Annotated in this window: 50 protein-coding genes and 8 pseudogenes; 16 read left to right on the forward strand and 42 right to left on the reverse strand. The window is 70.3% G+C overall.

Features of this window, described 5'->3' with window-relative positions; all coding sequences use genetic code 11:
• On the reverse strand, positions 1-1,149 hold a 1,149-nt coding region (locus ACEXOX_RS47170), incomplete at its 3' end, for a trypsin-like serine protease (RefSeq protein WP_406527124.1).
• A 342-nt stretch (positions 1,150-1,491) separates the two neighbouring features.
• On the opposite strand from ACEXOX_RS47170, the gene ACEXOX_RS47175 reads away from it, so the two are divergent.
• A complete protein-coding gene (locus ACEXOX_RS47175; RefSeq protein ID WP_406527125.1) occupies positions 1,492-4,578 on the forward strand; it encodes a hypothetical protein in 3,087 nt (1,028 codons plus the stop codon).
• A 368-nt stretch (positions 4,579-4,946) separates the two neighbouring features.
• Positions 4,947-5,333 (forward strand): hypothetical protein, encoded by a 387-nt coding sequence (locus ACEXOX_RS47180; protein WP_406527126.1) that lies wholly within the window; start codon positions 4,947-4,949, stop codon positions 5,331-5,333.
• 195 nt (positions 5,334-5,528) lie between these two features.
• On the opposite strand, the pseudogene ACEXOX_RS47185 reads toward ACEXOX_RS47180, so the two are convergent.
• From ACEXOX_RS47185 to ACEXOX_RS47225, 9 genes and pseudogenes are all read right to left on the reverse strand, one after another.
• Positions 5,529-5,810: pseudogene (locus ACEXOX_RS47185) on the reverse strand (hypothetical protein).
• A 277-nt stretch (positions 5,811-6,087) separates the two neighbouring features.
• A complete protein-coding gene (locus ACEXOX_RS47190) occupies positions 6,088-6,315 on the reverse strand; it encodes a hypothetical protein (protein ID WP_406527127.1) in 228 nt (75 codons plus the stop codon).
• Positions 6,316-6,493: 178 nt separating this feature from the next.
• Positions 6,494-7,111, reverse strand: a complete 618-nt coding sequence (locus ACEXOX_RS47195; protein ID WP_406527128.1) for a hypothetical protein — start codon at positions 7,109-7,111, stop codon at positions 6,494-6,496.
• Positions 7,112-7,334: 223 nt separating this feature from the next.
• Positions 7,335-7,529 carry a hypothetical protein gene (locus ACEXOX_RS47200; RefSeq protein WP_406527129.1) on the reverse strand — a complete coding sequence of 65 codons (195 nt, stop codon included), beginning with the start codon at positions 7,527-7,529 and terminating at the stop codon, positions 7,335-7,337.
• Between the two features lie 31 nt (positions 7,530-7,560).
• The gene (locus ACEXOX_RS47205; RefSeq protein WP_406527130.1) at positions 7,561-7,893 is read right to left on the reverse strand and encodes a hypothetical protein; all 333 of its coding nucleotides are present in this window, start codon (positions 7,891-7,893) and stop codon (positions 7,561-7,563) included.
• Between the two features lie 61 nt (positions 7,894-7,954).
• Positions 7,955-8,941 (reverse strand): ribosome-inactivating family protein, encoded by a 987-nt coding sequence (locus ACEXOX_RS47210; RefSeq protein ID WP_406527131.1) that lies wholly within the window; start codon positions 8,939-8,941, stop codon positions 7,955-7,957.
• Positions 8,942-9,258: 317 nt separating this feature from the next.
• A pseudogene (locus ACEXOX_RS47215) lies at positions 9,259-9,402 on the reverse strand (LuxR C-terminal-related transcriptional regulator); the annotation flags it as partial.
• Between the two features lie 573 nt (positions 9,403-9,975).
• Positions 9,976-10,515 carry an N-acetyltransferase gene (locus ACEXOX_RS47220; protein ID WP_406527132.1) on the reverse strand — a complete coding sequence of 180 codons (540 nt, stop codon included), beginning with the start codon at positions 10,513-10,515 and terminating at the stop codon, positions 9,976-9,978.
• A 3-nt stretch (positions 10,516-10,518) separates the two neighbouring features.
• A complete protein-coding gene (locus ACEXOX_RS47225; protein ID WP_406527133.1) occupies positions 10,519-11,754 on the reverse strand; it encodes a hypothetical protein in 1,236 nt (411 codons plus the stop codon).
• A gap of 198 nt (positions 11,755-11,952) precedes the next feature.
• Between ACEXOX_RS47225 and ACEXOX_RS47230 the strand changes: the two genes are divergently transcribed.
• Positions 11,953-12,357: a DUF6415 family natural product biosynthesis protein gene (locus ACEXOX_RS47230; RefSeq protein WP_406527134.1), complete on the forward strand. Its 405-nt coding sequence runs from the start codon at positions 11,953-11,955 to the stop codon at positions 12,355-12,357.
• Positions 12,358-12,568: 211 nt separating this feature from the next.
• Here the strand turns inward: ACEXOX_RS47230 and ACEXOX_RS47235 are convergent, their stop codons facing one another.
• On the reverse strand, positions 12,569-12,751 hold the full coding sequence (locus tag ACEXOX_RS47235) for a pentapeptide repeat-containing protein (protein WP_406527135.1): 183 nt from the start codon (positions 12,749-12,751) through the stop codon (positions 12,569-12,571).
• A 3-nt stretch (positions 12,752-12,754) separates the two neighbouring features.
• Between ACEXOX_RS47235 and ACEXOX_RS47240 the strand changes: the two are divergent.
• A pseudogene (locus ACEXOX_RS47240) lies at positions 12,755-13,354 on the forward strand (DUF5753 domain-containing protein); the annotation flags it as partial.
• Between the two features lie 204 nt (positions 13,355-13,558).
• Here the strand turns inward: ACEXOX_RS47240 and ACEXOX_RS47245 are convergent.
• Entirely contained in the window at positions 13,559-14,083 is a 525-nt protein-coding gene (locus ACEXOX_RS47245) for a relaxase domain-containing protein (protein WP_406527136.1), read from the reverse strand.
• A 380-nt stretch (positions 14,084-14,463) separates the two neighbouring features.
• Between ACEXOX_RS47245 and ACEXOX_RS47250 the strand changes: the two genes are divergently transcribed.
• Entirely contained in the window at positions 14,464-14,766 is a 303-nt protein-coding gene (locus tag ACEXOX_RS47250; protein ID WP_406527137.1) for a hypothetical protein, read from the forward strand.
• A 226-nt stretch (positions 14,767-14,992) separates the two neighbouring features.
• On the opposite strand, the gene ACEXOX_RS47255 is transcribed toward ACEXOX_RS47250, so the two are convergent.
• From ACEXOX_RS47255 to ACEXOX_RS47270, 4 genes and pseudogenes are all read right to left on the reverse strand, one after another.
• The gene (locus ACEXOX_RS47255; protein WP_406527138.1) at positions 14,993-15,364 is read right to left on the reverse strand and encodes a hypothetical protein; all 372 of its coding nucleotides are present in this window, start codon (positions 15,362-15,364) and stop codon (positions 14,993-14,995) included.
• 236 nt (positions 15,365-15,600) lie between these two features.
• Positions 15,601-16,004, reverse strand: a pseudogene (locus ACEXOX_RS47260) (DUF6009 family protein).
• Positions 16,001-17,347, reverse strand: a complete 1,347-nt coding sequence (locus ACEXOX_RS47265; protein WP_406527139.1) for a phage/plasmid primase, P4 family — start codon at positions 17,345-17,347, stop codon at positions 16,001-16,003. Before ACEXOX_RS47265 ends, ACEXOX_RS47260 begins: the two are co-directional and overlap by 4 nt.
• Positions 17,348-17,540: 193 nt before the next feature.
• Positions 17,541-18,579: pseudogene (locus tag ACEXOX_RS47270) on the reverse strand (bifunctional DNA primase/polymerase).
• A 1,274-nt stretch (positions 18,580-19,853) separates the two neighbouring features.
• Between ACEXOX_RS47270 and ACEXOX_RS47275 the strand changes: the two are divergent.
• Positions 19,854-19,985: pseudogene (locus ACEXOX_RS47275) on the forward strand (virginiamycin B lyase); the annotation flags it as partial.
• Between the two features lie 375 nt (positions 19,986-20,360).
• Here ACEXOX_RS47275 and ACEXOX_RS47280 read toward each other — a convergent pair.
• The 6 genes from ACEXOX_RS47280 to ACEXOX_RS47305 all read right to left on the reverse strand — a co-directional run bounded on the left by ACEXOX_RS47280 (position 20,361) and on the right by ACEXOX_RS47305 (position 30,859).
• Positions 20,361-20,753, reverse strand: a complete 393-nt coding sequence (locus tag ACEXOX_RS47280; protein ID WP_406527140.1) for a hypothetical protein — start codon at positions 20,751-20,753, stop codon at positions 20,361-20,363.
• A 459-nt stretch (positions 20,754-21,212) separates the two neighbouring features.
• On the reverse strand, positions 21,213-21,764 hold the full coding sequence (locus tag ACEXOX_RS47285) for a DUF4262 domain-containing protein (RefSeq protein ID WP_331788996.1): 552 nt from the start codon (positions 21,762-21,764) through the stop codon (positions 21,213-21,215).
• A 1,007-nt stretch (positions 21,765-22,771) separates the two neighbouring features.
• Positions 22,772-23,854: a ParB/RepB/Spo0J family partition protein gene (locus tag ACEXOX_RS47290; protein ID WP_406527141.1), complete on the reverse strand. Its 1,083-nt coding sequence runs from the start codon at positions 23,852-23,854 to the stop codon at positions 22,772-22,774.
• Positions 23,851-25,107, reverse strand: a complete 1,257-nt coding sequence (locus ACEXOX_RS47295) for a ParA family protein (RefSeq protein WP_406527142.1) — start codon at positions 25,105-25,107, stop codon at positions 23,851-23,853. Before ACEXOX_RS47295 ends, ACEXOX_RS47290 begins: the two co-directional genes overlap by 4 nt.
• 1,520 nt (positions 25,108-26,627) lie before the next feature.
• Positions 26,628-26,816, reverse strand: coding sequence for a hypothetical protein (locus ACEXOX_RS47300; RefSeq protein WP_406527143.1), 189 nt, complete (start codon positions 26,814-26,816; stop codon positions 26,628-26,630).
• A 701-nt stretch (positions 26,817-27,517) separates the two neighbouring features.
• Positions 27,518-30,859, reverse strand: coding sequence for an RHS repeat-associated core domain-containing protein (locus ACEXOX_RS47305; RefSeq protein WP_406527144.1), 3,342 nt, complete (start codon positions 30,857-30,859; stop codon positions 27,518-27,520).
• Positions 30,860-32,221: 1,362 nt separating this feature from the next.
• Here ACEXOX_RS47305 and ACEXOX_RS47310 point away from each other — a divergent pair.
• Positions 32,222-32,920, forward strand: a complete 699-nt coding sequence (locus ACEXOX_RS47310; RefSeq protein WP_406527145.1) for a hypothetical protein — start codon at positions 32,222-32,224, stop codon at positions 32,918-32,920.
• Entirely contained in the window at positions 32,917-33,339 is a 423-nt protein-coding gene (locus ACEXOX_RS47315) for a MarR family transcriptional regulator (protein WP_406527146.1), read from the forward strand. Before ACEXOX_RS47310 ends, ACEXOX_RS47315 begins: the two co-directional genes overlap by 4 nt.
• 156 nt (positions 33,340-33,495) lie before the next feature.
• Here ACEXOX_RS47315 and ACEXOX_RS47320 read toward each other — a convergent pair whose 3' ends face one another.
• Positions 33,496-33,954 (reverse strand): DUF6225 family protein, encoded by a 459-nt coding sequence (locus ACEXOX_RS47320; RefSeq protein WP_406527147.1) that lies wholly within the window; start codon positions 33,952-33,954, stop codon positions 33,496-33,498.
• Between the two features lie 648 nt (positions 33,955-34,602).
• Complete coding sequence (locus tag ACEXOX_RS47325) at positions 34,603-35,574, reverse strand: LuxR C-terminal-related transcriptional regulator (RefSeq protein WP_406527148.1); 972 nt, start codon at positions 35,572-35,574, stop codon at positions 34,603-34,605.
• A 188-nt stretch (positions 35,575-35,762) separates the two neighbouring features.
• Between ACEXOX_RS47325 and ACEXOX_RS47330 the strand changes: the two genes are divergently transcribed.
• From ACEXOX_RS47330 to ACEXOX_RS47365, 8 genes and pseudogenes are all read left to right on the forward strand, one after another.
• Complete coding sequence (locus tag ACEXOX_RS47330; RefSeq protein WP_406527149.1) at positions 35,763-36,860, forward strand: alpha/beta hydrolase; 1,098 nt, start codon at positions 35,763-35,765, stop codon at positions 36,858-36,860.
• A 31-nt stretch (positions 36,861-36,891) separates the two neighbouring features.
• Entirely contained in the window at positions 36,892-37,734 is an 843-nt protein-coding gene (locus tag ACEXOX_RS47335) for a hypothetical protein (RefSeq protein ID WP_406527150.1), read from the forward strand.
• Between the two features lie 286 nt (positions 37,735-38,020).
• Positions 38,021-38,941 carry a trypsin-like serine peptidase gene (locus ACEXOX_RS47340; RefSeq protein WP_406527151.1) on the forward strand — a complete coding sequence of 307 codons (921 nt, stop codon included), beginning with the start codon at positions 38,021-38,023 and terminating at the stop codon, positions 38,939-38,941.
• A 402-nt stretch (positions 38,942-39,343) separates the two neighbouring features.
• Positions 39,344-42,276: pseudogene (locus ACEXOX_RS47345) on the forward strand (BTAD domain-containing putative transcriptional regulator).
• Positions 42,277-42,436: 160 nt separating this feature from the next.
• The gene (locus ACEXOX_RS47350) at positions 42,437-43,441 is read left to right on the forward strand and encodes a GlxA family transcriptional regulator (protein WP_406527152.1); all 1,005 of its coding nucleotides are present in this window, start codon (positions 42,437-42,439) and stop codon (positions 43,439-43,441) included.
• Positions 43,438-44,196, forward strand: coding sequence for a DJ-1/PfpI family protein (locus ACEXOX_RS47355; RefSeq protein WP_406527153.1), 759 nt, complete (start codon positions 43,438-43,440; stop codon positions 44,194-44,196). The genes ACEXOX_RS47350 and ACEXOX_RS47355 overlap by 4 nt, the downstream gene beginning before the upstream one ends.
• 190 nt (positions 44,197-44,386) lie before the next feature.
• Positions 44,387-44,878 (forward strand): hypothetical protein, encoded by a 492-nt coding sequence (locus ACEXOX_RS47360; protein WP_406527154.1) that lies wholly within the window; start codon positions 44,387-44,389, stop codon positions 44,876-44,878.
• A 16-nt stretch (positions 44,879-44,894) separates the two neighbouring features.
• Positions 44,895-45,527 (forward strand): annotated as a pseudogene (locus tag ACEXOX_RS47365) (DUF6193 family natural product biosynthesis protein); the annotation flags it as partial.
• On the opposite strand, the gene ACEXOX_RS47370 reads toward ACEXOX_RS47365, so the two are convergent.
• The 18 genes from ACEXOX_RS47370 to ACEXOX_RS47455 all read right to left on the reverse strand — a co-directional run bounded on the left by ACEXOX_RS47370 (position 45,449) and on the right by ACEXOX_RS47455 (position 55,067).
• Complete coding sequence (locus tag ACEXOX_RS47370) at positions 45,449-45,919, reverse strand: hypothetical protein (protein WP_406527155.1); 471 nt, start codon at positions 45,917-45,919, stop codon at positions 45,449-45,451. The pseudogene ACEXOX_RS47365 and the gene ACEXOX_RS47370 overlap by 79 nt on opposite strands.
• A gap of 211 nt (positions 45,920-46,130) precedes the next feature.
• Complete coding sequence (locus ACEXOX_RS47375; RefSeq protein ID WP_406527156.1) at positions 46,131-46,349, reverse strand: HIT family protein; 219 nt, start codon at positions 46,347-46,349, stop codon at positions 46,131-46,133.
• Entirely contained in the window at positions 46,301-46,930 is a 630-nt protein-coding gene (locus tag ACEXOX_RS47380) for an HIT domain-containing protein (protein ID WP_406527157.1), read from the reverse strand. Before ACEXOX_RS47380 ends, ACEXOX_RS47375 begins: the two co-directional genes overlap by 49 nt.
• A 118-nt stretch (positions 46,931-47,048) precedes the next feature.
• Complete coding sequence (locus ACEXOX_RS47385) at positions 47,049-47,285, reverse strand: hypothetical protein (RefSeq protein ID WP_406527158.1); 237 nt, start codon at positions 47,283-47,285, stop codon at positions 47,049-47,051.
• Positions 47,286-47,356: 71 nt separating this feature from the next.
• On the reverse strand, positions 47,357-47,542 hold the full coding sequence (locus ACEXOX_RS47390; RefSeq protein WP_406527159.1) for a hypothetical protein: 186 nt from the start codon (positions 47,540-47,542) through the stop codon (positions 47,357-47,359).
• Positions 47,539-48,021: a hypothetical protein gene (locus tag ACEXOX_RS47395; protein WP_406527160.1), complete on the reverse strand. Its 483-nt coding sequence runs from the start codon at positions 48,019-48,021 to the stop codon at positions 47,539-47,541. Before ACEXOX_RS47395 ends, ACEXOX_RS47390 begins: the two co-directional genes overlap by 4 nt.
• Positions 48,021-48,305 carry a hypothetical protein gene (locus ACEXOX_RS47400; RefSeq protein ID WP_406527161.1) on the reverse strand — a complete coding sequence of 95 codons (285 nt, stop codon included), beginning with the start codon at positions 48,303-48,305 and terminating at the stop codon, positions 48,021-48,023. Before ACEXOX_RS47400 ends, ACEXOX_RS47395 begins: the two co-directional genes overlap by 1 nt.
• A gap of 54 nt (positions 48,306-48,359) precedes the next feature.
• Positions 48,360-48,800, reverse strand: coding sequence for a hypothetical protein (locus tag ACEXOX_RS47405; RefSeq protein ID WP_406527162.1), 441 nt, complete (start codon positions 48,798-48,800; stop codon positions 48,360-48,362).
• Entirely contained in the window at positions 48,797-49,474 is a 678-nt protein-coding gene (locus tag ACEXOX_RS47410) for a GGDEF domain-containing protein (protein WP_406527163.1), read from the reverse strand. The genes ACEXOX_RS47405 and ACEXOX_RS47410 overlap by 4 nt, the downstream gene beginning before the upstream one ends.
• A gap of 90 nt (positions 49,475-49,564) precedes the next feature.
• Positions 49,565-49,870 (reverse strand): hypothetical protein, encoded by a 306-nt coding sequence (locus tag ACEXOX_RS47415; RefSeq protein ID WP_406527164.1) that lies wholly within the window; start codon positions 49,868-49,870, stop codon positions 49,565-49,567.
• 192 nt (positions 49,871-50,062) lie between these two features.
• Positions 50,063-50,632, reverse strand: a complete 570-nt coding sequence (locus tag ACEXOX_RS47420) for a hypothetical protein (protein WP_406527165.1) — start codon at positions 50,630-50,632, stop codon at positions 50,063-50,065.
• A gap of 74 nt (positions 50,633-50,706) precedes the next feature.
• Positions 50,707-51,396, reverse strand: coding sequence for a hypothetical protein (locus ACEXOX_RS47425; protein WP_406527166.1), 690 nt, complete (start codon positions 51,394-51,396; stop codon positions 50,707-50,709).
• 197 nt (positions 51,397-51,593) lie between these two features.
• Positions 51,594-51,944, reverse strand: coding sequence for a hypothetical protein (locus ACEXOX_RS47430; RefSeq protein ID WP_406527167.1), 351 nt, complete (start codon positions 51,942-51,944; stop codon positions 51,594-51,596).
• Between the two features lie 129 nt (positions 51,945-52,073).
• Complete coding sequence (locus ACEXOX_RS47435; protein ID WP_406527168.1) at positions 52,074-52,553, reverse strand: Pycsar system effector family protein; 480 nt, start codon at positions 52,551-52,553, stop codon at positions 52,074-52,076.
• A 130-nt stretch (positions 52,554-52,683) separates the two neighbouring features.
• Complete coding sequence (locus ACEXOX_RS47440) at positions 52,684-53,079, reverse strand: hypothetical protein (protein WP_406527169.1); 396 nt, start codon at positions 53,077-53,079, stop codon at positions 52,684-52,686.
• 86 nt (positions 53,080-53,165) lie between these two features.
• The gene (locus ACEXOX_RS47445) at positions 53,166-53,480 is read right to left on the reverse strand and encodes a hypothetical protein (RefSeq protein ID WP_406527170.1); all 315 of its coding nucleotides are present in this window, start codon (positions 53,478-53,480) and stop codon (positions 53,166-53,168) included.
• Between the two features lie 133 nt (positions 53,481-53,613).
• A complete protein-coding gene (locus ACEXOX_RS47450) occupies positions 53,614-54,552 on the reverse strand; it encodes a DUF4097 family beta strand repeat-containing protein (RefSeq protein WP_406527171.1) in 939 nt (312 codons plus the stop codon).
• Positions 54,553-54,608: 56 nt separating this feature from the next.
• Positions 54,609-55,067, reverse strand: coding sequence for an RRQRL motif-containing zinc-binding protein (locus tag ACEXOX_RS47455; protein WP_406527172.1), 459 nt, complete (start codon positions 55,065-55,067; stop codon positions 54,609-54,611).
• Positions 55,068-55,340: the final 273 nt, after the last annotated feature.

Genomic DNA, 55,340 nt, shown 5'->3' on the forward strand with positions numbered 1-55,340 from the left:
CCGCGCCTTGCCGCTGAAGGTGCTGCCGTCGAGCCACGGCACGATGGTGTCGGTCCGGGCCGCGACCGCGCCGTCGCCCTGTCCGGTCTGGCCCAGGCAGCCGGCGTGGTCTGCCCGGCTCTGCACCGCCGTGATGCGTCCGTCGGCGTCGAGGACCGGACCGCCGGTGTCGCCCTTGCAGATCCGGCCGCCGGTCAGCGCGAGGGTGGTAGCGGTGGCGCCGGCGCGGGTCACGCCGGAGGTGTGGGGGCTCCTGGGCAGCCACGCGGTGTCGGTACGGCCGTACCCGGCGGCGACCAGCGCGGCGCCGTCGGGGGAGGGGCTGCCGGCGAGCGTGGCGGGGGTGATGTCGGTGACGGGGGTGTCCAGGCGGGCGAGCAGGACGTCCCGGTCACCGCGGGGTATCAGGTAGTTGATTTTCACCGGGGCCCGCCCGGCGAAGTTGGCGGTGGCGTCCAGCGCGGGGGCGGCCGGGGCCCGCAGTGCCTTGGCCGGGTCGTCGGTGAAGCAACTTGCCGCGGTGAGCACCCAGGTGCGGTCGACGAGGGCTCCGCTGCAGTTGCGGCCGCCTTCCTGCCCCGGCGTGTTCACGGTGATCCGGGTCAGCCAGGGGCGGGCCGGGTCGCCGGTCAGCGGGGCGGGCTGGTACCGGCCGACGGCGATCTCGACGAGGGTGTGCTCGCGGGTCTGCGGGTCGGTGGGCTCGCCGACCGGCGTCCACTCGTTCTTCGGGACCTTGACCTCTTGCTTCTTGCCGTCCGGCGCGGTGAGGGTGATGTCCGCCGCCTGGTCGGCGCTGCCCTTGACCGAGAAGACGGCCGGGATCTCCAGCGCGAGGTAGCCGGAGGCGCCGGTGACCTGGAAGCAGGTCTTGTCGTTCTTCCGCGACCAGATCTCCATCAGGCCCGGGGAACTGCCGCACTCGGCCAGGAGGATCTGGCCGTCGCCGCGCTTGAGGGTGATCCCCTTCTCCGTCTTGATCTTGTCCGCGTCCGGGTAGGCGAAGTCCTCGATCGCGTAACCGGGTTCGCCGTGGGCGACCGTCGCCATCGACGGCACGAAGAAGGAGGTGTCGGAGGTGGCATTGACGGCAGCCATGCAAACTGCTGCCGCCGCACCCGTGGCGATGAACCGCCGTGTGAGCTTCATACAAGGTCCCTTGCTGAAGGTGGGCCGAGCCGCGCCCGCCCGTTTCGAGAGCAGGCCGTGTCACGCGCAGAGATGGCCGGGTTCGAGCGCGATCTCGCGCTGGGAGGCACTGGGAAAAAATACAGACAAGTCACACTAAGGCGCAGGAAGACTACTTGTGTCCCTTGTCACACCTTTACTTCGCTTATACAGATAGAAAACATCATCTTTATGCGCTTATCGTCGCAAGGGCGCATTGCCACGGCACTGCTCAACTCCTGCACTCATGACAGGACGTGGACGTGCTGATCACTCGTGAGCCTGCCCGTGACCTGCCGCCGGGCGCCGTCAGATAGGACCACCGTGGACACCACCTACTGGAGCAGGCGACGCGTACTCACCGTTTTGGCGGCCACCGGCACCGTCGCCGCCACCTCAAGTCTCGTCCTCAGTCCCCTCGCTGCCGCGGCAGCTCCGGCAGCGGCTCGCTCGGACGGCGGCACCGGTGACGATCCGTTCGCCCTGCCCGACACCGACCGGGCCAAGGCCGTCAAGGCGTGGATGCTCGGCGGCAAGGCCACCCGCGCGGCGGCCGAGCGGGCCCTCGTCGGGACCGACGCCGACATCGGGACCTTCCTGGCCGAGGAACTGCCCAGGGTGACGGTGGAGGACAACCGGGTCGCGATCATGACCGCCCTGGCCGGTGCCGGAAAGGGCATCCGCCGCGAAGCCGTCGCGGCGATCGAGGGCGGTGACGCGGCCATCGCGGCCTTCCTGAAGGGCGGGTTCAAGCCCGCCGTCCTGGAAGACCTGCGGGTGGCCACCTCGACGGTGATGGCGACCGGTGACAAGGCCGTACGCCGGGAAGCCGGCGCCGCCCTCGACGCCGGCACCCAGCCGGTCCTGGAAGCCTTCCTCACCGCGGGCCAGTACACCGCGCGCCAGGAGGACATGCGGGTGGAGGTGTCCAAGATGCTCACCGAGGCGGGGCCCGAGGTGAGGAAGTACGCCTCCCGCGCCCTGTCCGGATCCGCCCAGGACGTCGAGTGGTTCCTCGACACCGGGCAGCACATCGCGCGCGCCCGCGACCAGGAATCCGCAACGATCGAGGAACTCGTCGCCGTCGTCGAGCGCGAGGGCAAGCAGGCCGACGCGCAGGCCAAGCTCGCCGACGAGGCCTCCGCCCGCGCCGTCACGGCGGCCGAGAAGGCGAAGGAAGCCGCCCAGAAGGCGGCGGCCGAGGCCGAGGCCGCCCAGGAGGACGTAGTTACCTCGGGCAAGGCCGCCCGGAAGGCGGCCAGTGCCGCCAAGGGCGCCGCGGACGCAGCCCGTACCGCGATCCGCGCCTCGCACGCCGCCGTCGCCGCCTCCCGCCGGGCCGCCTACGCCGCGACCGCCGCGAGCCACGCGGCCGCCACCGCGGGCAGCGCCGCCGCCCACGCGTACCACGCCGCCATCGCCGCCTCCAAGAACGCCTCACAGGCGTCCGCCGCGAAGAACGCCGCGGTCGCCGCGCGCAACGCCGCGGCCAAGGCCCGTACGGCCGCGAAGGCCGCCGACCACGCCGCCGCCGCGTCCGCGCAGGCCGCCTCCGCCGGTGGCGCCGCCGCCTCCGCCGCCCGCAACGCCGCCTCCGCCGCCTCCAGCGCCGCCACGGCCGCCACCGCGGCCGGCAAGGCGCGCGCCGAGGCCACCGAGGCCAAGCGCCAGGCGGGCATCGCCAACGCGAACGCCGCCATCGCCACCAACGCCGCCGGCACCGCCCAGGCCCTGGCCAACGCCTCCGCCAAGGCGGCCCGTACCGCCCGCGACGCGGCCAACTCCGCCGCCGCCCACGCGGAGAAGTCCGCCGACGCCGCCGAATGGGCCGCCAAGTACGCGGGCCAGGCCGTCGAGTACGCGAAGAAGTCCCAGGATTTCGCCAACGAGGCCACCAGGGCCGCCAACAACGCCACCACGGCCGTCACCGAGGCCATCGAGGTGGAGAAGAAGGCCCGCGAGGCCGAGTGGCAGCGCCTGGACGAAGACGCGAAGCAGGCCAGGGAGGAAACCCGGCTGCTGGCCCAGATCGAGCAGCAGGAGCGGGCCGAACTCGCCGAAAAGCGCTCACAGGAAAAACAGACCGACCAGGCCACCAAGGACCTCATCGACCGGGCCGCAGCGGCACTGAAGGCCGGTGACCTCGCCCAGGCCGCCACGGTGGGCCGCCAGGCCGCCATCGCCCTGAGCAAATCGCACGGCACGTGGAGCAGGGAAGCGGCCCGCTTCGCCCTCGCGGGCACCGACGCCGACGTGCACGCCTGGATCGACACCGACCGGGCCCTGGCGCAGGGGCAGGACGACCGCGAGACCGTTCTCTACCTGGCCCAGATCTCCAGCCCGACCATCGCCGAAGCGGCGCAGAAGGCACTGGAGAGCGACGCCCCGGACGCCCCCACCACGTTCCTGGAATCCGGTGCCATCCAGGCAGCGGCGGACGACAACCGCGTCCAGATCTCCCGGATCCTGGCCACCGGGCCCGGCGCCGCCGTACGGCGCGCGGTCACCGCCGCGCTCGACGACGGCTCACCCAAGGCGCTGCACACCTTCTTCAACTCCGCCTACCAGGAAGCGCTGAAGGAGGACGACGCGGTGGCGACCGCGTCCATCTTGGCCAAGGCGGGCCCGTACACCAAGGCGCACGCAGAGGCCGCGATGGAAGGGCCCGCGTGGATACGCCGCAACTTCGTCGCCTCGGTGCAGTACAAGACCGCCCAGCTCGACCACGACTCCGCCACCCACATCGCCGCCATCCGCGGGGCGATCGCCGCCGCCGCGAAGATCGCCCACAAGGCGCAGGAAGTCGCCGCGCGCGCCCAGGAGGCCGCGGCCAAGGCGCGCGACGCGGCGAAGGACGCGCTGGAGTGGGCGGACAAGGCCCAGAAGTCGTCCGACCGCGCGAATTCCTACGCCAAGGAGGCGAAGGACAACGCGGACGCCGCCGACAAGTCGGCCGCCGCCGCGCAGGCCTCGGCGAACGAGGCGAAGAAGGCCGCCGCCACCGCCCGATCGGCGGCCCGGTCGGCGAACTTCTCCGCCAACCGCGCGCTGGGCGCGGCGCGCCGCGCGACGGCCTCGGCCAACAGCGCGCAGGCCTCGGCCGCCAGCGCCCGCGCCTCCGCCGTCCAGGCGGGCAAGGACGCCAGGACGGCCGCGGCGGCCGCGAGCCAGGCCCGCTCGATCGCCGCGGCCAAGCGTCAGGCCGAGATCGCCGCGGCGGCCAGAGCCGCGGCCGAGACCGCAAAGAAGGCCAGAGAGAGCGGCAAGAACCCGATCGACACGCCTGAGAACGACCAGGTCAAGGGCGACGACACCCCTGGTGGCGAAACGCCGGCTGGTGGGCCGACATCACGAACCGGGCCAGCATCGTTACCGGCTTCGCATCGGCCGGTCTCGGCGTCGCCGGCCTGATCTTCCCGCCCGCCGCTCCCATCCTCGAACCCATCGCGGGCGGTCTCGCCATCGCCTCCGTCGCGCTCGGCGGGCTCAGCGCGCTGTTCACGGGCATCGAACACGGCTTCACCAGCGGCGAGTTCTGGGCCTCCGCCGGAAGCGCGGCCCTGGGCCTGATCACCTTCGGCCAGTCCAAGTGGATCGGCGCCGCCGGCGCCAGTAAGGTCGTGACGAAGATTACGCAGTTCGGACACGACCTCGTTTCGCCGGTCACCGGCCTGCTGGGATCGCTGGGATTTTGACCCGATCCGCACTCGCAGGCCGCGGAGGCCGGTGCCTCGTACGGGGCACCGGCCCCGCGCCCCGCGTGCCGAAAGGACCACCCCGTGCTCGCATCCCTGCCCCTCGCCTACCTGGTACTCATGGCGGCCGCAGCAACGTTCCTCTTCTCTTTCGCCATGACCAGGTGGGTACCGGGCCGCAAAGGAAAGATCGTCTTCCCCGCCATCTCCGTCGCCTGCTGTCTGGGCATCATCCTGACCGGACAGCTCCAGCACCAGCACTGGTCACCGCAGCACATGCTGGTTCAGTACTCCTTCGGCTGGGTCGGGATCACGATCGGCCTCTTCCCTTCGCGGAAACTCATGCACCAGTACGCCGAGGAGATCAACCGGGGCGTGAAGCGGGAAAAGTACGACGTCCCCGCGCGTTACACCATGTTCGCCGTCTTCACCGTCATCGTCATGTGCTTTGTGGCGTACGCGCTGTCGTAGTGGAGGCGGCAAGACGCGCGCGATGCGCCGCCGGCCCGAGAACAACTCCGGCAGACGAGCCCTACGGTGTTCGCAGCTTGTCGGCTGTTACTGACCTGCCGACGTTGGTCGGGGTAGTGACAGGGGATCGTGCTGCGGCACATCGCACGGAGCCGCGCCGCGGCCGCTGCGTCCGTCCCGGCGGTAACCCGGACCTCAGGGGACGTCGCCGTCCCAGTCCCACCGGCTCGCGTCTCCCGGCCGGGGCTCGTACAGCGCCCGCCCGCCGGCGCCGAACTGCCCGATCTCCGTCATCAGCGCGGCCCCGCCGGCGATCTCCTGCGCTGTCCAGCCGGTGATGTCGAGCAGCAGTCCGTCCAGCGGCCCGCCCACCAGCTCCGCCTACGCACGGCCTGGCCGCGGACCCGGGTGCGGATCGTCGAAGTCCGTGCCGTAGACCCGGCCGCGCAGCAGTTCCTCATCCCTGTCCCTGTCCATACCGGCCAGGCTCCCAGCACCCACCGACAACCCGGACGCCCTTTACTCAGGTCAGCGAACGATGGCGGACCGGCCCGTCTCCAGGTCCAGGGCCGGTACGGGCTGGCGCTGATCATGCCGGCACGCGTCGTCGCGTCCGCGGTCGCGGGCCCACTCACTGATCGGCTTCATGCAAGGCACAGACCACCCCGGCCGCCCCTCGGTTCGTGTGTCGGCAGCGAATCACCCGGGAGAGGGAAGAACCGCAGCCGAGCGACCCCAGGCAGCACGGTGTTCGCTATGCGGAGGTGTCCGGCGGGCTCCAGATGTCCGGTCCGCCGCCGCGCCATTCGATGTCCGGCCCTTCCAGATCGATCTGGTCAGGGTCGGCGCCCGCCCGGCGCAGGAACTCCCGAAGATCGGCCGGTCCGTAGGTGAGGCCCAGGACGGTGCCGTCGGCGCCCACGCGCCGCCCGCCGGCCGGTGCCGGCGGCTGCACGATGACCCGGGGCGCAGAAGCATCCACCCCTCCACCCTGCGGCCGCCACCGGCCCCGTGCACCCGGAGGCCGCCGGGACTGGCCCTGCGGCCGTACGGCGTACCGCCCCGCGCGGCAGGCTGTTGACTGCGGTGCACTGGAGTGGGGCGAAGCGGCGTCCCGATGCCGGTGCCCGAGGCCCCGGTCACCGGCATCCACACCGGCGTCAGAAGTCCTGATCGCCGAGCGCGTCGGCGATACCGCGGTGCTGGCGCATCCGCTGGTACAGCGCTGCGAAGGAGCTGAGCGGTGTCTCAGTCTCCCAGTACCGCTGCCCCGCCACGGCCCGGGCCACCGCTGCGGCCGCCCCCTGGGTGACGCGCAGCACCCGCTCCCAGAGGTCCCGGCCGTAGAAGTGACCCGCGTGCTCGGTCAGCATGATCCGCTCGATCCGGCCCAGCTCGGTACGGGGGTCGTTGGTGGGCACGGTCTCGACGCACTTCAGAGCCTGCTTCGTCAGCAGCCCGGTGACCCCGCGCCCCTCCGGCGCGCACAGCAACACGCGGTCGGTCTCCGGCCCCACCAGGACCGCCGTCGTCGCCTGCTCGTAGATGGCGGCCGCCAACAGCGCGTTGACCAGACGCCGGTCCGGCTCAGCCAGGGTCAGCGCCCATTCCTCACTGGGCGCCGGCCGGCCGGCCTCCTCCAGGTAAGAAATCATCAGGGCGCCCCAGCTCACGCAGTGCTCCCACGTCGACTCCGGCATCCGTCCCGGGCCCCGCTCCCCCGCCTGTCCCTGCTCCGGATCCTGCTCCGGCCCCTGTCCCTGCTCCCCACCTGTCATGCCGCACACGGTAGACCGCCCGTCTTGGACCGGGCTGACCGACCAGGGTGGCGGTCAGCGAAGTGGCCACAGCATGGCGTGGAAGACGGGTGCGCCGGGCAGGCGGGGCCGGAGGTCGCCGAGCGTCTGCCAGCCCCATGACTCGTACAGCGCGTGGACCTTGGGATGGCACTGGCCGACCAGCAGCGTGGCGCGTTCTTCGGGCCGGTCGGCCAGCAGGGCGTCATGCAGCTGCTTGGAGACGTCGGCGCCAGGGGGCGCGGACCATCAGCTCGCTGAGCGCGTACGTCCGACTGCCGGTCTCCTCGGTGACGTCCGGAGCGACGTCAGTGAGCAGGCCGCCCCACCACGGGGCGCCGGCCGCCAGCGGGGCACCGTAGGCGTAATCGGCGGCTTGGTCGCCGTCGTAGCCGACCACGCACGTCCAGCCGGGCTTCGTGCTCCAGGCGTCAGCCCTGGGCGAAGCGGTCGACGGTCGCGAACGGATCGGTCTTCGCCGCCTCGGCGTACACCTCCAGCAGCAGCGGGCGCAGCTCGGCGGCGTGGCGGTGGTCGTAGTGCCGTATGGCCATGCCGGCGGTCACGGGCGGCTCCTGAGTGGTGAGGGTGTGCTGGACGGCGGCGATCCGGCCGGTGATGCGGCGGCTGTCGAGGGATGTGGCGTCGAGGGCCGCGACGGTGTGCGCGGCCTGCTCGTGCTCACTCTGGGCCAGGTGGATTTCGGCGAGCTGGACGCCGTAGTAGGCGCGGGAGCGGCGCATCGCGGGCGGCAGCAGGTCCAAAGCCTGGACGGTGGCGGCCTGCGCCTGGTCGTAGTGCCCGAGTGCCTGGTGCCGGCGTCGGTCAGGGGACGCGGCGGGCCGCGCCCCGCCGGGTGGCGTCAGGCGCCGTAGAGGGCGAGGAGGGGGTGAGGCCGGGCCCGTTGCGGTTGTCCTGCACAGTGCCGTACTGGATCTCCTGGAGGTTCGCGTAGCGGCGTCCGTTGATCAGGGCGTGCTGTGCGCGGGGAACGGTCTCGTTGGCCATACCCTGGTGCACGATGTGCGACAGGCGCGCCCAGTTGGTCTCCAGGTCCACGCCGAACCCATCGATGTTGGCGTAGTAGCCCTGCCCGTCGTTGTCGCTGCCCGCGCCGATGCTCCGGCCGATGCGGTTTTCGATCCAACCGAAGCGGGCGGCTTCGGCGGTGGCGCCGATGATGTAGGCGATCTCGGGCCGCGCCTCATGCCAGTTGCCCGGCGTGAGCTGCGCCATCACGTTGAGGTACTCGTGCACGTTGGTCGCAGCGTACCGGGCTTCGCCACGGGCCGTGTCGGAGGCCAGGTCCCTGTAGTGATTGCTGTAGGGGAGGGTGCGGAACAGCATGTTGCCCTGGTTGTTGTAGTGCTGGGTGAAGCCCGTCACCAGTGCCGCCGGGGCGTTGTTGAAGCGGTAGTTCTGCCCCACCACCGTGAAGCCGTCGAGGTAGAGATTGTCCGCGCGGAAATACAGGGACAGCCGGTGCTGATTGGTTTCGCTGCGGTCCCTGATCCTGACCTCGATGTAACGGCCGGTGCCCTGCGGCATGCTGTCGCGCACCTCGTTGAGGATCTGATGGCTGGAGATATCCCGGAGGCGGGCGATCATGACGCGGTAGGTGCTGGCGGCGCCCGGACTGGCGACCTTGTTCTTCATCCCCGTGATGTCCCACTCGATGGTGGTCCATGGCTGGGTGGTGTCCGCGCGCGCCGGTGTCACGTCGGCGTTCACCAGCACGCAGGTGGCGAGCAGGGCAAGACACAGAACGCCAAGTCGCCTGCCGACGCGGCGTATGGCGGATATCGGATGCATTAAAGCTCTCCCATGATGCTTCTGCACGGAGACCCACAGTGAGACTCCGCAATAACCTGACGGCAAATAAGCAGCCAGTGGTGGGGACGCATGACAGCCGCCGCTTCTGCCCATCGGCGACAGGCCGCCTGAGCAGAAAAGGCAGCCCGAACCGACCACCGAAGCCGAGGCGGGCAACGCCACGGCCACGGCGGATGTCCATCACTTTGTCCTGTGAACCTAATGGTTTTCTAATGTCGGCCTCGGTACCGCTCTCGCTGTGGCCCCGCCCGCTTGTATGGGCGCCTGCCAGCAGGCAGGTCAGGGGCCGGATCACCGCGAGCCGAAAGGCCTGCCTGGACGCGGTTGTCGGCTTCCAGCGCGGTGAGGATGCGGCGCACGTGGGTCTTGACGGTGCTTTCGCGCATGCCCGGGCGGGTGGCGATGTCCGCGTCGGTGTCGCCTTGGGCCAGAAGCCCAAGGAAGGTGTTGGGCTTCTAGGCGCCGCGCGCGGCGCCGCCCGCAGCCGATACGCGTCGGCGAGCTGCTCCAGACGCTCGCGTTGCTCCGGCGACGGGGATGGCGAGCCGGTCGACGCCGGTCGAGACGGTGCCGCAGTCCTCGCGGTGGCCAGTTGGCGCGTCGCCGTCTTCGCGGGCCACGGCTGAGAACGCCAGCGGGTCAGTGGGGCGGCAGGAGCATGGCGTGGACGAGCGGGACGTCGGGGATGCGGGTCAAAGGTCGCCGGGGTGCTCCAGCCCCAGCCCTCGGAGAGCGCGTGGGCCTTGGGATGGCTCGGGTCGGCCAGCAGCGTGGCGCGTTCTTCGGGACGGTCTCCGAGCAGCGCGTCTGCAACTGCTTGGCGGCACCGGCCTTGCACCAGGAGGAAGCGGATCACCAGCTTGCCAAGCGCGTACGTGCGGCTGCCGATCTCCTCCGTGGCGGTCGGGGTGACGTCGGTCAACAGGCCGCTCCGCCACAAGGCACCGACCGTCAGCGGCGCCGTAGGCGTAACTGACGACCACGGCCTCAGCCGTGGGCCAGGGCGCGGAGCATCATGGTGTAGACCGGGGCGTCGGCGAAGGGCTGCTGGTTGCCGAGAACTCGGTAGCCCCACTGCTCGTAGCGCCGCCGCACCCCGGGTGGGACGCGTCGACCAGCAGCGTGACGCGCTGCTCCGGCCGGCCGCGCAGGAGCCGTTCGTGGAGTCGGTGTGCCTCGCCGGTGCCGCGCCAGGGGCGGCGGACCATGACCTCGAAGACCGCGAAGGTACGCCGGCCGTCCTCGCGGGTGAAGTCGTCCGGCAGCGGATCGGCGGCGGAGTTCCACCAGGCGGAGCCGGCCGGCAGCGGGGCACCGAAGGCGTACCCGGTCACCCCTCCCCCGCTGTCTCCCGTGCGGCCGAGGACAGCGCACCAGCCGTCCAGGGAGGCGTACATGTCGGCGCGCTCGGCGAACCGGTCCATGTCATGGAAGTGAAACGTCTGGTCCTCATCGGCGTAGATCTCGCGGTAGACGTCGAGCAGCAGGCTGCGGACCTCGCGGTACCGGTCGGCGTGGACAAGCTGCAGCAGGCTCTCGGACACGACGCTCATCTCCTACCGGGAAGGCGGGGCGGTGCGGTGCAGCCAGTCGGCGGCGGCCGGCTCGTACGGCGCGAGGGCGGACAGGCGAGTGCGGACCTGGCCGAACAGGGTGCGGATGCGCGCGGAGGCCGGGGCCGGCCCGGCCAGGGCGAGGGCCTGGTCGGCGGTGGCGCATGCCCGCTCGGCGTTGCGCTGGGCGGCCTGGGACAGGGCGAGCGTGGCGGTGTAGTAGATGCGGTTGCGGACCAGGTCGGGGTGCAGCTGGGCCAGGGCGTGGTGGGCGCGGTATTCGGCGAGGTCGTACTGCCCGAGGCGCTGATGCAAGACGGCGGCCAGGCCGTGGAGTTCGGCCGCGTCGAAGAAGCGCAGCCAGCCCGGGCGCCAGGCGGTGGTGTCGGCGCGGGTGAACGAGCGCTCGGCGTAGCCCAGGGAGCGCAGGACGGCTTGCCGGTTGCCGGTGCGGGCGTGGCAGGAGGCGGTGCGGGCGTGGGCGAGGGAGGCGTAGAGCGGGTCGCGGGCGGCGGCGCGGGAGGTGCGGGCGGCTTCGGCGGCCGCCAGGGCGTCGGTGTGCCGGTCCTGCTGCGTGGCGAGCATGCTGATGTTGTGCCAGGCGCGCAGTCCGGCGTCCGCGTCATGCGCCATTCCGGCCAGGGCGAGCGCCCGATGCAGGTAGACAGTGGCCCGGGCGGGATTGTGGGTGTCGATCGCCGCCCAGGCCGCCGTGGTGGTCGCATCCGCGGCCAGCGCGTACAGCGCGCCGCGGACCCGGGATGAGGCCACCGTGCGTCGCAGCAGTTCCTGCGCCTGGTCGGCGCGGCGCAGCGCCGCATTCTCCAAGCCGCGGCTGCCGCCGTGCGCATCATCGTGGTGGGCCAGGGTGTCAATCCGTGCGCGCAGGCGCCGGACGTCGCTCATGCCGACCGCGCCGCTCCTCGGCAGGGCGCCGCCACCGGCCGCGGTCACAAAGCGGCGTCGGCGCACCTCGTCCTCCTCCCCGGCAGCGGTACGGGGAACGAACCCTAAGCCGGTCGCCGGATGGCCGGTCACCATCTGCAGGGCTTTGCGCTGGCGGGCCTGGGGCCACGGGGTCTCCCCGGACAGCCAGCGAAAGACGGTCCGGTCGCTGATGCAGCCACGTCGGCCGGTCAGCTGTTCCAGGGCCGCATTCACCCGGTCGGCCAGCTCGATGGTGGTGATGACGTGCTCGTCCATCCAGTCCCCGAGAGCCTGGTTTCTCGCTCGCTCCATGAGGTCACGGTAGGGCGTCGGCCAACTCCATACGGGCAAAGGACGGGTCAACTTGTCAGAAGGCCGACAGGGCGAGCGGAGTGCGGTTCGTCATGGCCCGCACGCCTGCTGCGGCGTTGTCTGTGCGTAAGCCGTTCCGGCGTGCTCCGGTCCCCGCCGCGCGCCGGAACGGGCAGCGCACACGAGAAGGCAGCGCACATGGACCAGCAGCACATCCTGTATGACCCCGACGGCCTCTGGGAGCAGGCCCTGCCGCTCGACCGCGAACCGTACCTCTCGCTGGTCACAGCCGTCCTGGCCTGGACCGGCCCGGAGCCGGTGCTCCACCCCCGCGACTATGAACAGATCAACCTGCAGCTGACCGGGCACGCCCGGGCCGTGGCCGGCGACGTCCAGCGCCGCTGCGCCGCACTTCCCAAGAACAGCAAGATGCGGGCCCTGGCCGAGGTCGTCCTCGGCGAAGCCGAACGCCGCCTGGCAGCGCAGCCGGACGCCACGGTCGCCTGTGTGCAAAACCGTGCCCGCCTCGTACGGGCACTGTACAAACGCCTCGACCATCTGAAGGCTGCCGAACGGCCCGCCCCCGCCACTACAGCGCCCTGAGGAAGCGTTCCAACTACCCGCCCGCAGCCCCCGCACCGCCATCAGCTCCGCCCAAAGCACCCAACACGCCCAACGCCGCATCGTCCTCGACCTGGAATCCTGCGCCTTCTCCTGCCCCGGACCAGACTGGCCGCGCCCCCGGCCGGAGACCATCAGACGGCTTGCCCGCCCGTACACAGACGGGCGGGCAAGCCGTCGTTCCTGCATCTGGTCAGGAGCGCTGTTGAGGACGGAGGCCAGGCGGCAACAGCGTACCGATGTCTGTATGCGCCAAGGCGACCTGTTCCCTCGCCAGGTTCTCCGCACCACGCAGGTTCGCGCCGGTGAGGTCCGTGCCGCGCAAGTCCGCATCGCGCAGAGATGCACCGCGAAGCTCCGCAGTGGTCAGGTCCATGCCTCACACATCAGGTCCTGGCGCCGGGCCCTGACACACGGCTTCGGCCCCGTCCACGAGACCCTGACCACAGAGATCGACCGCAGCACCCGTCTGTGGGTGTGGGAGGAGGCCGTGGTCCCCGGCCTGCTGCAGACCGCGGTCTACACCCGGCACATCCTCAAGCGGTACGCGGGACTCCTGGCTCCGGCAGTGGACATCGACGCCGCGGTCCGCACACGGGTCCAACGCCAGGAATGGCTGTACCGGGCAGGCCGCACGCTGCACGTCATCACCTGGGAAGCCGCCCTGCGCGCACTGATCTGCCCGCCGTCGACACTGGCCGCGCAACTCGACCGGCTCACATGCCTGATCGGCATGGACACCGTGGAACTCGGCGTCATCCCCTTCAGCGCCTCCCTGAAGCTCCCCGCCGCCAACGGCTTTTGGATCTTCGACGACCGCCTCGTGGTCACCGAGGACTGGCACGCTGAGGTGTGGCTGGACGACGCGGACAGCATCGCCCTGTACCGCAAGGCGTGGCACACCCTGCGCGAGTCCGCCGTCTACGGCACTGATGCCCACAACATCAGCACCGCCCGACGCGCCCTGACCACCACATGAGCCAGCAGGCTCCCACCGGAATACACGAACTTGAGGGTGCATGCCCTCACACGGCTGTGCCGTCGTGGAATGTCGCCGCCTCGGGGCGTGCCGACGTCGTCATACGGCGTACGCCCGGCCCCTCCTGCGGCAGTCGGGTAACGGCATCCCGCAGAGGGGCAGTGTCCCCTGCGAACGCGGTGATTACTCGGCGGCTCTCAGCGCTCACGGCCCGCTCCCTGCCCTGATCAGGCCGGGGCGTGTGGTGCTGCTGGTTGGCAGGGTCGGCCGCGTCTGCGGCCGGCTGCTGCGGCTGCGGCTGCGGCTGCGGCTGCGGTCCATCGGCGATGATGCGGCTAGGGACGCCTGCGGCCGGAAGGTGAAGTCGAGCGCGAACAAGGGGGTCACCTTGCGTCGCTCGATCTCTTCGACCGGCTGGCCCAGGGCGGTCGCCAGCCGGACCGCTTTAGGGTCCACGCCGTCGTCCAGGAGCCCGCGCTCGATCCGGTCGGCGTCCGGGTGCCGCAGATGCCCGAAGACCAGCTCCATCTGCCGCTCGCTCACCGCCTGCCCGGCGGACAGCCCGAGCGCGGCCAGGCCGCGCCCCATCCACACCCCGGGCGGAAGCCCGGCCTTCTCCAGGGCGCCCTTCAGGGGCCGGCCGGACGGACGACGGCCGTCACCGAAGGCGACCCCGCGCACGTAGTAACGCCACGCATTTCGCCTCTGAACCTTCGCAACACTCAGCATCCCGGCAGCGAACACCAGCTCTGACCTGGGCAAAAGACCGATCCCGTGAGGCGGGAAATTCACCGGAAGTTCACGGCCGATCCCGCACGGCGGGCGCCGGCGACGGCGTCGCGCCCGCTGGGCGAACCCCTTCTCGCGTCATGCACGGCCTCTACAGGGGCCATGCAAATGCTGTGCGGCGACCAGCCACACACGTCCCACGCACCCCAACAACCGACTCCAGCTGACTCCGTCGCCAAGACGCGTATGTACACGTGCCTCTCCCCCACCCGACGACCGAAGACGCCCCCAGCACCAAGCAATCGAACTCCCTCGCCTGAGCGAGACAGCCATCGCCCCCGGCAGCGCCGGGGGTTTCGTGCTTCCTGGAGGAGCTCGCCGTGCCCACCTACGAGGTTCTGCCCCGATTCACCGCCGACCTGGACCGCCTCACCCCAGAACAGCGCCGCCGCTTCCGCTGCACCGTCGCGGCCTTCGTCGAGGACCTGCGCACCGGCAGCTTCCGCGCCGGCCTCCGCGTCAAGCGCGTCCAGCGGACCTTCGGCGTCTACGAACTCACCTGGTCCATGGGCACCGGCCCCGCAGGCCGCGCCACATGGGAATTCGGTCCCGAGCGCTGCCCCGGTACCCCGCACATAATCTGGCGCCGCATCGGCACCCACGACATCCTCACCGGCCCCTAGAGCCGCCCTTGGCTGTGTCCTGATCGCACTGTCCTACGCCGATGAACCCGCACTTTGCCCCTCCGTATTGCGCACGAGGCTGCGCAGCGCCGCGGCCATCGTGAATGCCTGCTGTTTCGCGAACGCGCGCCGCGGGGCCGTCTTCGGCTTCAGGCCGGCGCACGGTAGATCTTCTGCGCGGCTCGGCGTCTGGCGATGGGGCCCCAAGATTTCCGGTTGCGGGCGCTCAGGCCGCCGCGCGGCGCCTGCGCAGGGCCGTCACGCCCATCACCGCCGCGCCGAGCGGCATCAGCACCGCCGCCGCGAACGGGAGCCATGGTGTGCCCTCGCCTCGGGACCAGCCGACGATCAAGCCCGCCCACAGAATGACGCCGGCGGGGAGCACCAGCCAGTTCGAGACGGTGGCAGCCCGGGCCGCCGCGCGGTCTCTGCCATACGCCCGCAGCACCTCGCCCACCGCGTGAGGTCCCACCACCAGCAGGAAAGCCACAACGGCCCAGTCCAGACCCTCGCCCCGGCCCCAGTCAACGACGACGCTCACCGCCATGACGCCCATCGCGACAGCGAGGCCCCAGGACAGACCCTTCTTCGCGGCCATACAGCTCACCCCGCCCACAGCACGGCGCGCAGCGTGCCATCGAGACCGGTACTGCGGGCCCGGGCGGAGCAGGCCCGCATAGCGATCTTGCGGTCTTCCCATTCCAGAACGTCCGTCATGCCGGAAGCATATGCAGGGCCGGGTGACCGGACCGGACACCGGTGGCCCTCTCTCGGCCCTACCCATCGTTCCCCAGGTCGTCAGGGTCGCAGGCGTGGCCGTGGTGACGTGGGCTGCTAGGCCTTGGGCAGTGTTATTCCCATTTCGCGCATGGCGTCCGAGGCGGGGCCGCCTTCGGAGCGTTCGGTTTTGTAGCCCTTGACTCCGGGCTGGAGGGTGCGGGGGTCAACGGCTTCGGAGGGGGCGGCAGTGGCGTAGAGCCCTGCGGGTTGCTGGTCTCGGTCGTGGGGGGCGAGCCAGAAGACGCGGCGCAGGTGGGTTCCGGAGGCGCGGGATGCCTTGGCAGTGGGACCGAGGACGGCGTAGCCGACGAGGCGGCCGTCACGGTGGTAGGGGGCTGGCGCCGCCGACTGGAGACGCGGTCCAGGGTCTGGCGGACGTAGTCGAGACCGGCGATGTCCTCCAGCCACACGAGGTCGGTTTCGTGCGTGAGGTCCGCGGGATCGATCAGGGCGCTCACGCCTGCTCCTCGGTGATGTCGGCGATCAGTCCGATGCCTGGGTAGTACTTCTTGGAGTTGGAGGTGGCCATCTCCTTCGGCGAGGTCATGCCGAGGGTCTCGCGGACGCGGCCGGCGAAGGCTCGGGAGGAGACGGGGGTGGCGCCTTCGGCTTCGCACCAGCGGGCGTAGGCGAGGTAAAGGTGTTTTTGCTCGGCGCGGAGCCCGGCTTCGATTTTGCAGGTCTCGGAGAGGAAGCGTCCCATGTGATCCTCTGTCTCTGCGTAGGCCGTCGTGGCTACCCGTACCCGTTCGGGGCCGGTCAGATCCTTCTCGCCGGCGAGGTAGCGGGCGGCGCCCTCGACTAGCCAGGCGAGGATGCCGGGGCCTTCCTCGCGCACCAGGATGTCGGCCAGGTTGTCGACCTTGCGGGCGTCGGGGACGACGCGTTCGAAGGGGACCAGGCGCATGCGGCGCCAGAAAGCGAAGCCGCCGGTGCCGACCTCGGGGCGGTGGTTGCCGAGCAGGAACAGCTTGTGGGTGGGCACGAAGGAGAAGAAGTCCTGCCGCATCCGGCGGGCCTTGATGATGTCGCCGCCGGTCAGGAGTTTGACGCGGGACTCGTCGAAGCGGTCCCCGGCTTTGAGCTCGGAGCAGACGATGACGCGGCGGCCGTGCAGTTCGGCCAGGTCGGTGGGGTGGCCCTCGAACTGCTTGGCCATCAGGAAGCCGGGCGGGGCCGCGTCGGCGTAGTCGCCGAGAAGCTTGACGATGACGTCCAGCAGGACGCTCTTGCCGTTCTTGCCCATGCCGTACAGGAAGGCGAGGATCTGCGCGCCGACGTCGCCGGTGATGGAGTAGCCGAGCAGCAGGTGCAGGTAGCGGATCATTTCCCGGCCTTCGGTGTCGCCGCCGAAGGTGTCGGTCAGGAACTGGTCCCAGCGCGGGGTCGCCATGGTGCGGGGGGCGGTGGTGGTGGAGCGGGAGTGGAAGTCGTGGTGCGGATCGGGGGTATTGATGTGGCCGGTGCGCAGGTCGACGATGCCGCCGGGGGTGCACAGGACGTAGGGGTCGGCGTCCAGGCGGGAGGCGTCCAGCAGCATGCCGTGGGCGGAGCGGGCCTGGTGGAGCATGGACTTGATGCCGGAGGTGGACATGGCCCGGCGGCGTTCGCGGCGCAGTTCGGTGTCGGTGTAGGTGCCGCTGGGGTCCTTGGTGGCCAGGGATTCGGCCATGTCGCCGGCGGCCCATACGACGGTGTCGTGCTCGTCGGGCTCCCAGCGGTACTCGCTCCACTTGTACCAGCCCAGGCCGTTGACGTGCCGGTAGTCGCCTGCGTAGAGGTGCGCGAAGGTCTTGGCCATGCCGCGGTCGGTGAGCGAGTCCGGCAGCAGGCCGGTGTCGGTCGTGCGGAAGGGGGCCTGCCCGCCCGGGGAGGGCGGGGCGCTCTGGGCGGGCAGCAGCGTCGCCGGGGTGGCAGCTGCGGGTTGGGGGTGGCTGGGCCGGCCTGGCTGAGGATCGCGCGGGCAACCGCGGCCGGGTCGAAAGCACCGGCGTTCACGGGCGGCCTCCGGGGAAGAGGGGGCGTCGGGCACCGGCGTTCAGGCCGCTGCGGATGATGGATGCGGAACGGTGGTGCTGGCCGGGTCGGGCGTGTTCGGCGGCGGCGCTCAGGGCCTGCTCGGCGGCGGCGTACGTCAGCAGGCCGGAAGCGATGAGTCCCCCGGCGGTGAAGGCCGCGCGGTTGAGCTTGTCGGAGAAGCCGGTCCCTTCGGTCGCTGCCGCGCAGCCGACGACCTCCGCCAGGACGGTTTCCAGGGCGCTGGCGGCGGCGTTCCGGCCGCCGCCGGCCTGGACGACCGCCTGGCGGGCGCGGGACGGCACCTTCGGCACCGCGGGGACGCTTTCTGGCGCGGGCCGGTCGAGGTGGCCGGTGCGCGTGAGGTCCTCGGCCAGCCAGGGCGGCAGCGGCGCGGGGGTGCGGCACTCCCCCAGCGGGGTGTAGGTGCCTTGGGCGGTTGTGGTGCCGGGGGCGACGATGTAGCCGCCGCTGCCGCGGACGTCGACCTGCCAGGCCAGCGCGCGGCCGGTGCTGGAGCCGCTGGAGCACAGCCAGCGGCGGCCGGGGCCCGCCTGGTACCAGACGTGCAGTCCGCCGGAGGGGTGCGCACGCGCAGGGTCTGCTCGTCGTCCGCGGGGCTGGGCTGGCCGCGCAGGGCGGCCAGCACCGCCAGAGTGTGGAAGCCGTTCTCCAGTCCGGTCAGATCGACGTGGTCGCCGACCGGGATGCCGGGCCAGAGCCCGTCGCGCGCCGGCACCGGGACGGTGTGCGCGTCGATGTCGATGACGACCAGGCCTGCGGCGCCGCAGGCGACACCGACACCGAAAGTTGGGCGGGTGGACCACCAGGAGTCGATGAGCGCCCGGTCCAGGGTCGCCGCGTGGAAGCCGTGGCACCAGCGTCCGCTGGTGAGGCAGGGGCAGTCGGTGTGGCGGTGGCCCGGCAGGGAGCAGACCCGGCAGTTGGCGGCCGGTGTCTTGCGTCCCGGGGCCAGGGGTGGACAGGCCAGCCTGCTTGCGCGCACCAGTGGGCGATGGTGCGCGGGTCCGGGCTGAGCGATGTCGGGTGGATGATGTCCTCGGTGCTGCTGCTTGTTCGCTTCGGTTGCTGCCAAAGCTGCAGGTCATTGCCTGTGCACTCGGCGGTCAGCGACTGAAGCGACTGTAGTTCGGAATCGGTTGCACCACACAGTAGCGAATCACTGCGGCCGTGGGTCACAGGTGCCCGGCGTGGCGGGCGGCCCGCGACCGTTTGTATGTACGCAGACTGGTTCAAGCGACTGAAGCGACCGAAGCGACTGAGGTCTCAAAGTAAGAAAAAGGTTTTGCCTTCCGGCGGCATGACACTCCTGCGTCCGAGTCGCTTGGGTCGCTGTGCGGCCAGGCAGGGGGCGTCTGACCGAAGGCAGAGCTCTTCCGCCCCGCCCGGACGGGGCGGAGTCGGGGCCTCCGGCTCGGTCGCTGCCGGGCGGCAGCGACCGAGCGGCAGCGGCAGGTCCTTCCAGCGACCGAAGGAACGCCGTCTGCCGTGCAGGAGGTGCCCCGCGGTGACTCCGCAGAATCTGGCAGGGACTCGGACGCTTCAGTCACTGCCCTTCAGTACTGAACAAAACCGCTGGTCAGAGGCGGTTTCGCCGAGTCTTAGCGACTGAAGCGACTCAAGTTCGGGATTATGAAGACATTTTCCTGCGCGCGTGTGCGCGTCATAGATACCAGCCTTCAGTCGCTTCAGTCGCTTTTTGGTACCTCAGGCCTTGTTCACCTGCGGTTTTTTCGGGTGGACGGAACAGCGACCGAAGCAGCCCAGTCGCTGAGGGCCGAGTACGGTCGCTGCTCCGGCTGGCTGCGCTTCACAGGTGAGCGACTGGCCGTCGCCGTGTTCCCGGGCCCGCGTTCCGCCCTTCGGGCTCCTGGAGGGCTCCGGTGAGTTTTCAGGGGCAGCTGCCGGGTGCGTAAGGATCAGGGCTGAAGCAGGTTCCGCGATGCGCTGGACGGACGGACGGACGGACGGACGGCCAGGCGAGGTGGCGGTGGCTGTCCGGGCAGGCCCGCTGCTTCCCGGCGCCAGGCCTCCTACAGGACAGGCGAACGCGGTGTGACCGACGCGGCAATGGAAAGTACGGTCCACAGAGGTCGAGCGATGGCTGGGGACGCCTGTCACCACCGCAGGCGGATGATGCGGTGACCTCCACCAGACGGCGTCGGCCGGCGCCGGGCAGGCCGTGGTCCTGGTGGCAGACCGTGACGCGGACGTTTGCGGCTGGAACTGTCCGCCGGCCTGGAGCGACCGAAGCAGAGCGGGGCGACCGCATCGGCCGCATCACCGGCAGCGGAGAGATCGCCGAGTACCGCCTCCCGCCACCGTCGTCCGAGCCGCGCGGCATCAGCCTGGGGCCCGACGGCGCTCTGTGGGCATCCCTTGGGACGGGTGGAATCGCACGGGGGGGACCGCAGCCGTGGACGGAAACTGCCCAGGGCAGCCATATGCCGGTGCCGCGTCACACCAGACGCCGGCGTGGTCCGATCGGCACGCCGCATCTGCCCTGGTTCACGCCTGAACCAAGCCCATTCACCCTTTGCGCCTGCAACATTTCGTAGCCGGGGAACTGACTAGTTCGGTTGGCCCGTTCCGCACAGTGGAGTGCCTGGTGCGACGCGTAGGCTGCCCTGGAGGCGCGGTCGCAGCAGCCGTCTCAGTCGTCGGCGGCTAGGAGGAGGGTGAGGGTGCCGAGGCGGCGGTCGAAGCACGAGTTCATGAAACTCGATGTGGATGGGGCCGTAGTCGTGGTGTGCGTCCTCGGGGAGGGCTCCGAGCGCTTAGCGGCTCGTCGCCTGGCGGATGGGGGTGTAGACCGCCTCGCGAAGCTTCGCGTCCAGTCCTGGGGGAAGTGGGACACCGCTGGTGGCCCACGTGTGCATCGTGGCGGCCGCGCTCGACGGGCCGATGGCCGCGTAGGTGCCAGGAGTGATCCGGTCCGCCCACCACTGTCCGTGGCGTGGTTCGAGCCAGACGCCGGCTCCGTCGTAGGTGTCCCGGAACTCCGGGTGAGCGATCAGGGCGGTCAGCAGGTGCTCGTCGGTCGGCGAGCCGGACGGCAGGTGGAAGCGCTTGATGTGCACCCACCGGAATCCGTGGCCTCGTCCGTCCGGGAAGCCGAAGTCCTTGAAGTTGATGAAAGGGCTGTCCCAATGGGTGAGTGCATGGTGCATACGGTCAGGATCACTCAGCGTCCCGGACGGGCAAAATCGCTGACGAGGCGCACCGGCGCTGCCGTGGGCCGACCGCGACGCTCCCCGGCTGGATCAAACGCTCGGGGCCGCATCGGATGTTCAGTCACAGCGGCGGGGGCCTTCGGATAGTTCTGATGGCCTTCCTTAGGATCGTTCTCAGCGAAGTAACGGAGAATGCCTCCGTTTGGTGATCTCGAGGTCGGCCCGGGCGGTCGGTGGAGCGTGTGACATCACTGGTGCCGTCCGGAAGCGGGGCCGGCTGAGTCGCGGAAATCGGCCACCTTTCAGGCGTTACCTCACTCGCCCAGCCGCGCAGTGATGATGCCTCGTCGCCCCCGCCCAGTGCCCGCTGTCCCTTCCACGGACGTGCCGCGTTCGAACTGCTTCGCAAGAGGACTCCCGCTTCAGTGCCTCTGCGGTCCCTGCCTGGCAGGTGCGTCAGAGTTCGGAAGTCCAGACGCCGACGGGGTGCTCCTGTGGTGGCAGCCACAGTTGAGGCTGTGATTCTCGGTGCCCCTGCTCGGCCGGACTTTCCCAGTGAAAGCGGCCTCCGGCGTCGGACCACGCAACTTGGAGGACGGTGAAGGGAGGCCGCCGATAGAAGCTGATGGCCCGCCCGAAAAACGTCCGGTACCAGCGAAGGTCGGCGTTCCTGAGGGCGACTTGGCGGCCGTCGGCAACACCTTGATGATGCTGGCCGTCCCGAAGCGAGGCGCCCAAGGCCGCCCTGCGTCCGAGGGCGTTGAGCAGGGCGTGCATCGCGTGGACATCGCTGAGGCCGAACACCGCGAGTTCGGGTGCACCATGGGTATGCGCCAGGCCGATCGTGTAGGCGAACCCCGGACCGAGCTCGTCTTCGGGAACCATGACGACGTGCCAGCCGTGCTGCAGCACATTGTCGATGACCGCCAGGTCCAGCCGGTCTGCCGCGGCACGGTCGCCGTAGTCGTGGCAGAGGACACACCGGCACGTGAAGGGATCACCAGTCATACGCGGAGGCTACGGGGAGAGCATATGGGCCGAGCAGCCGGGCTCGTGTCCGGCCCACGGACCGAACAACCGGTTGCTCTCCGGCCGCTCCCCAAGATCTGCGCCGAGTCCCCGGAGAGTGACACCGCCGCCGCGAATCCGGCCACAGCTCTAACGCCTGGTGTCCGACGCTCACACCCCCTCCTCAGCAGTCCCGTAGCACACTCGGATTCGACGTCCCTCTGCCTCAACCTCGTCCGGCCATGCGCCGCTCCGCCGCTGAAACTCCTGGGGCGGTGCGTATGCCGTCGGCGCTCTCGACGAGCAGCGTCAGCAGGCGGCGAATCGAGCCGAAGAACAGGCTCGGGCATGCGCAGCCAGAGTCAGCACCTGGTGTGGGCCCAGGACAGGGGGCCAGTCCCACGAGCCCAGACTCAACGTGGCGAGTCGGTCACCGGCCCTTGTCCGCCGGTGGGGGCTCGCATGGTACGAGTCCGCCTCAAGGACCGAGGCGATCTTCCTGCTCGTGGCCCTGGCAAGCTCTCTCGACTGTGTACCTCCGCCACATACCCTCTTCGGCTCGTCCCTGGGCGCCGTAGCGAAGACGTTCCGCAAGGGGCTCTTTACGAAGCTCGGCTCCACCTCCGGAGTTCCGGAGCCCGCAGTGCCTCGGCACCGGGACGACTACTGACGCTGCTGCGTGCCCGGTTCGCCGTCCGGCTGCGGAACCTCTTCGAAGGAAGCAACTCCCCTGCTCTTCGAGAAATCCCGCACTCGTCGACGGAGATCTCGTCTGCCATCGCCAAGAGATGATCCGATCCGGACAGGCCGGAAGGGGGCAGGCGACTTCGTATGCGGACAGCGCCTGGGCGAGGAAAAGCATCTGAGCAGTGGCCAGCCGGTGCGAGGACAACCAAGGGGCCCGGCACTCATGGGGAAGCCCGGTGACAGTCCCCAGATGGGTGTCACCGGGCTTCCCCATGAGCAGTCCCTGCCGGACGCTATCGCCCCAGGCGTCGAGTCACGCTTCACGCGTTCCTGCGGGGCTCGGCGCCGCGGTCGATGAGGCGGAGCATCAGCTCTTCGATCTCCGCGGGGAGCATCCGCTCCATGACCAGGGCTGCCATCGCCGCACCACTCCCCCACGGCATCTCCGAGACCAGATCCACCGTCGTGCTCTCGGAGCGTGGCTTCGGTACGTCCTCGGCCCCGTGCTGCGTCTCGCTCGGCTCCTGGCCGTCTATTACGCCGTAATAGCCAGAGGCATCCCCGCTGGCGGGGGTGGCGGAGGAGGCGCGCTTCTCACGGGAGTCAGGAGCTGGGCTTCCGGCGTCAGCTGCCTGCGGAGCCGGGGGCTCTTTGCGCTTGCGGCCGGGCTTCTTGCGTGCCGGCTTCTCGCTGGCCTTGCGGGCTCGTTCCTCCTTCAGCTTCTCCAGTTCGGTCTGCTGCTCCCCGACTGGCTTCTTGCCCACGGCGCGTAGCAGCTCGATGGGCTCCTTGCCGATACGGTCTTGCAGTTCCGGGGCCAGGTCCAGCAGGGCAAGCCGCTGGGAGACCCACGCCTGAGAGCGGTGCAGCCGCTGCGCCAGGGCTCCTTGGGACTGGTGGATCTCCATCAGGCGTTCAAGGGCCCTGGCCTCCTCCATGGGAGCCAGGTCCTTGCGGTGGATGTTCGCGACCAGGGCGGACTCCAGCAGTTCGTCTGCTGTGCTGCCTTGGGTGTCGTCGACCATCACCTTGAGCTCGGCCAAGCCGGCTTCCCGGGCAGCGGCCACACGGCTGCTGCCGTCGACGGCCACATAGGTGGTGCCGTCTTCGATGCCTCCGGCCTTGTCGGGATTGGCCGCCTCGTACGCGTCCCGGTGCATCACCGTGACCGCTACCTTCTGGCCGTGATCCCTCAGGCTGCTGGCCAAGTCGGTCAGATCACCGAGAGCCTCCCGGGGGTTGTCCGGGTTGAGGCTGATCAGCTCCGGGGCGAGTCTGGCCGGTGGCGCGACGCCTTCCGTGGGGGCCCCGGTCGCCGCGGCGACGGCGGCCCGGCGCCGGCTGATCGGCCGGGCGTTGCCGAACGAGGTGCCGGTCCCGAGCTGGTCCGCGACGCGGCTCATGAGATCTCCCGGGCGAGGGCGCGCATGGTGACCGCTTGCTCGCTGCGTGGCGCGTACGACAGAAGCGGCTGCTTGAGGCGGACGGCCTTGCGCTGTTCGGTGAGGTCCCCGATGACGGCGACCACGCGTGGGTCCTTGATGTCGAACCAGGCCTGGAGGGAGGAGGTGGCGACGTAGCCGCGGCGGGGGTCGTAAAGGTTGACCACGATGCCGAGGTAGTCGATTTCGATGCCCATGTCGTCGCGCAGGTCCTCGATCTGCGCGACCAGCAGGTCGTAGGCGTCGGCGGAACTGTCCTCGGCCTGGACGACGATGAGGACACCGGAGGAGCCGGACGGTTCCTCTTCGCGGCGCCGGCCGTAGTAGATGGCGGTGTCCATGCTCAGCCCGAGGCTGGGCGGGCAGTCGATGATGATTTCGTCGTAATCGGCTTCCAGAGGGGCCAGGGCCCGTTCGAGGGCCGCCTCCCGGAAGCGCACCTTGGACAGCGCGACGTCCAGGAGGAAGCCGTCCTGGCAGCCGGGCAGGAGATCCAGGCGGCCGCCGAACCGGTCGTCGGCGATCGGCACGACGAGGTCCTTGATGTCGCCCTTGGCCTCACCGCTCATGTGCTTGGACAGGCTTTCGCTGTCCATCGGGATCTCTTCCTGGCCCAGCTGCTTGGTCAGGTGGCGCTGCGGGTCGAAGTCGACGAGCAGCACCCGCTTTCCCGGTCCGGGCAGTTCCTCCACTTCGAGGGGGTCGTTCGTCTTGCCCGGCAGTTTCTTGCCCGGTTCCTGCAGGAGGGCCGCGAGGTGCTTGGAGATGCGCACCGGGTGCAGGGCGTCGCGGTCTTCGGAGAGTGCCTCGCCGAGGCCGGCCGCGACGGCGGTCTTGCCGACGCCGCCCTTCTGGTTGCACACGACGCGGCGTCGGGGGTGGATGGGGCGCTCGATGTCGGGGGCGGGGTTGGCGTCGAGCCACAGCTGTACGGACTGGGCGAGGCCCTGGATCAGGGAGACACGACGGTCATTGCAGCTGTCCTTGAACTCGTCCCACTGGCCTTCCGGCAGCCAGGTGGAGAACGAGTCCGCGTTGGTGGTGTCGACCTGCTGGGGGAGTGAGGCGAGGGCACGCCAGGCGGTGATCGCTTGCTCGACCGCGGTCTGGATCTCGATGCCGTGCTGGGCGGAGCGGATCTTGAGGTTGTGCCGCATGTGACCCGGCAGCTTGGACACGACCTTTTCGCGGTCGGAGGAGGTTGGGGAGGTCATGGCCGATACCTTACTAACGCCAGAGCGCTCCTGACACACCGACACGTTAGCTAAGGTCGTTCACCACTCTGACGTATTACGCCGTAATAGGCCGGTCGCCACATTCGCTCTTCCGGTACGGCTGGTCTCTCCCCTCCCGTCGTGCCCTCGTGCAACCTGGGCAGTCCCGCTCCTTTGCAGGCAACTGCCGTGGTGTCCCGGTCATGCTTGTCTCGCTCGGTACTGCCGCCTGCTTCGCTGACGCCCCTGGACGAACGGTTGGCTGAAGCCGCCGCGATGACGGTATGTGGAATCTGCGGATGCCCGGCCGGACTCCCGCCGCCAGAGCGAGCAGTTCCACAACCTGCACTGGCGGGCGACCAGGGAACGGAGCACCCCACCGCTGCCCGCATAAGCGGCTTCGATGTCGCCCACGGTCAGGACCGGCTGGCTACTTCGCTCGCTCATCGACCACTGGTGGGCACCATTCCACGAGGCCGGACGAGACCGGCCCGGCACCGCACTGACTGGCTGGGTCCGCCTGCACGCCGACTACTCCTGCCCACAAGCACTGCAGACAGGATCCTTCAACATCCAGAGCAACACCGTCCGCCCGCTCGCGCAAGTCTGCGCTCACTGCACAGAACCGCTCGCTACCGACATGCAGTCTTCCGGCATCCGGCTTCTGGCCTGACCCCGGCACCCCGACGCCTCGAAGACGCGCCCGGGCTTGATGCCTGGAGATCGGGGGACAGGCTCAGAACCTGCGTTTCACCTGACTTGGGCACCGAAGGCCAGGGGCTTGCTTCATCCAGGCTTACCCGGGACAGGACACTGACGTATTACGCCGTAATAGCCGCTCGTCTCATTCGCCCTCCGGTACGGGTGGCGTCTCCGGCCGGAGACTCATCAGGGGGTACGTAAGGGTGCGGTGCCGAACGGCAACGTCGGCACCGTTCACGTACTCATCCAGCCCGCTGTTCCGTGAAGGCAGCGGAAGCCGCGTGCTGAGGATGGCGAAGCCGCATGCGCGACGCCCTGCAGCGTTGCCGCCGCCACTGAGGAAGGAAGCCAGGGCGGCGCCGGGGGCAAGAGCGATGATGCAGCGACGCTACCGTCGGACGTGCTTGCTGCTCGACGGTCCGCCCTGGGCGGTACGTGCCGCCTCTCTGCGTGGAGCGTCACGACGGTCACTGCCGCCGTGAAAAGGGTGACAGAACCGGTCGGGTTCCCGCTCACATCGCGCCGGGATGTCACAGGCCCCAACTCCCGGGCTCTTCGCGGTCTCCTATTACGCCGTAATAGGAGACCGCGAAGAGCCCTCGTACGCAGAGGGTGGGCAGAGGCCCGCCGGAGCTCGATCTGTCTGGTCCCTGCAGGCACCGCAGAAGCCTTGAGTCCCAGACGCCCCGGGGTTCAGCAACTCCGAGTACGGCAGGAGCTCCGCCGGTGCGGCTGCTCCGCACCACGGTTGTCTGGCAGCGGAGCACCGGTGGCCGCGCTGTCAGCCCTACGCCTACGGGGCAGGACGATCGTCGTGCCTACGGCCGCTCTGCCTTCGTCATCCTCAGGAACAGCGCGGCGGTTCCCCAGATAAGTGCGATGAGGACGCACAGGAGCCATCCGCCGATGTTGCCGTTGATGCCGAGGACGATACCCAGCACGACACCGATGGCGGCCAAGATCGAGCCGAACAGGAAAAGGCGTTTGACGGACGCCTGCTGCTCCATGGACATTCCAAGGCGCGGCATGTCGTTTCCCTCTTTTCTGGGCATAGGCAGCGACTGTGATCGCCGCACCGGTGAACTGGACAGCGGTCCGCTCGGGCTCAGCCCCCATACGGTGCTCCGCCTCAGGCTGTCAGCATCGCCACCTCTCGAGGATCGAGTGCTTGGTGCCGTGAGGAGACGGTCATGGCTCCTCACGCCCTCGGCCGCAGAAAGGCGTTGGGTGGGGCGGAGAGCAGCCTGCGAACTCCCTGCCTCGCCCAGGGCACTGTTGGCGGCCCGATCCCGGGTATGGAAACGCCCTGCTTCCGGCGCACATCTGGAAGCAGGGCGTTGGGACGAACAAGGCCTCAGGCCGCCCAGGCGGGCGCGAGGCTACTTCCTGAGGCGTCCCGATTCCGTCAGTGAGGGGGGCGGGGTTTTTTTCGTCCCTTGTTGGCCCATCTCCCAATCAAGATCATGTAAGTGAACAGGACAGCCAGCAGGCCGAGTCCCACGGGAACTCTCCCAGCGTATGGAAGACCGTCCATCCAGAGAATGATTGGCCACATCACCGCGGCCAAGGCTCCGAAGCCGAGCAGGAAGACCGCCAGCCTTGCCGGGTAGCTCTTCATGTCTGTCCAATCTCGGGACGGGTGGGAGCGCGACGCGCTCCCACCCAAGCACTGTTGTCCTGAACACAGGAGCTGCAGGTTCGCTGTCTGTCAGCGTTGCCGTGAGGCTGTATACGCGGCCTTTCCGGCCTTGAGGGCTGCTCCCGCTCCGCCGGTGGCGGCGCCGATGGCTCCCTGCTTAAGGCAGGCCTCCGTTTTGGATTCCCCGTCGATGGCGGCTGTGATGACGCCTCCAAGACAGCCTCCGGCTGCTCCGCCAGCGACCGGTCCCACTACTCCGTCGAACAGGGTGCTGGCAACGGTGCCGGCGACGGCGCCCGTGATCTCTCCGAGGAAGCTGAGGCCGCCCGGGTCGATGCGGTTCACGGGGTCGCCTTCGGCGTAGAGGTAGGGGTTCTTCTCCTGGCCGGAGGGGTCAGGCTGGGTGAAGCGGCCGACGCTGGGGTCGTAGTAGCGGGCGCCGAGGTGGTAGAGGCCGGTGGGGTCTTGATAGCCGCCTGCGAACCGGTAGGGCTGGGGGACCTGTTCGGTATTGGCGGCGCGGGCGACGCCCCGGGGGCTGTAGCCGTAGCTGTTGACCTTCGCGCCGGTCTCGTCGGCGAGACCGACGACGGAGCCGAGGGCGTCGGTGAGGTAGTAGTAGGACTCGCCCCCACGGTTCATGGAGTTGAGTGTGCCCCGCGGCTCGCGGACGAATCCGGTGTCCGTGCCGCCGGTGGTCTGCCCGGCCAGGCCCAAGGGCCCGTTGTGGAAGACGGTGTCACCGAGGCGGGTGCGCTCGCTGTTGTCGGTCGAGCCGTACGCGGCGTCGTGGGTGGTGCCGCCGGTGGTGATGGAGGCGAGCTGGGAGAAGTCGGTCCAGCTCTCGTCGGTGCGGGTGGCCTCGGCGTTGGTCTCGTTGCCGGCGCCGTCGTAGGTCCAGGGCTTGGGGTGGGCGCTGCGGGCGGTGATCTGGGAGGCCGCGTTGACGGTGAAGGTGGTGCTGCCGGGGCACGTGTGCGCGGCGCCGAGGGAGGTGAGGTTGCCGGCCTGGTCGTAGCAGTACTGCCAGGCGCCGGTGGAGGTGCCGTTCTTGGTCTCGTTGGTGTAGGAGGTGCGGCCGGCGCTGTCGTAGGTGTAGGCGGTGTAGGTGCCGTCCGTCTTGTTGGTCACGGTGCGGATCTTGCTGCCGTCGGTCTTGTTGTCGGTGCCGTAGCGGTAGGTGTAGATGAGGTCGGTCAGGGTGCCTTTGGGGGAGGCGGCGGTGATGTGTTCGGGGCGGCTGGACTTGTCAGGGGTGACCTTCTGGACGGTGCCGCCGGGGTAGGTGGTCTTGGTGCGGAAGCCGTTGTTGTCGTACTCGTAGCGGGTGGTTTTGCCGGTGGGGTCGGTGAGGGTATCGAGGCGATTGGCCTTGTCCCAGGTGTAGACCGTCTTCCCGGTGGGGTCGGTGTAAATCTCGACGTTGCCGGCCGCGTCGTAGGCCAGGACGGTCTGGGACTTGTCCTGCAGGGTGCGGACGGTCTCGCGGCTGAGTGCGTCGAACTGGTAGGTCACGGTGCCGGTGGCGTCGGTGCGCTCGCGCAGGTTGCCGTCGCCGTCGTAGCGGTAGGTGACCTTGGTGGTGGGGCTGGTGACTTCGGTGATGCGGTCGCGGTCGTCGTAGGTGTAGGTGGTCCTGGTGCCGCGGCCGTCGGTGACGGTCTTGGGGCGGCCGAGCGGGTCGTAGGTGTAGGTGGTGGGTTTGATCTGCGCGGGCGGGGTGGCCTTCTCCAGGTTGCCTTTCGCGTCGTAATGGAAGGTGGTCTTGGTGGCGTCCTGGTTGCGGCCGTCGTTGACGCTGCAGCGCTGACCCTCGAAGCCGCCGCAGGTGGGGGTGGTCTTGTTGTGGGTGAAGTACTGGTGGCCGCCGCCGGTGCCGGTCACCGCGATGCTTTCCGGGTTGCCGTTGGTGTCGTACTTGTAGGTGCTCTTCTCGCCGTCCGCGGTGGTCAGCGTGCCCGGCAGGTCGGCGCCGGCGACCGTTTGGTAGCCCGCGAGGGCGGAGGTGGCGCCGGTGGGCAGCTTCAGCGAGGTGGGGTTGTTGCGGGTGTCCCAGCCGTAGGTGGTGACGTTGCCTGGGGTGGTGCCGCTGCCCATCGCGTCGGTCGCGGTCTGCGTCAGGTGGTTCTTGTACGTCCTGGAGCGGGACTTGTCGTACGGATCGGTGACCTTGGTGACCTCCCCGTCGGCAGTGTGCGTATACACCGTCCGGTAGCCGCGTGGGTCGGTGACGGTGGTGCTGCCCGCGGCGGTGGCGGAGTCCTTGTTGGAGTAGGTGTACAGGTGGGTCGGGGCGTCTTCGCCGGTGCCGCCGTTCTCTTTGAAGCGGCGCATGGAGGTGACGCGGCCCAGGTCGTCGTAGGTGAAGACGGTGGCCCGCGACTCCGCCGTGGTGATCTTCTCCAGACGGTCACTGCCGTCGTAGCCGAAGGTGGTGGTGTGGTCCTCGGCGTCGGTCGTACGGAGCAGGTGCCCCTTGTCGTCGAGTTCGTAGGCGACGGTGCGGCCCGCGTTGTCGGTGGCCTTCCAGTGCGTCGCATCTGCCTTGACCAGGTCGATGAAGCGGCCGGAGCGCGTCTCGGTGACCTTGAAGCCCGTGGATGCGCCGTCGCTGGTCTTGTGGCGCTCGATGGTGATGACGCCGTGGTTGCGGTCGGTGACCTTCGTCAGCGAGCCGTGGGCGTCGTAGGTCTCCTTCGACCCGGACTTGCGGTCGGTCAGGGTGAAGGAGCCGTCCGCGTTCTTGACCAGGTCGCGGGAGTAGCCGACGGGGGTGGTGAAGGTGCCGTCGGCGTTTTTGGTGAAGCGGACGGTGGCGCCGGTGGCGTCGTACCAGATCACCTCGCCGGTGTAGAAGGTGTCCAGCCACCGCTCGTAGCCCTGCCACCACGGGGTGGACACCATCCCGTACGGGCCGGGCAGCGAGTTGTAGGTCCGCGTCAGCTGCAGCTTCTGGCCCACTCCGGCGATGTCGAAGTCAGTGGCGGCCAGCATCAGGTTGCCGGTCGAGTAGTCGATCCGGCCCACCAGCGCGTCGGTGACGCGGAAGTCGTCGATCTGGTGCCAGGGCACCGCGCCCTGCCCTTCGGGCACGAACGACGTCACACCGGCCGATGGCCGCACCGCCGGAGCCGGGGGAGTGCTGTGGCCGGCGAGACGTTTCTGCTGGCGCAGGCCCCAGGCACGCTGCCCCTGCGACGGGGCAGCCTGCGCGTGGGACGTCGGCGGGCGGTTCACACCCGGCTTGACCGCGGGCATCGCCGCCCGCCCATGCTCACCCCAGGCTGAACCCTGGGTCTGGGGGTGGGGCGGTGCGGCCAGTGCCGGCAGTATCCCTGCTGCGAGGGCGGCGGCGGTGGCGGCGGCGGTCACGGTCAGGCGCGTCTGTCTGCGGGCACGCCGAAGCGGCATGCCCGTGGCACGTAAGTGCGTCATCTTCCCCCACGGAAGAAAAGCCGCGGTAGCCCCACTGGCCACCGGGACCGCACAAACTGTCACAGGACACTCACAGAAATCCTGCTGTTCCCCGGAACGCCCAGGCCAGGCAGCCAGTTCCAGCCGTCTCCCGCACCGGTTTACCCAGGTCGTTTATGCCATCGGCATGGAACGCACAGGGCACAGGTGGCAGGGTCCTGCGGGATGACGGCTAGAACATCACTGCGGATGCCCAGCTTCCACCCCCGCAGGTCACCACTGGGCGAACCCTTCGGGCCACGTGCTGGTCCAGGCGCCCGGTTTCACAGGAGCCTGAGTGTCAGTGCCTGAGCGAAGTGATCCGCTGCCCGTCTCGCGAAGATGCCGATCGCGTCGGGCTGTCCGCACAAGACTTCTGGATCTTCGACTCCCGGCTGGCCACTACCAGCTGATGAACGCCGCTCACGGAGCCGGTGGCCGTCCATACCTACGTCCAGGTACGGGATGCGACCGGGCGTCACGCTGTGCCGTGCGGGCAGTACGCGGTCCGGGCGACCGCGGGGGAGTAGTAAGCGCCCGGTGAGCACCGACGGCCAGCAGGCTCGGCAGAGTCGGCGCAGGCTTGTGCGCGCTTCGCCGTACCTGCTTCGGAGGCCAGGCTCGCCGGTGCCCGGTTGGGGCGTGCAGGCAGCCAAGGTGCCGAAGAGCAGGGGAGCTTGTGTGCCCCGTTGCGAACCTGCGCCACAGAACGGGTGTTGGGACGGGGCGCGCACGCAGTGTCAGGTGCGGAGGTACCGAAGCCGCACGGCCCCCAAGGGCCGTGCGGCGGAACCATGCGCCTACACCAGCCAGGCCTTTTGGTGCTTGTTCGTCACGGTCGGCACTGACCGGGACTCAGCACCGCTGGTGCCGCCCACTGCCGGGGCGCGGTCCTCGGAGCCGCACCCGAAGCGGCCTCAGCCATGTCCGGGGCCGTGTCCGGGTGACCTGATGACATCAGATAGGGGAGAGATGACGTTTCTGCAGGTCAGAGCGCTGCAGGAGTGTCTGTTGTGTCGCCTGTGAGGGGACATCGGCCTCTTCCCGCGTCCCTTCTGAGGAGACAGGAAGGGGCGAGAAGGTCAGGTCTGCCGACGTTCAGGAAGTCCGAGAGGTCAGGAAGGCTGACTTATGGGGGTGGCGGTGCCGGTGTTCGCGGTTTCCGGCGACCGAGCCTCCCCGGGATTTCCGGCAGGGACGATGTCACCCCTGGGGTGACACACGACGCGCCGGAGGTCAGTAATGCCGACCTGGAGGTCAGAGGGGCTGACCTTCTGCTACGTTGCTGCGTGTCCTGATCTTGAAATATGGAGAACGTCCGTGTCGGAGCCGCAGAGCCGCCGTCGTGCCGCCCAGCCTGCGCACGTCCCCGCCCACAATGATCCGGACGATCCGCTGCAGGCCTTCGGGTCCCGGCTGCGGGCCATCAAGGACCTGGACGAGGTGGCCCGCCGGCATCCCGACCGGGAACTGACCCTCGGCCGCAGGCGCCAGAAGCTGGAGTTCTACTCCAGTGCTGAACGGCCCAACGCGTTCGCGATGGCCAGCCTGGAGTTCTTGCTCGTCATCGCCCAGTACTACCGCGAGGCGCTGCCCCTGCGGCTGATCCTGCTGCTGATCGCCGGACAGCGGGCCGGCGGCCAGATTCCCATGACGCAGGACGACATGGCCGCGATCCTGGATGTGCCCCGGCAGAAGGTGAACCCGGCACTGCAGGAGATCATGCAGCACGGCATCGTGCTGCGGCGGCGGCCGGGTGTCTACCAGTTCAACCCGCCCTACTCCTACGTCGCGGCCGAACTGATTCGCGGTGCCGAGGGGCGGACCGAGTATGTTCAGGTGGATCAGCAGGACGCCTTGAAGGAACTGCGGGCAGGAAGCCTGCCCGAGCTGGTGCGTTACCCGTCTCTGCAGCACATGCGCGAGGCCATCGACGAGCTGCGCAAGGAACGGGCCGCCAAGCGCCGGGAACGGCGCCAGCGGTTCGAGGCCCTGGGGGAGAAGGAGCAGGAACAGTGAGCAAAGGTCTGCTGTTCGCGCCGGTCAACGCCGAGGGCGTGGTCGCCGCGCTGGACCTTCCGGGCACGGCCTACCGCGTCCTGTGCATCCTGAGGTCCCGCAGTGAGGCCGGCGGCCGGGTCGAGATGGGGCAGAACCAGATCGCGGCCCTGCTGCGGCTGAGCCGTCCCAGCGTCACCTCCGCACTGCGCGAGCTGATACTCGCCCGGCTGGTCACCAAGCAGCGCAACGGCGTCTACCGGATCAACGCCATGCTCGCCGGCTACGAGTCCTTCTCCGACGCCCAACGCGCCATCGACGCGATGGACATCGTCGACCGCCTGGACGAGCCGACCTTCGTGGCCCGCTACCACCAGGCCGTCGAGGACTACCGCGAGAAACTCGCGCTGGAACGGCGCAAGAAGCTCCGCGTCGCCTGATGAGCTGACGCCGGTACGCAGGACAGGCGTTACGCGGTGGCCCCGCCTGGGGCCGGCGCTCTATCGGAGTCTTTGCGCTGGGGCGGCGGGGCCGTGTGACGGGCGCGGTCCGATCTCGATGCGAGCGGAGGGGGCTGCGCATGGGGTGTTGTGCCGTCAGTCCAGTACGTCGTAGGTGCCGGCCGGCCAGTCGGCGAACAGGGTGTGCTGGACTTCGGTGCGCTCGGGTTCTCCGTCCGCTGCGGGCCAGTGCAGCTCGACGGGCTCGTAGGCGGCCAGGACCCGGTCGTGGTAGCCGTTGAAGTCTCCGGGGTCGGAGGCCACTCCGATGTAGATGGGTGCGTCATCGGCAAGGTCCTTGAGGGCCTCGCGAAGACGCCCGGCCGTCCACGGCTCGGGGGGCGTGGGTGATGGTGTCAGCCATGCCGGGAGTATCCCAGCGGTGCTTCCCTCTGCGGGCGTCGAACACGCCCGTGTACCGCTGGGCTTACCCAGCGGTACACCCGGCGCTCCCTTTCCGTCGAGTCGCCGCCGCGCGATTCCCGGGCGGCTGGTCGAATGAAAGGGTCGGCGAGGCTCACTGACAGTCGGGGTAGGTGCAGTCCTCCCGGCCACCGGAGTGGGATGTGGGCGTCAGGTACGGCTCCCAGGAGTCCGGCGTGTCCGCCGGGGCCCGGCCCGGCGCTGCGGACGTCGCGCTGTGTGCGGGGTGAACGGGACCGGCCGCCTGCGCCGGCTGTGCGGTCCCGATGAACGCCAGGGCACCGATCACAACGGCGGCGGAACCGAGGCCTGCCCGTTTTCCTGTTTTTGTCATTGCCAGCCTCCTCAACAAGTGTACGTATGGGCTTCGTTGTTGTATCCACGGTCACAGAAGCAGGGCAGTGGATCGTCCTCCGCAGGGAGGCAGCGGCCATACCCCGCCGGGCGCAGTCCGGGTGCCCTGGCGGCTCGCCGGCTCGGCGGCGGGACGCCAGGCGGCACGGCCCGCCGCCGGTTCGGTCTCCGGCCTGGTGCCCGCAGCACAGCAGCTCGGCAAATCCATCGCAGTGCCCGTCGCCGGACTCGTCTCCTACGCCCCGCTGCCGATGCGGATACCGCGTTCCGGCACGCCATGCTCTGTCCGGTCGCCGCCTTCACGATTACTGCGCTGGCCAGGCCTCCCGCTCCGCGGCAGGCCTGGCGCCGAGCCCGGTCGGTGCCGGCGGGACCGCGGATCCTGTTCACCGGGGGAGGGCCGGTGACGGCTGGGCGCCGGCGTCCTCAGAGCCAGCCGCGCCGCGCCGCCTGGACTCCCGCCTGGAAACGGGTGGTGGCGCCCAGCCGGTTCAGGAGCGCGGAGACGCGTCGTACGACGGTGCGGCGGCCCACTCCCAGGTGCCGGGCGATCGCGTCGTCGGTGGCGCCGCTGGCCATGAGGGTCAGGATCTGGCGGTCCCGGGAGTCGAGCTGCGTGCCGATGCCCGCTGCCGAGACCGGAACGGCGAGTCTCCACAGGGTCTCGAAGACATTGGACAGTGCCTGGAACAGGCTGGACGGGCGGATCAGGAGGGACACGATCCCGCAGTGGTCGTCGGCGGCGAGGGTGACCACCGCCAGATCGCTGTCGCAGAGGGCCAGCTTCAGGGGCGGGGTGTCCAGGGCCCGCGCCTGCTCTCCCGCTTCGATCATGCGGGCCATGTTGGGCCACGCGACGGGGTCGTCGAACGCGGAGCTGTGGTAGATGGCACGGTAGACGACCCCGGCGGCCATGCGTTCGCGTTGCAGCGTTTCCTGGGCGAGGTAGTGCTCGGACGTGCCGGAGTACGGTGGCACGTCGATGACCCGGATCTGGTGGCGCGCCGACTGCTGGAGCTGCCGGCTGACCGCCAGGAGGCGCGCGGGGTCCTCGACGACTTCCAGCGCGCCGTAGTGGCCGGCGTCTTTCCTGGCGAGACGGTAGAGCCGTTCCAGCTCGGTGCCGGTCTGGCGCAGTGCTGTGCGCAGGGCGTCATCGCGCTGCAGCAGCGCCTCGATGACCTGCGTGGGCGGTGCCGCTTCCCAGGAAGCATCTGCGGCCTCGGGGGCCGTCGTGACGACGACGTTTTCGGCGGCGAGTTCTGTGAGCACCGTGCGGACGGCGGTCTCGCTCAGGCCGGTCCGGGCTGCCAGCCGTGCGGCGGACTCGTGCGGGTGACTGACCAGAAGCCGGTAGACCCGTCCGCGGTCGGAGTGCGGGTCCAGCACGTCGTGCACGACTTCCCCTCGCCGTACCGGGCCGGACCGTCCGGCTTCCGGAGCGTACTGCGTACGTAGCGCACTGGCGCCAGTGGCCCATCTGCGCCACCCGGGTCTATGGCGCCACGCGGGGCAATGGGGTGTGATTCCCGGTGACCGGCTGAACCATCCGTCCCGTGGCCTTCACCTCTTCTCGAGGACATCTGATGAAATCAGCTCTGCCCGCCCGGCTCCTGCGTGCGAAGGCAGCAGTCGTCGCCGCGGCCGCAGCCCTCCTGCTCCTGGGCGCCCCGTTCCCCTCTGCCGGGGCAGCGGGCCCGAAGCCGCCGGAGATGAACGACGGTTTCGGCCTGACCCAGGTCGGCGGCGCCACCGGCTCCGCCACCAACTTCGTCATCACCGTGACCACGCCCGAGGTCGCCGGTGAGCACCGCATCCGGATCCTGCTGCCCCGCGGCTACGCCGACCACCCCGAAAAGCGCTACCCGGTGCTGTACTTCCTGCACGGGGCGTCCGACGATCCGGGCAACCCGAACCTGGCCTACCCCGCTCTCACCGCGGCACAGTCGATGATCACGGTGATTCCGGACGGCGGCCGACGGGGCTGGTATGCCAACTGGCTCGACCAGGGCACCGTCGCCGGCGCGCAGAACTGGGAGAACTTCCACATCAGCCAGGTGGTCCCGTTCATCGATGCCAACCTGCGCACCACCGCGAACAGGAAGGGGCGGGCTGTCGCCGGCCTGTCGATGGGCGGATTCGGCTCGTTGCACTACGCCCAGCGGCACCCCGGTCTGTTCAGCCAGGTCGCCACGCTCTCCGGTGCCAATGAGCTTTCGATGAACCACGCCGTCATGCGCGCGGCCGTCGTCGCCACGCTCACCAATGTCGGCGCCCCGCTGTGCGGCAGTTCCAGCCCCACCTGCAGCCTCGATTTCGGGCCCCCGGTGTCCAGCGACGCCGTCTTCGGCACGCCGTATCCGATCCTGGGCGCCGACTGGCGCTGGAACGAGGCGGACCCGGTCTCGCACATGGACGTCCTGGCCCGGGCCGGGACGGGCGTGTCGATCTACACCGGCAACGGCAAGGGCAGTGCCACCGAGCCCGAGTTCTGGGTGCAGTCGGCGTCGCAGCACGCCAAGGAGCGTCTGGATGCCCTCGGGCATCCCGCGCACTACGTGGACTACGGCGACGGGTCCGGCTGGGGTACCGCGTGCGACGGCGGCCACACCAGCGGCTGCTGGGCCCAGGACCTCGTGGACTTCGTCCCGCGGCTCGAAGCCGCCTTCGCGGCATCTGCCTGACCTTCCGCTCCCGACAGACAGGACTGCGCACATGATCAGACGACTGGGCATTCTGCTGCTGAGCCTCGCGGTCATCTGGACCGTGACGGCCGGCGCCGCCCGGGCCGAGGCGGGCAAGCGCGTCCACAACGGGATGCAGATTCTCTTCAGCCCATCGCTGCCGTTCGCCTTCTGCACGATCGGTGCCGTGGGCACGGACAAGTACGGCCACCGCATCGCCGTGTCGGCGGGCCACTGCCTCAAAGACCCCGACGGTACGCACGCGGACCGAGAGATCCCCGAGGACATCGCGCCCGTGTACGACCGGGCGGACACCGGGTTCGGCCCGATCGGGTATGTGCGCTACTTCAAGGACCCCGAGGGCTCGGGCACCGGCCACATGACCAAGGACTACATGGTCATCGAGCTGGTTCCGCAGGTGACGCTCTCCTCGCAGGGCCCCTACCTGAAGCAGACCGGCGAGGTGAAGGTCCCCGGCGGGACCGCCAGCCCGAACGCCCCGCACCCCGCACTCGACACCGAGCGGCTGCTCGCCGCCGGCGACAACGAGCTCATCGTCTCGGGCCAGACGGGGGTGTGGTTCGGAACCATCATGGACAACACCGGCGGCATCTACCGGTCCGCGGCTGCGAACCTGACCGGTGACTCGGGCGGCCCGGCCATCTGGCACGTGCCGGGAACCGAGCTTCCCTCCCCGGACAACAACTTCCAGGCGTCCGGCCCCTGGGCCGGGATCACCAAGGCGATCACCTTGTCCCTGCCGCCGTTCGAGTACACCAGCTCGGCCAACATCCTCGCCGACCTGCGCGCCCGCGACCGCGCCGCCCCCGCCGGCGTCTTCGGCGCGGGCTTCGAGGTGACCGCCAACCCGTAAGGCCCGCCCCGCACAGCACCGCCGGGGCAAAAAGCCGCTCAGGTCATCCACCGGATCCGTCTCCACGGACCACCCCAGGAGGGAGAGCCTTGCCCATCACCATGCCGTCCAGACGTGTGTTCACCGCCGTACTCGGCCTGCTCGCACTGGTGGCCGCGCTGCTCACCACGGCGGCGCCCCCAGCACACGCCGCAGTTCCCGCCTTCGAGCTCAGCCCGCTGGTCCCGGCCGGCCCCGACTACCAAAAAGGCTCCGGGCCGAGGTGGAGTACTGGACCCTCGGGAAGATGGCCGACGCCGGCCTCAACAACGAGGACCAGGACGCCGCCGCGCCGCCGGGCGGATGGGACGACCTGAGCAAGCCGTGGCCGCGCAAGCACGGACTGGTCTCCCGCACCGCCGGAAAGATCTTCATGCAGTACACGGACGTGGAGACCGGCGCCGTCTCGACGTCCTCGTGCTCCGGCAACGTCGTCAGCAGCGCCAACCGCAGCGTCGTACTGACCGCCGCCCACTGCCTGCGCATCCACACCCCGCTCAATGTGGGCTTCGGCAACGTCGTCGCCACCAACATGGTCTTCGTCCCGGGGTTCAACGGAGCCAGCCTGCCCCGCGACCCCGCCAGCACCCAGCTGCCCGGCAAGGACATCGCCCCCTACGGCGTCTGGGGAGTGACCCGCCAGTGGATCACCAACACCTGGAGCCAGAGCGCCGACTGGCTGCTGGGACGCGACATGGCCGCGGTCCTGGTCGCCAACCCCGACGACCCGCGCCCGATCGGCGAGGTCACCGGAGGCCAGGAGGTCGGCTTCAACCAGCCGCAGAACCAGACCCACCACATCTTCGGCTACCCGACCATCAACGAACGCAACTACTACCGCCCCGGCAACGTGCCCACACCGCTCCAGCGGACCTTCGACGGCCGCAGCCTCATGGTCACCCAGGGCACCACCCGCAACGACCCCGTCTACTACAACGACGTCATGGCCGGCGCACAGTCGCCCGGCTGCAGCGGCGGCGCCCTGCTGCAGAACTTCGACCCCACCACCGGAGCAGGCCTCCAGGTCGGAGTCTTCTCCCGCTACGACGACCCCGCCCAGATCATCGGCATCCTCGGCTGGATCCAGGGCCCCAACATGAGCGCCACCCACTTCGGCACCGAGGAACAGGCCGTCTACAACGCCGCCCAGGCGGCGAGCCCGGCGTAGGCCCGCCGGCACGCCCGACACCGTGCAGGTAGCCACTCAGGCCCTGGCAGGCTCCCGACGTGTAATTCGGAGATGGTGACGCCGCGCTCAGCCTTGAGTCCGTTTCCACTGGAAACGCAGCGATCCTGTACTCCCTGCAGATGCGCAGGAACAGCCGGCCGACGCGGAGGCGATAACTGGGGCGCGTATTGAGTCGTGATCAATAGATGGCCCGTTCGACGCCCTTGAGCCAGATCATCGAGGCGCGCAGGGGGCGTCCGGCGAGGTAGCTGTCCGGGGCCCTGCTCGCCAGCCCCTCAGCAAGCCACGCTCCGCATACGTGGCCTGCCCTTACGTGGTTTTCGGGGTGCTCGCGTGGAAGACTGGGAAGCCGAAGCACCGATTGCGGGATGTGAGGCGTCCATGGCCGGCGCTGCGGGGGACGAGCGGCACATGTGGTTCACGGTGCTGGGACCGGCCGGAATCTGGCGCGGGGAACAGCAGCTCGATACCGGTACGCCGCGGCAACGGCTGCTGCTCACCGTCCTGTTGATGCAGGGCGGGCGTGGTATCTCGGCGGTGGAGCTGGCCCGTGCCCTGTGGGGGAGAACCCGCCGCCGGACGCGATGGCCGTCCTGCGCGAGGATGTGGGCCGGCTGCGCACGGCCTTGGGTCCGGACGCCGGCATGCTGATGAATGAGGCCGATGGCTACGCGTTACACGTCGGTGAAGGCGAGTTCGACCTGGCACGTGCCGAATGGCTCGCGGCCGAGGCCGAGCGGGCACGTCGCTCCGGTGACGCGGCGCGCGCCCGCGAACTGCTGGTCCAAGCCCTAAAGCTGTGGGCCGGTGAGCCGCTGGCCGGGGTGCCGGGCCCGTATGGTGCGATCTGGCGCGCCCGCCTGGAAGAGCGGCGCCTGAGCCTGGTGGAGACTCGTCTTGCTCTCGACTTGGAGGCTGGGCGGCACGCGGAGGTGGTGGCGGAACTGACGGCGCTGACCGCCGGGCATCCCTTGCGCGAGCGACTGCAGGAACTCCTGATGCTCGCGCTCTACCGCGGAAAGCGGCAGACCGAGGCTTTGGCCGCCTACGCCGACATGCGGCGCCTGCTCGCCCAGGAACGGGGCGTCGCCCCTTCCCTGGAACTCTGCGAACTGCGTCGACGCATCCTGCGGGCCGATCCCCGCCTGCCCGCCCCCGAAGGGGCGCGCCCGGGCTACGCCGGTGGGGGAGTGGCACGGTGCCGGCCGGCTCAGCTTCCCTACGACATCCGGGACTTCACCGGGCGGACCGCGCTGGTCGAAGAGCTGATCGCACATCTTGGCCCCGAGGAGGGGGCCGGGCCGGCCGTGTGCGCGGTCGCAGGGATCGGTGGCGTCGGCAAGACCGCCCTGGCGGTGCATGTCGCGCACGCGCTCCGGCCCTTCTTCCCGGACGGGCAGCTGTACGTCGACCTTCGGGGCTGCGGACCGTGCCCGGCCGATCCGGAGAGCGTACTGGGCGCCCTCCTGCGGGCCCTGGGGGTATCGGGCTGCGCCATCCCCGAGGGGGTCGGTGAGCGCGCCGCGCTCTACCGTTCCGTACTCGACGGCCGCCGCGTCCTGGTCCTGCTGGACAACGCCCGTGACGCCGCCCAGGTCCGCTCCCTGCTGCCGGGCACGGACGGCTGTGCCGTCCTGGTCACCAGCCGCAACCGGCTGGCCCACCTGCCGGGGGCACACGTGGTGGCCCTGGACGCCATGCCGCCCCAAGAGGCCCTTGCCCTGTTCACCCGCATCACCGGGGAAGGAGGCGAGGACGCCCGGGAGGTCGTGGCGGCGTGCGGCTGCCTGCCGCTGGCCATCCGGATCGCCGCCGCCCGCCTGGTGGCACGCCGCGCCTGGACCGCCGCCGACCTGGCGCGCAAACTGGCCGACGAACGCCGCCGTCTCCAGGAGCTCCAGGCCGGAGACCTCGGCATCGAGGCCACCTTCGAGCTGGGATACGGGCAGCTCGCTGCCCGGCAGGCCCGTGCTTTCCGGCTGGTGGCGCTGCCGTGCGGGCCGGACATCTCCCTGGGCGCCGCCGCGGCCCTGCTCGGCCTGGGCACCGAAGAGGCCAGGAAGACGCTGGAGTGCCTGGTGGATGCCTCGCTGCTGGAATCCCCCGCGCCGGACCGCTACCGCTACCACGACCTTCTGCGCCTCTACGCCCGTGCCCGTGCCGACCGCGACGAACCCCCGCAGCAGTGCGAGGCGGCGCGGTCACGGCTGCTGGACCACTACCTGGCCACGGCCGCCCGCGTGTACACGATGAACCGGCCCGGCGAACCCCTGCTGGACCACCTTGCACCCACCCGGCACCCGGGCCTGGCCTTCGAGGACCGGGAAAGCGCCCTGGAGTGGCTGTACACGGAGGCCGGAAACCTGCTGGCATGCGCCCGCGCCTCGGCCGGCGGGCCCCTGCTGCGCCGCGCCGCGGACCTCCTGCTGGCGACCAAGGACCTGGCCGATTCGGGTACGGGCGCCCGGCAGTACGAGCAGACGATCCTTCACCTGCTGACGGCCGCGCTGGAAGCACAGGACGCCCACGCCGAGGGACGGCTGCGCCTGCTCATGACCCACATCCACATCATGGCCGGCCGCCTCGCGGAAGCGGACCGGCAGGCGCAGGCCGCCATGGCGCTCCGGCGCCACTGCGCGGACCCCGTCCTGTCCTCCCAGGCCCTCAACGAAAGCGGCATCATCGCGAGTCAGCAGGGCCGCCACGAAGACGCGGAATCCCTCCTGACGCAGGCGCTCGCCGCCTTTCGCAGCTACGGAGCCCAGAGCAGCGTCGCCAGCGCGCTGGGCAACCTCGCTCGCCTCTACCAGGACACCGGCCGCATCGCCGAAGGACTCGGCCTGGCCGAGCAGTGCCTGGCCCTGTACCGGGAAATCGGCGCGACCACGCGGCTGGCCGGCGGCCACTACGAACTCGGCGTGACCCTGACCCAGGCCGGGCGCCCGGAGGACGCCTTGCGGCAACTCGACCAAGCCGTAGCCATCTACCAGGACAGCAGGCAGTGCCTGTGGGAGGCGATGACGTACTGGCGGATGGCGCAATCCCACCTCGCCGCGGGCCGGCCGGCGCAGGCCGCGGGACGGGCCGAACAGGCTCTCGCCATCTTGCAATGCCCCAACGGCCAATGGGCCCGCGCCAACGCGCTCACCGTCCTCGGACACGCCCTCCAGCGGACCGGACACACGCACCGCGCCCGCGTCTGCTGGCACACAGCCCTGGAGACATACGAGACCCTGGGCTCCCCGGAGGCACCCGCCGTACGCAGGCTGCTGCCCACGGACAGAACAGCACCGGTGAACGACGCGGACGTGTGAAGGGCCTCATCGCTGCGCATGGCCCCACGGCCCTGCTAGCAACACCCATTGATCACGAAGCAAAACGCGCGCCCTCGTGCCCCCGCAGCAGGGGTTGCCCATGCACTGCGGAACGGGCATCCGTCCGGACGGGGCCGACGGATGTGCTGCTATCGGGGCTATGACTGACCAGCGGCGCGTTGTGATCGTCGGATACGACGGTGCGCAGATTCTCGACATCGCCTGCCCGAGCGGCGCTTTGGACATCGCCAACCGCTACGGCGCGGCACCGCCCTACTCCATCGAGCTGGGAACGCTCGGCCGCCGGGCTGTCCACACCTCGTCCGGGATCGCCCTGGGGGCGCAGCGGGAACTGGGAGCGGTGACCGGCCGTCTGGACACGCTGATCGTCGTGGGCGGCGTCGGCTGTGAGGACGCAGCAACCGACGAGCTGCTGCTGGAGCAGGTGCGCAGGCTGGCCGGACGCAGCCGGCGGGTAGCAGCGGTGTGCACCGGGGCCTATGTGCTGGCGGCCGCCGGCCTGCTCAAGCACCGCAGGGTGACGACCCATTGGGGGTGGGGCAGCCGGCTGGCCGAGCGCCACCCGGCGGTGGCGGTGGACGTAGCGCCCTTGTGGATACGCGACGGCAACATCTACACGTCGGCCGGGGTCACCAGCGCCCTGGACCTGACGCTGTCGCTCATCGAGGACGATCACGGGCCGACGCTGGCCCGCGCCGTGGCCCGGGAACTGGTCACCCATCTGCACCGGCCGGCCGACCAGGCCCAGATCTCCGTGTTCCTAGCCGGCCCTCCGCCGCAGGACCGGCTGGTGCGGGACCTGAGCGGCTACATCACCGGTCATCTGACCGAGGACCTGAGCCCGGCGTCCCTGGCGGCCCGGGCGGGCATCAGCTCCCGGCACCTGACCCGCCTGTTCACCGCCCACCTCGGCACCACCCCGGCACGCGCCGTACGCGCCGCGCGCACCGAAGCCGCGGCCCACCTGGTCAGGTCCAGCGCCCTGCCCATGACGGCGATCGCCCGCCGCTGCGGATTCACGTCATCGGAAACGCTGCGCCAGGCGTTATTGAGCCGCTACGGGGTCACCGGGGACAGGATGCGCAAGATGCCGGACATGCCGCCCGCGCGCCCGGCGCCGAAACGGCACACTCCCGGACCATGACACCTTCGACGTCACGCAGAAACATGCTGCGCGGCAGCGTGGCCACTGCCGCGCTCGCCATGGGGCCAGCCCTTGCCGGCACGGCACACGCCGCACCGCCACCGGGCACGCCGCACGTCGGCATCCTCTTGTACGACGGCTACAGCCTGCTGGACCCCACCGGGCCGGCCGAGATCCTGGCACGGCTGCCGGACGCATCCGTGACGATGATCGCCGAGAAGCGCGGGGCGGTCCGCACCGACACCCGAGACGTGGCCGTGGTCGCCGACCGCTCCATCGCCGAGGTCGACCGGCTCGACGTCCTGCTCGTGCCGGGCGCGGGCAACCGCGGCACCCTCGGCGCAATGAACAACCAGGCACTGCTGGACTGGATCCGTCAGATGCACCGGCACAGCGTCTGGACCACCTCCGTGTGCACCGGCAGCCTCATCCTGGCCGCGGCCGGGCTCCTGCAGGGCAAACAGGCCACGACCTACTGGGCTTCCGCCGAGTACCTGCAGTCGGCCTTCGGCGTGACATACCTGCCACAGCGGTATGTACGCAGCGGGAAGATCATCACCGCGGCCGGTGTGTCGGCAGGCGTGGACATGGCCCTCTACCTCGCCTACCTGATCGCCGGAGAGGACACGGCGCGAGCGATCCAGCTCGCCGTCGAATACGACCCGCACCCGCCCTTCGACTCCGGCAACGCCGCAGACGCCGACGCCCAGCTCAAGCAACGCGCGCTGGAACTGCTCGCCGCGTCACAGGTCTGACCGGCAGATGTGCGAAGCCAACGCTGGGACGCCCCGGGCTGCCGGCCTCTTCGGTGCGACACCGGTGAGGCCGTGGCGCGATTCTGCTGGGCGCAGTTGCCGCGTTCCGCACCGAGCCAAGACGATCACCTTTCCGCAGCACGCTCCCCGCGGGCCTGGCTTCCGCGCACTAGCAGAACTGGAGACAAGGGTGTCGCTTCGCATCGCCTTCCGCGCCGCAGCAGTAGTCCTGACGACGGTGGCTCTGGGCGGCCACACACTCGCATCGGGCGCCCAGGCGGCCACACCGTCCCTCAGTGCCCCCGTACCGGCCCAGACGCGCGCGGCCACCGTCGCGGCAGACAACCCCTTCGAGGGGATCGGCCTGAGCGGGTTGCATGCCGAGCAGCGCACGATGTGGCCCGCAGGCAACCCCGTCCAGTACTGGGCGCTGGTCCTCAACACCGACCTGGCCGAGCAGGAGTACTCAGGCGGAACGTTCTTCCTCTACGCCCCGGCCACCGGAGAGTTCGGGTGGTTCCTCGACACCGACATCCCGCAGCACACCGTTGACGCCCCGGCGCAGGTCGTCATCGCCGACCCCGGCTTCCTGAAGACCCACCCCCGCGTCGAAATCCGGTACGGCACCCCGGACAGGCCTGAGCAGGCCCGCACCGTAGCCACCGCCACTACCAGGAGATGACCCGGCAGCCGCAGGCCCGGACCACTCCGGCGCGTACCACGTCGCAGGGCCCTCGCGGACACAGAAGATCGGTACGGCCGCTACCGCGCAGGAAGCCGTGACGATGGTCGTTGCGCGGCTGCCGCCCAACTGCGGCCCCGCATCCGTCGCATTCGTCGGCCCACCCGAAGACCTCGCCGAGCACGAACGCCGACATCGACAAAAATCCTGGGCAGCCGCGTCCGGGAGCGGAGCCGCTGCCGATGTTGCACACGCTCTCGCAGCGAGCTTTGCCCCGCATGCCACCGACGACCGCCTCGGCCCCTTTCCACTGGAAACGCAAAAAGGCCTGTACTCCCTGCGGGTACACAGGAGAGTACAGGCCTTGATCCTGCCGATCGTTCGCGTCATCCCACCCAGGGTGGGATGCAGGCGCGCCATAGCCGGCGCCGATACCGGCGGTACAGGGACGGCGGTAGGGAGGCCGCCGTTGCCGGCTGCCTCCCTACCGAGAGCCCGGAGACTTTCGACGGAGTACCTCGCACCGTCGCCGTCCCCGCTGGTCTCGATCTCGTACAGGGCCGCCGGCGGTCACGCGCTCACCCCCGCGACGGCGGCATCCAGGAGCGCCACGGCGTCGGCCTCGTACGGGTCGGCGAACAGCTTGTAGGCGCTCACGTCGAGCGGCCCGAACCGTGTGGAGATGCGGAACCCGGGCGCGAGGCTGGTCTCGCATCCGTCCAGCGCGGCGGCGATCCGGTCGTGGTCCTGCTGCGCGTGCCTGATCTGGGTGTACGGGCCGAGGCGCAGCAGGGTGTAGCCGTCGCGGCGCTCGTCGCGCCGGCGGGCCTCGATGTAGAGGGCGTAGTGCGCGGGGGCCATGCCGACGTCGGCGGGCAGAGGCAGGCCCGCAGCGGCGTGAGTGAGCATCGCGTAGCCCGGCTGCCAGGCGCCGATGATGGCGGTCGTCTCGCAGCGCAGCCAGCCGCGCTCGGTGTAGCCGAGCTGGCGGCGGTGGAGGTATGCGCCGGCGTACGGGGTGTCGGGGTGGACCAGGGCCACGGCGATCTTGTCGGGGCCGTGGTCGTCGCCGGGCCGGGGGTCGCGCGCTCGATGAACGGGCCGACCCGCACAGCGATGTCCTGGCCGGCGCCGGGCGTCCAACGCTGTGGGCTGCGCAGGGCGGTGAGCATCGCGCGGACCTGGTCGACGACGGCCTGGTCTTCGGGGGTGAGGGCGCCGGGTGTGTGGCCGCAGCGGCGGAAGAGTCGCTTCATCGAGTGTCCTGTTCGCGAGCAGGGTGGGTCCAGGGCAGGGTGAGGCCGTCGTCGGCGGTGCGGGGGAGCAGATGCTGGTGGTGGTGGAAGACGGTCTGCGAGGCGATGGCTCCGGCGTTGCAGATCGTGTTGCAGCCACGGCTTCCGTCGTCATCCGGCGTGATGCCTAGTTCGTGGGCGAGTTCGGCGGTGCGCTGCATGGTGGTGCCGGCCACGACCGGGTCGGTGGTGAAGTCGCTGACATGACCGCGGGGGATGACGAGAATGTGGCCGGGGTGCAGCCGCCCTTGTGCGGCACGATCGCGACGGTGTCGGACCAGGCACGGACGATCGTGGCGTCGGCACCGTCGTGGATGATCGCGCAGAACGGGCATCCAGGCCGCGGGTACTTGCGTGGCACCGTTGGCTTGTCGATGTGATGGTGGGTCACTACGGCCCGGACGCCGTGGATGTGCAGGCGCCGCCCGATGGCGTCGGCAATGGCAGGGGCACGGTGGCGGCCGTACCAGCAGTTGACCAAGAGTTGAACCGGCCGGTCGTCGGCGGTGAGCAGCGCGGTCAGTTGGTGTGCGGCGTCGTCGACGATGCGGTCGGCGCCGGGCGTGGCCAGGACGTGCATGTTCATTTCGGGGTCCAGGCCGGTCTGGCGGGCGACAGCATCAGCGATGTTGGGGTCGTCGGGCGGGTTGAGCAGTTGGTTGGTGAGGTTGATGGACAGGACGGCGGTGCGGTGGCGCGGCGGGGGTGGGTCTTGCCAGCGGGTGCCGAAGGAGTCGATGAACACGTCGGGCGTCACGGGTGCCTCCGAATCGGGACTGCAGTGGAAGGGAACAACGCCGGAGCGGGCAGGGCTTGGCCGACGGCGGCGCGGTGCGGCCGGCCCGGAGGAGGTGTTCGGGTGGGGACGTTGCTGCTCAGCGGCAGCGGCTGCTCGAGCCGTGGTGCTGCTGGTTGGAGTGCGGGTTCGGTTTGCCGACGCTGCCGTGGCCGTGGCCGCCGGGGCCGGGGCGCTGCACCGCCGACAGCGCGGCGGCCGGCGTGAGCGCCCTGTCGTCGCAGTGCCGGTCGGGGCGGTCGGTACACGCAGCCGCCGCGGGGACAAGGAGTGCCAGGGTGACCAGCACGGGCATGGCGCGGGCCGGGAAAGTCATGGTCGGAGACCCTTTCTGAGCAGGGGTGCCGTGCCCGTCAGCGGCGGGCACGGCACCCGGGAGCGGGCGGATCAGTGCGGAGCGGTGGCGTCTGTGACCACCAGGAACTCGTCGCTGTTCGGGCTCATGACGACCCAGGCGGGCTGGCCCTGGGCACGCCGCTCGGCGGCGTACTCGTCGGCCGGCCACGAGCCGCGCGGGTGAGCGGCGGGGAATCCTTTGAGCACGGTGCGCTGCGCAGAGGGGGTGGTGGTCATCGCTGGCCACCGCCGTTTTCGTAGGCGTCGATCAGGTCGGTGATGGCGTCGGGGCTGGCGGCCTCGCCGATCCAGGTGCCGGTCACGGTGAACACCGGCACGGTGTCCCGGTCCGCGTCGAAGACGGCCGCGTAGCCGCCCCATCGCTCCAGCACCAGGTCGTACAGGACCGGGGCGGGGGCGGCTTCCAGGACCTCCAGGGCCTCGACGGTCAGCCGGGCCGGGGCGGCCGGTCCGTCGGCCTGGACGGCGATGCCGGTGACGCGGAGCAGGTCGCCGGGCTGGATCTCGCTCAGCAGGACGTCGGTGATGCTCGGGTCGCTGGTGGTGCAGGCGTACACCGTGTCCGGGGTGTCGGGCGCGATCCGGTCCGCGTCGGCGGGGGAGTGGATCAGGTCGAACGTCGCGGTGCCCCAGCTGGTGCCGGGGGCCGGGATCGCGTCGACGTAGCCGTCGACCGCCAGGTGCGTGGCATCCATCAGCCGGCCTCCTCCTGCGTCTTCGCGTACTGCTGGGCGGCGTCGTACGCCGTCAGCACGGCCTGGGAGGGCAGCCGGTCGGCGACCTGGTAGTCGGCCGCCCGGGCCCAGGCGGCCGTCGTACAGGGCGTGCGCCGGGCGCCGTCCAGCAGCAGGTCGTAGTTGCGCTTGCGTTGGGCGGGGGTGAGCGGCGGTGCCTTCGGGTGGCGGTGCCACAACGGGGAGGCAGGCGGCTCGGGGTAGGCCAGGGTGTGGTCGGTTCCGTGCTGGGGTGTGCTGCTCATGGGAACCTCCGGGGGGAGGAGATCAGGCGTGGTCGCAGCGGCGGCTTCTGCGGGTCACGGCCGCAGGTGGGGCAGCTGCTGGAGGACCTGGTCCACGAGGTCCTGCGTCGGCTTCCAGGCCGGGAGCGCGCCCGTGGCGGGCACGGGCAGCGGCAGCTCGTGGACGTCGTCGAGGACCAGGTGGTGAACGTCCCTCTGGGCCCAGGGGCTGGTGCACCGCTCGGGGCCCTGGTCCGGGTGGCAGTTGGTGAGCCGGGCGACGCCGATGACCGCGCCGCGGTGGAGCTCGCGGCCGCGGATCGCGGTGGTCACCAGCGGGTCACGCAGCAGGGCGGGATCCGGCTTCGCCTTCCCGGCGTGGAGGAGGACCCAGCCTCGCCACGGCCAGTTCGCGGGCCTGTTTTCCGGGGTCTTCCCGGCGAGGATGCAGGTGGCCCAGGGCTGGCGGATCGTGATGCCGCGAATCCAGTCGCCGCCTTCGAGTTCGGCGGTCATGCGGCACGCTCCAGCAGCGCGATGCCGGGGCGGCCGGCGCGGCGTCCGTTGACGGTGGGCGTCTGCAGGTCCTCGATCTCCGCCCAGCCGTACCGGCCGGAGTGCTTGGTCCGGTACATCGAGACGTCCGCGCCGCGCAGCAGGGCGGGCAGGGCGTGGATGCCGAGGTAGCCGGGGGCGGCGGTGCCGACCGACGCGGCGACGGCGAGGGGCCCGGTCTCGGTGGGCACGGGCTGGTGCAGCACGCCCATCAGCTCCGTCAGGCGCTGCTCCATCGCCTCGTTGCCGGCCCGGGTGTCCACACGGGTCGCGACCGCGAACTCATCGCCGCCCAGGCGGCCGACGACTCCGTGCGGTCCGGCCCAATGGGTAAGGCGCGCGCCGGTCGCGGCGAGGACCTGGTCGCCGGCGGCGTGGCCTCGGCTGTCGTTCAGGCCCTTGAAGTTGTCGAGGTCGACCAGGCAGACCAGGGAGTCCTTGTGGTGGCGGGCGAGCAGGTGCTGGGCGCGGCGCTCGAACGCGGCGCGGCGCTGGGCTTTGGTTAGGGGGTCGACGGCGAGGCGCCGGTGAAGGGTGAGCGCGTGAACGGTCCAGCCGGTGAGCGGGACCGCGAGGGTGGTGATGATGAGGGCGCGCTGCCCGATCGGGGACGCAATGCGGGTGGCGGGGTCCATACTTGAGGTCTCCCTCTCGTCTCGTACGGGTTGGGTGGGCCCGGGGCAGGCGGTTGGTTTGGACGCCTTGTCGCCTGTCCCGGGGCGGAGCTACAGCGTGAAGTCGCTGTGGGGGGTGCAGTTGAGCGGGTTGTGCCAGCGGCCGGTCTTCGCGGCGGGCCAGTCGGGCTCCCAGCCGGGTCGCAGTCCGCGCGCTCCCCAGCTGTCCGGCTGCTTGCCGGGGAGCTCGAGTCCGGCCTGCTGTGCGGCGAGCGCGGCGTCGTAGACCTCGTGCGCGCGCCGCAGGGCCGTGGCGGGGGAGTCCGCCTCGCCGGTGAAGACGTGCAGCCCCCTGCGGGCCGGGTTGGCGGTGTCGTGTATCGGGACGTCTACCTCGTAGACCTCGCGGTGCGGCATGACGACCCTCTCCTTCCGTGCCTGGTGCGTGAGGGGCCACCGCGCCGTCCCGGCCTCGCTGGCTGGGGCGGCGTGGAAGCCCGTCGCGGTCGCGGCGGAGGTGGTGCGGCCGTTCCGGCCCGGAAGGCGGGGCCGGAACGGCGGCGAGGTCATGCTGATCCCCTCTTCTGGAGTGGGTGGTCCGCGGGCCGGTCAGCGGCGTGTGCGCTTGATGCCGCGCAGCTCGTCCACGCGGGTGGCGGTGTGCGCGAGGGCCTGGGCGAGGCCGACGAGCCGCTGGGCATCGTCGGCGACGGGCTGGGCCCAGATGAGGCTGGCGGCGAAGTGGGAGGCGTGCGCGGCCAGTTCCCTGGCGTGCTGGGCGAGGTGCTCCCGCGCCGTCTCCACCGGATGGGTGCGCACCATCCGCTCGGGAAGGGGCTGCTCGGTCAGCCGCTCCAGGATCACGGCCAGGGCGTCGGCGACGGCCTCCAAATCACCCTCAGCAAGCCAGCCGTCGATGGTGTCGTGGCCGGTCAGGTCGGGGGTGTACTTCCCGAAGCGCTGCCGGGCGAAGTCATCCTCGCCGTCGGCCGGCCCCACGATGAACGCCAGTCGGTTGTTCCCCCGGTCCGGGTAGGCGGTGAGTTGCCGGTCGGCGGCTTCGTGGGTGAACACGGTGGGCCAGTCGGTGCTGGCGGACGTCGTCCAGTCGGCGCCGAGGATGCCGACGAGGACGGTGGCGAGGCGTTGGGCCGGGGCCATGGTGACGGTGCGGGTCAACGGAACCTCCTGCGAAGCGGACTGATTGGCCACCGCACCGCCCCGGCCGGGGCCGGGGCGGAACGGGCAGCCCGTCAGGCGTGCAGGCTGGCGCAGCTGTCGTCCAGAACGTCGTCTCGACTGCTGTTGTTCGGGTTGTCGGAGCCGGCCCGGACGACGGGGAGGCCTGCGGCACGGGCGGCAAGGAGCTGGCGGATCTGGGCCATGCCGATGACGGTCACCGGCTGCTCGCTGTCGCCGGTCAGCAGCGTGAAGCGGGGCTCGGTGGTGCCGTAGCTGTGCGTCTCGCTGCGGTAGTGGAGCCAGATACCGGGGGCGAGGTAGTAAGTCGCTTCACCGTCCTCGTAGCCGCGCCACCGGTCTTCGTCCCGCAGGAAGTTCTCGCTCTGGTCGATGTGCCAGGCGGCCGACGCGGCACGGGTGGCCGCGTCGGCCTCGGTGGCGGCGGCGACCTGCGCGAGCCCTTCTTCCAAGGTGGCCGGGGCGCCGGATGCGGTGTGGCCGCCGACCTGCGGGCGGGTGGTGTTGCGGGCCTTGTTCAGCAATTGACGCAGCGGCGCCAGGACCAGGTCGGCCATGCCGCCGACGGCGACGGCGGCCACGACCGCGACGCCGCCAGCGAAGGCCAGGCGCCAGTCCCCGGGCGAGTAGGTGTAGCCCGCCCAGGCGCCGATGGCGCCGCCCAGGAGGGTGAGGACCATGCTGGTTCCCTCGGTGACGGTGTCCGCGAGGTTGATCACGGCGCAGCGTGCGGATCGGTTCATGACGGTGGTGCTCCTCTTCTTCTGCCGGTTGGTGCTGGATGGGGGAAGAGCAGTACTCCGGGGCGGAAGGGCGTGAAGGCCGCCCCGGGCATTTGTCAGCGCCAGATCTGTGCTGGCGCGTCAGGACAGGTGGGCTGTCTGAGCCGTTCGGTCAGCGCGTGGCGCCCTGGTTGTCGTCGGCTCCGGCGAACCCGGTTTCACACAGGAAGGCGTCGTCGTGCCGCACGCCTTCGGGCCACAGCCCCGAGCAGGGGCGGTTGTCGAGGATGACGTGGCCGCTGTCGCGCGATGAGCTCCGGCGCCAGGCGGCGGTTGCGGGCGCCGGCCAGGACACCCTCCAGGTACAGCACGTCGGCCAGGGCCCGGCCGCGGGCGTCCAGGACGCCCGGCCGCACGGCCAGAGCATCGTGGTTCTTCGCGGTGGCCAGGGCCGCGTGGCCGGCGGCCTGGGCATAGGCGGTCTCGGTCTGCTCGGCGAGCAAGGCGTCGACCGCGGTGGTTTCGCCGTAGGCGCGCCGCCAGCCGAAGCGATCGGCAGCGGCCTCCATGAGGGAACGCGAGGGACACGGTGACCTCCAGACAGGTCCCGGTCGTCCGGTCCGACTGACCGGGCGGACACCGCACGGCCCCGCCCCGCCGGGTAGCCGGCGGAGCGGGGCCGTGCCGAAAGCGTCCGGTCAGGCGAAAGCGGCCAGTGCTGCGGCGATCAGCAGCAGGCCCAGGGCGGCGAGGATCGTGTCGATCGCGCGGGCCAGGAGCCGGTACTTGCGCACCGCGATCTGCGACAGTGCCTTGGTCCGAGGGAGACGGGTGTCGCGGCTCATCACGGCGAGCAGCGCGTCCTCGTCCAGCCGGGCCCACAGCGGAAAGCCTTCTTGCACGGTGCGGCGGCGGCCCCCGAGGTCGGGCCGTACGACCAGGAGGAGCAAGACGGCCGCGGCGATCAGGAGGAGGGCGGCGATGCCACCGACGATCTGGGCGGGCAGCGGCCACTTCTTGTCCGCGAGTCCGGCCAGGCCGGCGAGCACGACACCGTCGAAAGCGAGCAGCAGCGAGGCCTTGCTGTCGGTCCGGGCAATCTCCACGGGCACCGAGGCACAGGCACTGTCCAGGTTGGTGCCGGTGCGCTGCGTGCCGGTGGGGGGTTCGCTGGTCATGGTCACAGACGACTCTCCAAGGTCGTAGATATGTGCCGAGCGGCGGCCCGGCTCCGGTCCTCCCCGGGCGTCCGGTTCGGACGGACGTCGCCCTGCCCGGATGAGCGAACAGGGCGACAGGAGGTGCGGATCAGCGGGGCGCCGGGCCGGGGCGCTTGAGGTGGCGGTGGAACACCTGCACGGGAATGCCGGCAGCGCGCAGCCGGTCGGCGATCTCCTCGGCGACGGCGGGCGCCCGGTACTGGCCGTGCGGGCTGATGACATGGACAGCGATGTGTCCGCCGGGTCCGATGCGCTGGCGGATTCGCTCTATGGCCTGGCCGATGACGCTCCGGCCTGCGGGGCTGCGGGTGATGAAGGCGCGGACGGCCAGGTCGCGGCCGCCGTGCTGCCGGCCCGCCCGGGATACGGCGTCCGGCAGGGACAGGGCCGAGGCGTCGACCGTGACCGGCCGGATGTCCGGCGGGGCATCGTGGTGGGCGGCGCCGTACGACGTGATGACCACGGTGCTGGGGAGATGGCGCATGCTGGCCTCTTCCTGGCCTCAATGGGCGAAGGACAGCGGCAGGACGGCCCCGCCGCGGCACGCCGCGGGGCCGGGGAATGTGCGTGTCACGACGATGCGGTCGCGGTCTCGGGGCGTCGGAGCAGGCGGCTTTCGGCATCCACGGGGTGCGCGTGGCGGCTGCCGGAGTACTGGCAGGCGATCTCCGTATCGGCAGCGCAGTTCTCAACGACCGTGGCGGCCTGCAGGGTGACGGCGGCTCCCCGCTCGTTGAACTCCTTGGCGATCCACAGGCCGTCGAAGGCGGTGCCGGTGTGCAGCTCAACGGCGTCACCGATGTTGAGGTCGCGCAGGTTCTCGCCGTTGTCGAGCTCGATGGCCCAGGTGTCGATGGTGATCTCGCGAACCTCGCGTCCAGTCATGGTGGTTGGCCCCTTCGCCATCAGGTCTGCCTCGGTCGGACCGGTGATCGAGGACAGGGATACGGGCTGGCCGGTCCGCCACCGCCGCTCCCGGCGCGCGGTCGGCGCACCGGAAGCGGCAGAAGCGGGCGGGTCAGCTGCGGCGGCGCCGCGGGCCGCCGACGTGGGTCTGGCGACGGGGAGTGCGCACGTCACCGGTCATGCTGTGAGCGCGCACGTCCAGGTCGTCGTCGACGGCGCTGTCGGTCGCGGTGACGGTGATGTCGCCGGACATCGTCGTGGCGGTGAGGTCGCCGCCGGCGCTGGCGTGGACGCGGATGTCGCCGGACATGCTGGTCAGCTGGGCGGTGCCGCCGAAGTCGCGGAGGTGGATGTCGCCGGACATGGTGCTGGCCTCGGTGACGTCGGTGCGGCCGAGCCGGATGTCGCCGGACTGGGTCTTGGCGATGATGTTCGGCGATGTCTGCACGTCGATGTCACCGGACTGCGTGTTCGCGGTGACCCGCTCGCTGTGGCCGGGAAGCCGGACGTCGCCGGACTGGGTGGCGGCGGACACGGCCGTGAAGGTGCCGTCAGCGATGAGGTCGGCGGACTGGGTGCGGGCGGTGACCGAGCAGCCCTCGGGCACCACAGCGATGATCTCGATGGGGGACGCTCCCTGGACCACGTGGACGGTGCCGGCGCCGTGGAACTGGTACCGGCCGCCGCCAAGGTTCAGGTCGCCGCCGGACACCATGACGATCGATCCGACGTTGTTCTGCACGTGCTGGACGACGCCGAAGTTGTGTCCGGCGGTGAAAGTGCCGCCGCCGCTGTTGACGACCGTGGTGCCGCCGCTGGTGCCTCCGGTGCCCTGGACGTGGGCGACGAGCGCGCCGCGGGCATCCCAGCGCAGGTCGGCGTCACGGACCGCATCGGCGGAGGCGCCAGCCTCGTCGGCCGTACGGAGGATGATTTCGGCTTCCGTGTGGCTGGCGTCGGTGCGGACGGTGACGGTGCCGCCCGCGCCCAGGAGCTGAATGTCGATCAGCACGGGGCCGGGCTGCTGAGCGGTCAGGGTACGTACGGGCACGGCAGATCTCCTCTGCAGGTCAGATGACGCGGTGAGGTGGGAAAGAAGCCCGGCTGTCAGGCGGCCAGCCGGTGCACGGCCGGGGCCGGGCGGCAGTAGCTGTCCGGGGCGGCCGGGGTGCCGTCGTGGCACTCCAGGCAGCTGCCAAGAGTCTTCAGGGGCAGGACGTGGTGGTAACGGCGGCCGCAGGCGGGGCAGGTCTGGCGGGCAGCCATCGCCCGGTCCAGCGCCTCTTCCTGCGCCAGCGATGGCTTGCGCTTCGGCCGGGCGAGGTCCACGCGGTACAGCCAGGCCCGGGTCGGATGGATGCACGCCTGCTCGGGCCGGTAGGCGCACACCTTGCAGCGCAGCACCGCCACCGGGCCGTGGCCGCCGGGGCTCAGCCCCTTCTCCCGCAGCTGCCGCCGGGTGACCAGATTCTCGGGGCAGGCGCGCCGGTCGAACTCCGGCAGCCTCGCTTCGCTGCGCGGCACGCGCCTCACCTCGCGGCGGTGCCGCTTGCGGGGGCTGGGCATCACCGGCGCCAGGCGCCGGGCAGCCGGCGAGGAGGCTGCGGGTAGCGGGGGCCGGGGCGGTGCGGGCGGGGCCGGCCGGTCCGGCGGCGGGGGCGGGGGATGAGCACGAGTCGGTCTCCTCCAGCAGGTGGGCGGACAACACCGCGCCCCGTCGACGTCGTACGGCGCGTCAGTGGGGGTGCGGAAGACGGTGCCGGGCCGGGCAGGGCGTCAGGTCTCGGGTACGGCCGCGGGTACGGGCATTCGGGCACCAACTGGCCGGAACTGGCGGAC

Source organism: Streptomyces sp. Ac-502 (assembly GCF_045222935.1).
In the GTDB taxonomy this organism is placed as follows: domain Bacteria; phylum Actinomycetota; class Actinomycetes; order Streptomycetales; family Streptomycetaceae; genus Streptomyces; species Streptomyces monomycini.

What these genes read in the sequence shown, in the direction of transcription:
- ACEXOX_RS47340 (WP_406527151.1), top strand. Translation starts at nt 38,021, where the DNA reads ATGGCCGACGCCGGCCTCAACAACGAGGACCAGGACGCCGCCGCGCCG.
- ACEXOX_RS47335 (WP_406527150.1), top strand. Translation starts at nt 36,892, where the DNA reads ATGATCAGACGACTGGGCATTCTGCTGCTGAGCCTCGCGGTCATCTGG.
- ACEXOX_RS47280 (WP_406527140.1), bottom strand. Translation starts at nt 20,753, where the DNA reads ATGCACCATGCACTCACCCATTGGGACAGCCCTTTCATCAACTTCAAG.
- ACEXOX_RS47350 (WP_406527152.1), top strand. Translation starts at nt 42,437, where the DNA reads ATGACTGACCAGCGGCGCGTTGTGATCGTCGGATACGACGGTGCGCAG.
- ACEXOX_RS47195 (WP_406527128.1), bottom strand. Translation starts at nt 7,111, where the DNA reads ATGACAGGTGGGGAGCAGGGACAGGGGCCGGAGCAGGATCCGGAGCAG.
- ACEXOX_RS47255 (WP_406527138.1), bottom strand. Translation starts at nt 15,364, where the DNA reads ATGGCCGCGAAGAAGGGTCTGTCCTGGGGCCTCGCTGTCGCGATGGGC.
- ACEXOX_RS47330 (WP_406527149.1), top strand. Translation starts at nt 35,763, where the DNA reads ATGAAATCAGCTCTGCCCGCCCGGCTCCTGCGTGCGAAGGCAGCAGTC.
- ACEXOX_RS47425 (WP_406527166.1), bottom strand. Translation starts at nt 51,396, where the DNA reads ATGAACCGATCCGCACGCTGCGCCGTGATCAACCTCGCGGACACCGTC.
- ACEXOX_RS47210 (WP_406527131.1), bottom strand. Translation starts at nt 8,941, where the DNA reads ATGCATCCGATATCCGCCATACGCCGCGTCGGCAGGCGACTTGGCGTT.
- ACEXOX_RS47220 (WP_406527132.1), bottom strand. Translation starts at nt 10,515, where the DNA reads ATGAGCGTCGTGTCCGAGAGCCTGCTGCAGCTTGTCCACGCCGACCGG.
- ACEXOX_RS47290 (WP_406527141.1), bottom strand. Translation starts at nt 23,854, where the DNA reads ATGAGCCGCGTCGCGGACCAGCTCGGGACCGGCACCTCGTTCGGCAAC.
- ACEXOX_RS47355 (WP_406527153.1), top strand. Translation starts at nt 43,438, where the DNA reads ATGACACCTTCGACGTCACGCAGAAACATGCTGCGCGGCAGCGTGGCC.
- ACEXOX_RS47300 (WP_406527143.1), bottom strand. Translation starts at nt 26,816, where the DNA reads ATGGAGCAGCAGGCGTCCGTCAAACGCCTTTTCCTGTTCGGCTCGATC.
- ACEXOX_RS47385 (WP_406527158.1), bottom strand. Translation starts at nt 47,285, where the DNA reads ATGACTTTCCCGGCCCGCGCCATGCCCGTGCTGGTCACCCTGGCACTC.
- ACEXOX_RS47230 (WP_406527134.1), top strand. Translation starts at nt 11,953, where the DNA reads ATGGACCAGCAGCACATCCTGTATGACCCCGACGGCCTCTGGGAGCAG.
- ACEXOX_RS47440 (WP_406527169.1), bottom strand. Translation starts at nt 53,079, where the DNA reads ATGCGCCATCTCCCCAGCACCGTGGTCATCACGTCGTACGGCGCCGCC.
- ACEXOX_RS47390 (WP_406527159.1), bottom strand. Translation starts at nt 47,542, where the DNA reads ATGACCACCACCCCCTCTGCGCAGCGCACCGTGCTCAAAGGATTCCCC.
- ACEXOX_RS47455 (WP_406527172.1), bottom strand. Translation starts at nt 55,067, where the DNA reads ATGCCCAGCCCCCGCAAGCGGCACCGCCGCGAGGTGAGGCGCGTGCCG.
- ACEXOX_RS47285 (WP_331788996.1), bottom strand. Translation starts at nt 21,764, where the DNA reads ATGACTGGTGATCCCTTCACGTGCCGGTGTGTCCTCTGCCACGACTAC.
- ACEXOX_RS47245 (WP_406527136.1), bottom strand. Translation starts at nt 14,083, where the DNA reads ATGCTGAGTGTTGCGAAGGTTCAGAGGCGAAATGCGTGGCGTTACTAC.
- ACEXOX_RS47225 (WP_406527133.1), bottom strand. Translation starts at nt 11,754, where the DNA reads ATGGAGCGAGCGAGAAACCAGGCTCTCGGGGACTGGATGGACGAGCAC.
- ACEXOX_RS47405 (WP_406527162.1), bottom strand. Translation starts at nt 48,800, where the DNA reads ATGACCGCCGAACTCGAAGGCGGCGACTGGATTCGCGGCATCACGATC.
- ACEXOX_RS47305 (WP_406527144.1), bottom strand. Translation starts at nt 30,859, where the DNA reads ATGCCGCTTCGGCGTGCCCGCAGACAGACGCGCCTGACCGTGACCGCC.
- ACEXOX_RS47445 (WP_406527170.1), bottom strand. Translation starts at nt 53,480, where the DNA reads ATGACTGGACGCGAGGTTCGCGAGATCACCATCGACACCTGGGCCATC.
- ACEXOX_RS47235 (WP_406527135.1), bottom strand. Translation starts at nt 12,751, where the DNA reads ATGGACCTGACCACTGCGGAGCTTCGCGGTGCATCTCTGCGCGATGCG.
- ACEXOX_RS47395 (WP_406527160.1), bottom strand. Translation starts at nt 48,021, where the DNA reads ATGGATGCCACGCACCTGGCGGTCGACGGCTACGTCGACGCGATCCCG.
- ACEXOX_RS47430 (WP_406527167.1), bottom strand. Translation starts at nt 51,944, where the DNA reads ATGGAGGCCGCTGCCGATCGCTTCGGCTGGCGGCGCGCCTACGGCGAA.
- ACEXOX_RS47295 (WP_406527142.1), bottom strand. Translation starts at nt 25,107, where the DNA reads ATGACCTCCCCAACCTCCTCCGACCGCGAAAAGGTCGTGTCCAAGCTG.
- ACEXOX_RS47265 (WP_406527139.1), bottom strand. Translation starts at nt 17,347, where the DNA reads ATGGCCAAGACCTTCGCGCACCTCTACGCAGGCGACTACCGGCACGTC.
- ACEXOX_RS47400 (WP_406527161.1), bottom strand. Translation starts at nt 48,305, where the DNA reads ATGAGCAGCACACCCCAGCACGGAACCGACCACACCCTGGCCTACCCC.
- ACEXOX_RS47435 (WP_406527168.1), bottom strand. Translation starts at nt 52,553, where the DNA reads ATGACCAGCGAACCCCCCACCGGCACGCAGCGCACCGGCACCAACCTG.
- ACEXOX_RS47410 (WP_406527163.1), bottom strand. Translation starts at nt 49,474, where the DNA reads ATGGACCCCGCCACCCGCATTGCGTCCCCGATCGGGCAGCGCGCCCTC.
- ACEXOX_RS47415 (WP_406527164.1), bottom strand. Translation starts at nt 49,870, where the DNA reads ATGCCGCACCGCGAGGTCTACGAGGTAGACGTCCCGATACACGACACC.